Origin of the sequence: Clostridioides sp. ZZV14-6150, assembly GCF_020657875.1 — a bacterium.
Taxonomy (GTDB): Bacteria; Bacillota; Clostridia; order Peptostreptococcales; family Peptostreptococcaceae; genus Clostridioides.
The window spans coordinates 1-57,671 of sequence record NZ_JAGWDA010000018.1 but is presented as its reverse complement, the minus strand read 5'-3'; the positions used below and the strand labels follow the sequence as shown (position 1 = coordinate 57,671).

Here is a 57,671-nt window from a genome sequence, read left to right as displayed (position 1 = left end):
TTCTAAATGACCGTATCGAAAGTGTAGAAAACTACATTAAATATAGAACTAAATCAGAAATTGATTTATTGACAGGTATATATAATCGAGGTGCTGGTGTTGAAATGATTGAACAGCTTATGGACGAAAAAAAGTATGGAGCCTTTATTCTTATCGATATAGATGATTTTAAATATATCAATGATTCTTATGGTCATATTGTAGGTGACCGTTATTTACAAGCTGTAGCTGATAATATAAAGAATATTTTTTATGATAGTGTAGTTTTAAGATTAGGTGGTGATGAATTTGCCATCTACGCTAAGGATTTAAATAATGAGGAGAAGTGTAGAATGCACTTTGAGAAATTATTTGATGCGTTAAATAATATGGAAGATTTATCACAGAATAATTATGTATTTCATATTAGTTTAGGATGTTCAATCTGTGATAAAAATATTACTAATTTTGAAGATTTATATAGTAAGGCAGATGAAGCTCTTTATGTAGCAAAGGAAGCAGGAAAAGGGTGTTATCGAATAAACTGATTTAATATTTTATCAGGATTTCTATCTATATCGAGTAGAAGTGAAATTGAATCAGAGGTATGTCCTGGTGTATCTATGATTTTTCCACATAGCTCTGCTTCAATTTCTTTACGATTATCATCAGATATAAGAAAACATCTCTTTTCAAATTCCTGTTTTAGTGGGGGAAACAAGTTTCTATTTTATTAAAAAAACATACCACACTTACAATTATACTTCAACATAACTTTATAAATTTTGCAATTAGTACCTATTTGCAAAAAAACAAGACAATAATTATATGCTATAAAAAAATGAAATACAAGAAAAGATGGTAGAGCCTCTATGACATATACCACCTTTTATATTATATAAATCAATCTTTAACAGACCTATAAAGTTTTGTCGTGTTTTTCTAAGAATGTTAAGTATTCTTCTTTAGTCATAACTGGAGTAAAGGCATCCAGTATATCTTTAGTCTCCTTAGCATTATCAAAAAGAAGGTCTACAACTGTAAGTGCCATAGCCTTAGCAGGAACTATGTAAGCTAAGTCTTCATCAACTATTTCAAAATCTCTCGTATGAAGAGCACCTTTTACACCACCAATCATAGGGTGAAGGGTAGGCATTATATGAGATACATCTCCAAAATCAAATGAACCAGTGAAATCTCCACCATCGATAATCTTTCCTTTTAAACCTAAATCTTCAAGGTTATTTTTAAATAGGTTATCAAGGTTTTTGTATCTTAATATTGGTAGATACCCAGGAATTTCAGTTATCTCAACATCAGCTCCAACCGCCATTCCACCAGCCATTAATGCTTTATTTATTCTTTTATTAGCATCTATCATGCCATTTATAGTTCTGGCTCTTACATATGATTCCATATGAACATCAGCAGGAACAACATTTACTATATCTCCACCTTTTGTGATGATAGGATGAAATCTAACTCTTTCAGATTCTTTAAAAGTCTCTCTAAGTGCATTTACATTATTTATAGCAAGCATTGCTGCATTTAAAGCATTTATTCCATCATGTGGAGCAGAACCAGCATGAGATTCTTTTCCTATAAATTTAACCTTTTTGCCGACAAAGCCATTACTTTCAGGGCCAACTAAAGCCTTATCCTCTCCTAAATCTGAAGAGTGAAACATCATAGATATATCTATATCATCAAAATAACCTCTTTTTATTAGTTCTTGTTTTCCACCAAAGTAAGTTATTTTTCCTTCTTTTTTCAATTGTTCTCTGTATTCTAATTCAATAAATTCTTCAGCAGGAGTAGCCATAAAAGATATTTTACCATCTAAATGTTCTAAAACTCCACTTTTTACTAAACCAACAGCAGCACCTAACATTCCAGCTATTTGTATATTATGTCCACAAGTATGAGATGCACCTATTTCATTAGAATCTTTATGTTCTTTGCATGATATACCATCTAATTCTCCAAGTATAGATATATGAGGACCTTCTTTACCAGAATTTGTATCTGCCTTACATCCTGTAACAGCTATATTTTTTTCGACAGATAAGTTTAGTTCTTGTTCAAAAAAGTTTGAAACAGCTTCTGTAGTTTTATACTCTTTATATCCATATTCTGGATTCTTGTAGATTCCATGACCTATTTCTAATATCTTTTCTTTATTTTCATCTATAGTCTTTATTACTAGAGATTTTAATTGTTCTTTATTCATAATAAGTTCCTCCTATATTTTACCTTGAATACTTAAAACTATATGAGCTATACTTGCACATGCAAAGAATATAGTTGTAAAAACAACAAGTGATATTATAACTATTTTCCATGACATTTCCTTTAAAGCTTCTATTTTGTTTCCAACAGAAATTCCTGCAAAAGCTAGTAGAGGAGTAGTTATAGCCATAAAATTAATATTATTAGTGCTAGTTAAGAATACTTCAGATGTTGGACTATATGGCATACTAAGTAAAAGACCTATTATAGTTGCAAATCCAAAAGCAGGAAATATTGATTTAGGAAATAAATCCTTTATAATCATAGCAGCCATAGCAGCTAATATTAACATTACCATTCCAGGAAAAGCTGTTACTATAGATGTACCAACACTAATTCTTTGCCCTATAAGAATTATAACTCCAATAATAGACATAACCAATAATTGATATGAACTTTTCTTTAAATCTAAATTAGCAAACATTTATTAGCACTCTCCTTTTGTAGTTTTTGTTTCTTCAGCCTTTTTACTTCTTGAAAATTTAGGTTCTAAAATTTTGTACATAAAGTTAGTAAATGGTAAAGATACAAAGACCAAGAATATAATTCCTGTTATACTAGACATCATATTACTTGTTGCTGCATAGGCAAGTATTGTATCTGCCATTTCTGGAGGTACCATGGTAGAAAGTGAACCAGCAGCTGCGGTCATCATACTTCCACTACCAACACCACAAGCCATTCCTAAAGCATATGGATGAAGGCCACTATAAATTGACACTGAGCCTAACACACTAAAATATATAGTACCAAGAACTGTACCCATTAAATATGTACCAAGTACGCCACTACCTTCTGGAGAATTTATTCCATATTTTTCAGATATAACTCCTAAAGAAGGTTCACGGCTTATACTTGCAGTAGCTCCAATAGCTTCTCTTTTCATACCAAACATTAATGCAAGAGGTAATGCAACTATTGGTGCAAGTATGTGACCAAATTCTTGAGCAAGAAATGCAGGTCCAGCTTGAATTATCTTATCGATGTTTGGACCAACAGTAGTCCCATATTTTATACCAAGCATTACTAGTGCAATTCCAACAACTTCACCAGCAATATTGATTTCTTTTTCTCCAATAACTTTTTTAAGTGCTTTAATTTTTTTTCCCAATAAGTCAGGTGTTATTATAAGTCCGATTATAACTGCATAAAGCATTGGAAATAGTATTATAGAAGCTGAACCAATAGCTAAGGTTCTTTGTCCTATAAATTCACATATTACTACTAAGATTAAGCAAGTTAAAAAGACTTGAATAAAGTGTTTTTTATTAATTTCCATGATTGCCTCCCTAAAAAATAAATATTGTACTTATTTGAATTTGAAATAGAAAATACGCTTTCTTAAATATAATACGTTTTCCTAAGTTACATAGAATTATATAATAAAACTAAATTACATAGAATTATATAGTAAAATTGTTTTTCAAATAAGTTTCAGAAATGTCAATAACATGTCCTTAATTAAGGATAAATCAAAAATTTAACATTGTCAACGAAAAAATATCTAAAATATTACATAACTTCAAAATATTAGCATATAAATTTATTTATTAAAAATTTGCTTAAATATTGTAGGAATAAAATATAAAAAGCTTTAAAATATATAATATAATAGTAAAATTAATAACTTATAAAGTATACGAGAAAAAAGCAATTTAATATAATATATAATAATTTTAGTGGGTGATAATAGGTGAAAATAAATAGATTAACAGAAATAATAGTAATACTATTAAATAAAAAATTAGTTACTGCTAAAGCGTTGGCTGAGAGGTTTGAAGTTTCTACAAGAACTATATATAGAGATATAGAAACTCTGTCTATGTCAGGGGTACCAGTATATATGACTAAAGGCAAAGGAGGAGGAATATCTTTAATAGAAGAATATTCTATAGACAAAACTATATTGTCAAAGGAAGATAAGGAGAGTCTAATAATAGCACTTCAAACATTGCAAGCAACAAAGTATCCAGAAATAAATTCAGTAGTAGATAAAATTGGTTCAATATTTGGAGAAAGTAATTTTGCAAACTGGATTGAAATAGATTTTACTGAATGGGGAAGTAATTTTAATGAGGATGATAAATTTACAAAAATAAAAAATGCTATTTTAAGACGTAACACTATAAATTTTGATTATGTAAATAGTTTTTCAAGTCAGACAAATAGAACTGTTGAACCTATGAAGCTAATGTATAAAAGTAAGACTTGGTATTTGTATGGGTTTTGCAAATTAAAGGACGATTTTAGAATATTTAGAATCAGTAGAATGAAAAACTTAGTAGTAAAAGAAGACTTATTTTCAAGAAAGATGATTGAAGAGGCATGTTTAGATGACTCTAAAATAATTAAAGAACATATTGTAACTCTAAGGCTAAGATTTAAAGAAAAGATGCTCTATAGAGTTTTTGATGATTTTAACAATGATTTAATAACTAAAAATGAAGATAATACATATGATGTAATTGCAGAATTCCCAATTGGAGAGTGGATTTATGGATATATCTTATCTTTTGGAGATAGTGTTGAAGTACTTGAACCTAAATTCATTAGAGATAATGTAATAAATAGGTTGAGAGAGATGTTTAATATGTATTCCTTATAAGTTACTATTACTAAATTTAATTATATTAAAATATATGACATATAGATGTCGTATTTTATAAATTATAATTAAATCAAATAAACATATAATCAAAAGCAATCAATAAAGCTAAAGTGAGGTATAAAGTATGGATTATGAAATAGTACATATAAGTGAAAAAATAGTAGTAGGTGTATCAAAAGAAACTACAAATAACAATGGGCAAGCAGTAAAAGACATAGGTGAATTATGGAAAAACTTTATGGGGAAAGGTATCTATAATGCTATAAAAGGTAAAAAAAATGATAAAACAATAGGTTTATATACAGACTATCAAGGTGATTTTACAAATCCATATAACTTTGTAGCATGTTGTGAAGTAAATAGTGAAGATGGTAAGGATAACAATCTAAGTGAATTTAATGAAAAAGATATTTGTGGAGAGTTTGTTATAAGTAAAGTTATACCAGGTGGTAAATATGCAAAATTCACTATAACAGGAGATATACAAAAGTCAGTAGGAGAATTCTGGTTTGAGTTTTGGAAAATGGATTTTGATAGAACTTATATAAGTGATTTTGAAGAATATCAAAATAATACATATGATATGAATAAGCAAGAAGTTCATATTTACATTGGAATAAGATAAATTCATTGATAAATTTTAATAGATAAAACTTATTATAGGGATAAATAAGTTGATAATCATGAGGGAGTGTATTATACACTCCCAATTTTTATTTTATCTTTAAAAGTGATAATATTATATTTTCTTTAATTACATAATTTTTGAGTAGTTCACAAAGTTCTCTATCATCATCTCTAATCAATATTTTGTTCATAATTTAAATCTACCTTTAGCAATATGTAAGAATTTATTAATTATAATAGGCTATAAATTTAATTATAATTCAGCCGATAATACATGTATATTATACAAATATTTTCAATTTATTATATTTCTATATAATTGGTTTTTTGACAACTTTTTACGTTTTTATATGATTATGTTTTTAATAACTCGTCAAAATGCCAAACATATATTACAATAGAGATATAAGTTTTTTAATTGATAAACTGTATTAATAAAGTTGAATATAATATAGCATGAATATGTACTTTTATTTATAGATGAAATGTATTTATTATGTAGGGAAAGTAAGTCAGTAAGTATAGACAATGACTGAAAAATAATAGCATTTATTGTTACAAGTATGGAGGAGTTAGTTTTATGGAAAATAAAATTTTAATAGTAGATGATGCTATTTTTATGAGAATGATGATTAAAGAAGCTCTGAGTAAAAGTGGTTACGATAATTTAGTAGAAGCAAGTGATGGAGAAGAAGCTTATAATATGTTTAAAGATGAAATGCCTGATTTGACACTACTTGATATTACAATGCCTAAAAAAGATGGTCTAGAGGTATTAAAGGAAATAAAAATGTTGGATTCAAATGCTAAAGTGGTGATGTGTTCTGCAATAGGGCAAGAAAATATGATTGTGGAAGCTGTAAAGCTTGGAGCATTAGATTTTATAGTAAAGCCATTTAAAACAGAAACATTGATTAAAGTTGTAAATAATGCCTTAAAATAAAGGCTGTAAATACACCTTTATATAGTAAAAATACATAAATGTAACAATAGAGGGAGGGGTTTATATTATAAATTATTCACAACTTGATGATGTCCATATAGATGCTCTTAGAGAAATTGGTAATATAGGCTCTGGGAATGCAATTACTGCACTTGCATCCATGATAAATAGTAAGATAGAAGTATTAATACCTATGGTCAAGATACTTGAATATAGTGAAGCTACAAATTTACTTGGAGGTCCAGAAAACAAGGTTGTATGCATTTTACTTGATATGAAGGGCGATATTAATGGGATGTTTATGTTTTTGCTGGATGAATCAATCACTCAACTTATGCTTAACTCTCTTTTTAATAAAGATGAAGCTTTCTTAGACGAAATTACAGGTATTGAAATTTCTGCAATCAAAGAAATAGGAAATATTATGGCAAGTTCTTATGTAAATGCTATTGCATCTATGCTAAATATGAACATAAGTATTTCAGTTCCAGATATGTGTATTGATATGGTTGGAGCTGTGTTAAATGTACCTATGATAAGATTTTCTGATGTTGGGGACAAAATTTTATTTATAGAAAATAAATTTAAAAATAGCGATAATTATTTTATTAGCCACATATTGATGATTCCAGAAATGGACTCGCTTAAAGAAATATTAGTAAGATTGGGATTAGCAGTATGAGTAGAGAGATAATAGTAAATATTGCAGATATGAAAATAGTGTATAAACCAAATGTTTTGGTTACTTATGCACTTGGCTCTTGTGTAGGAGTATGCTTGATAGATAAAATAGCGGGAATTGGTGGAATGTTACATGTTATGTTGCCATATAGTAAAGATGCTATTCATATTGAAAATAAATGTAAATTTGCTGACACAGGAATAAATGAACTTATTAAGTCTATGGAGCATATAGGTGCAAATAGGACATATATAAAAGCAAAAATAGCTGGAGGAGCCCAGATGTTTTTAGGAAATAGTAATTCATCAATTGCAAGCATAGGCTATAGGAATGTTGAAGCAGTAAAAAAAACTCTTTTAAGCTTAAACATTCCTATAATAGCAGAAGATACAGGAATGAATTATGGAAGAACAATACGCTTTTATACTGAGACAGGGGATTTAATTGTAGACTCAATAAATAAAGGAAAAAAGAAAATATAGCTATATTTTTATGTAGAATATGTTTAAAGGGGAGGTATTAAATGAGATTTCCAGATGACCCATATTTAGGTTATGAGTTAGTCGATGAGGGGATTAAGTACCTAAAATTTAAAGTAGATGAACAGAACTTTGGGATTGAACTTGAAAAAGTCATAGAGATTGTTGGGAATCAGGAAATCATATTTATTCCAGAACTCCCAACCCATTCAAAAGGAATAATAAATTTAAGGGGAAAAATTATCCCAATAATAGATATGCATTTAAGACTGAGGAAAAATAATTTAAATACTACTGATTATGTATATATAGTAATAGTTGAGCTGGAAAGTTTAGTAGTTGGATTTGTAGTTGATAAAGTTGAGGAGATAATAGGTTTAGAAGAAAATCAAATATCACCTCCACCAAGGGTTACTCTTGAATATTCAGATTATTTTGTAAGCGGTATTGGAGAGATAGACAATCAAATAATTGCCTTGTTAGATTTGGAGAAGCTTTTGACAGATGAAGAAGAACTTTTAATAGATGAATTGCTTTGTAAATACAATTGCACTATCATGTAACACATATATATAATTATAGTGGCATTGTAATTATATTATAATGGGAACATTTGGAACTATAGTGGTATAATTATTAAGTATAAGAATTTTAAATTATAAGAATTTGAATATATTATGTTTAAGAGAGGTTTGGATATGGAAAATAAGCAACAAGGAACAATTTTAGTCGTTGATGATAGTGTTCTAATGTGCGATTTAATAGATAAAACACTTACAAAAGATAATTTTAAAGTCATAAAAGCCTTTAATGCAATAGAAGCAAAAGAGTGTATTAAAGAGTTTACACCAGATATTATTCTGCTTGATATAATTTTACCAGACAACTCTGGATTTGAATTATGTAGAGAAATGAAATCTAATATTCGTACAGAAGACATACCTATAGTTTTTATAACTTCAAAAAATACAGACACAGATATAGTAAAGGGTTTTGGAGTAGGAGCGATAGACTATATGGTAAAACCTTTTAGTATGACAGAACTAAAAGCTCGTGTTATGGCTCACATTGAAGTTAAAAAATCTAAAGATAAATTAAGAAAAATAAATGATGAGCTGGAATCTTCTCTTGAAAAATTAAATAGATTAGTTGTAAGAGATTATCTTACAGGTCTTTATAATAGACGTCATATAATTAATCAGCTTATGGAACAAAGAAAAATTAATAGATATAGTCATGAAACAGTGTCTCTTATTCTTGGAGATATTGACGATTTTAAAGTTATTAATGATACTTATGGTCATGAAGCAGGAGATTTTGTGCTAACAGTAATCTCAAGTATAATTAAAAAGAATTGTAGACAAATTGATACTGTATCAAGATGGGGTGGAGAAGAATTTTTGATAATGCTCACTAATACTTCAATAGAAGGAGCAAAAATGCTTTCAGAGAGAATTCGCAAAGAAATAAAGGAATTTGAATTTAACTATAAAGGAAATGAAATAAAATGTACTATTACATTAGGAGTAGTAGAGGTAAACTCAACTATATCATTAGAAGAAAATATATCCCTAGCAGATAAGGCAATGTATGAGGGTAAAAATCTAGGAAAAGATTGCAGTGTAGTAAGTACAATGAATGGACTACAGAAGATATAGATTGATATCTTGATAAACTTACTTTATAAAGGAGTATAGATATGAAAAGAGAAGTAAAGCTTTCCAAATTGGCAATAGTATTGCTAATTATTATAGTACTAGCCGTTATGGCAGGAATTTTTTCTTCAATTTCATCTTATAGAGCATTTGAGAAAGTGGAAAAAAGTATCAATGACATGAACAATTTGAGAAATCAAAGTCAGTATATAAAAGACACAACTGGAGAAGTTTGTGACATGTTAAGAAGATACGTTTTTACAGGTGAAAAAAAGAATAAGGATGTCTATGAAAAAGAGCTATATGGAAAAACAAGAGAATCCGCTTTAAATAAACTTGAAAAAATTGGTCTTACAAAGACTGAGTCAAATAAAATTTTGGAAGCTAAAGAGATATCTGATTCTTTGGTACCAAAAGAACAAAGTGCTATAAATGCAGTTGAAAGTAATGACAAGAGCTTAGCTCAAAGCATAATTTTTAGTAGGGAATATGTAGAATCTCAAGAAAAAATGGATTCTTTAATAGATGAATTTCAAGAGGATGTAGTTACTCGTTCAAATGCTGAAATTGTGGAAGTCAAAAAAGAATTACAAAGTTTGATACTAAGAACGATATTTATACTCTCACTATTAATCATATTAACAATGATAGAATATACAGTAATAAAACTAAAGATAGTAATTCCTATTAATAAAGTAGAAAAACACTTTTCAAGAATTGCATCTGGTGATTTAAGAACAAGCATAGATGTTGAAGAAAGTAAATCTGAAATAGGAATGTTAGTAAGTTCTGTTAAAAAGATGCAAGATATGTTGTTAAATTATATAGACCTTATAGATAGTACATTGACTAGTATCGCAAAAGGGGATTTAAGAATAGACATAGAACAAGAATTTATAGGAGATTTTAAATCAATCAAAATATCATTAGAAAGTATAATAAATTCTTTTAATGATGATTTCTATGAAATAAATCTATCAGCTGAGCAAGTTGCAAGTGCATCAGAACAAGTATCAGCAGGCGCACAAGCTCTTTCACAGGGTGCTACTGAACAAGCTAGTTCAGTAGAAGAATTAGCCTCTACAATTAATGAAATATCTGATGGAATTAAGCAATGTGCAGATAGTGCTAGTCTTGCATGTGAAGTATCTGACCAATCAGCACTACAAGTTGGTTTTGGAAGTAGATGTATGGATGATATGATGACATCAATGGGGGAAATAAGTGAAAAATCAAATGAAATATCAAAGATAATCAAAACTATAGATGAGATAGCTTTTCAAACTAATATTCTTGCATTAAACGCAGCTGTTGAAGCAGCAAGAGCAGGTCAATATGGTAGAGGATTTGCAGTTGTTGCAGATGAAGTTAGGTCTTTGGCTGGAAAAAGTGCTAAAGCAGCTCAAAACACAGCAATTCTTATAGAAGAAGCTATTAAAACAGTGGAAAATGGTGTCAAAATTGCAGAAGAAACTGCAAAAGCATTAGACTTAGTTGTAAATGATGTAGAAAAAACTACTAATTATATTAATGGAATTTCTTCATCTGTACATAGTCAAGAGATAGCAATTACACAGATTTTATCTGGAATAGAGCAAATTTCAATAGTAGTTCAAATGAACTCTGCAACAGCAGAGGAAAGTGCTGCAGCTTCAGAAGAAATGTCTGCTCAGGCGCAAATTTTAAAAGAATTAGTAGAAAAATTTCATCTAAAAGAAAGTGAGATAAGAAAATCATCGTGGATTTAGATTATAGAATATTATATATAATGAAAAATAGAAATTTATTTGTCGACTGTAGGTGATAAATATGAATTATATTGAACCAAGTATGAGACCAATGTTAGATATGTTTATCTTTGAGACAAGTCTATTACTCGAGCAATTAGATGAAATTATGATTCAGACAGAAAAAGAAAGAGTATTTAGCAACAGTAATATTAATGAAACTTTTAGAATTATGCATACAATAAAAGGCTCAGCTTCTATGATGGGTCTAGACAATATGTCTGCTTTAGCACACAGTGTAGAAGACCTATTTTATATTATACGTGAAAGAAAAATAGAGATTATAGATAATGATTTATTGTTTGATTTAGTTTTTCAAGCATTAGATTTTATAAAATCTGATGTTGGGAAACTACAATCAGGAGATTGTATAACTTCTGATTGCTCTAGCTTTATAAAAGATATTGAAGATTATGTAAGTACTCTAGAACTATCAAGTTCTACAAATTTACAAGATAAGTTGAACTTAGAAGACACATACGAAAAAGAAATAACTAATTTAAATTTTTCATATAAAGAAGGCTCAGACATAGTTAAAATAGTTTTTGAACAAGATTGTATGATGGAAAATGTAAGAGCCTTTATGCTTACATTTGAATTGCAAGATTACTGTGAATTTTTAGCATTTTATCCTGAGGATGTAGAAAAAAATACGGATACAGCAGAATATATTAAAAAATATGGATTTTATATACAATTTATCGATAAAGATGATAAGAACATAATTTATAAAACAATAAAAGATAATCTATATGTAAAAGAGTATTCAAATGTTGATAAAGATGATATATATACAAGTGAAAAACAGGATAATATGTTGGCGAAAAAGTTAAAAACTAATTTGGAGATAAATTCCAAAGATGAAAATAATTTTGTAAAAGAAAAAAGTGAATTACAAGAAAGTGTTTTAAATGAGGAAATTGATTTAGAGCAAGATGGTTTAATTGAAGAAAATGAGCATCTGCCAATAAGTAAACAAAATATTATGACTGTAAATTTAGAAAAACTAGATTTGCTTCAAAATATAGTTGGAGAAATTGTAATTATGGAATCAATGGTTGTAAATAGTGTAGATTCTAAAGGTGTTGATATAGATAATTTCAATAAAGCAACAAGACAATTACATAAGCTTACAGATGAATTGCAGGATATAGTAATGTCAATGCGTATGGTTAAAATTGCAGGCGTATTTCAAAAAATGCATAGAATTGTACGAGATATGAATAAAAAATTAGAAAAAAATGTTGAACTAATAACTATAGGAAATGAAACAGAAGTAGATAAAAATGTAATGGATAATTTAGCAGAACCATTTATGCATATTATAAGGAATGCTATGGACCATGCAATAGAGCCTGCTGCTGAACGTATATCTAAAGGTAAAAAAGAAATAGGAACTATAATTTTATCTGCTGAAAATTTAGGTGGAGAAGCTGTCATAAGTATTTCAGATGATGGGAGAGGCCTCATGAAAGATAAGATTTTGGAAAAAGCTAAAGAACAAGGTCTTCTTAAACATCAAATTAATGAATATACTGATGATGAAATTAATTCTTTAATTATGACTCCAGGATTTTCTACAAAGGAATCTATAACTGAATTTTCTGGTAGAGGAGTAGGGATGGATATTGTTCGTAAAAGTATTGAAAAAGTCGGCGGTTCAATTGGTGTAAAAAGTACAAAAGATGAAGGAACAACATTTACTATAAAAATACCACTGACACTTTCTATAGTAGAAGGTATGGAGTTCAAAGTTGGAAATTCGATGTTTACTTTGCCAATATCATCAATAAGAAGTACATTTAAACTTGCAGATTTAAGCCAAGTAATTAAAGATGGCAGTAAAACAGAATTAATTACAATATATGGAGCATGTATTCCTATTATAAGATTACATAAAATATATGATATTCATACAGATATAACTGAATTAGTAAATGGGAATATGATAATCATAGAAAATGAGCATAAAGCAGTATGTATTTTTGTGGATGAAATAATAGGAACTCAACAGGTTGTAGTAAAGCCATTTCCAGTTTATTTTAACAGGTTTAATATGAAAAACAATGGTTTTTCAGGATGCACAATACTTGGTGATGGAAGTATAAGTCTGATTATAGATGCAGATAACATTATGGAAATATATTAGGGGATTTAAAGTATGTCTACAGATGAGATTATAAAACAAGTATTAACATTTTATGTTAATGATGTTATTTATGGAATAGAATTAGAAAATGTAATTGAGACTATAAGGTTTCAACCAATAACATATGTACCACGTCTTCCAAATTATATAAATGGAGTTATTAATTTGAGAGGAAGAATTATACCAGTTATTGATATGCATATTAGATACAATCTTCCTGAAGTTGATTATAATGAGAGAACATGTATAATAATTATAAAAATTGATGAGTATCAAGTTGGAATTATTGTAGATAAAATTGTTGATGTTGTTCTTATAGATAACTTAAACTTACTAGAGACAACTATTTCTAACAACGTAAATATAAATAAAGTTATAAAAGAGATTGTAAAAGTTGGAGATAATTCTATACTAATTTTAGATATTCGAAAGTTTCTAATTGGCAGCATGTAATTAGATTTGACAAATTAGCAGGAGGAAGTTTTTGTATGATAAAACTTACTGATGAAGAATTTAAAATTCTTGTAAACTATATAAAAAAAGAGTATGGAATTGATTTAAGCAAAAAAAGGGTATTAATTGAAGGACGACTATATAATACAATGCGAGAGAGAAAGTTTAGTTCTTTTAGTCAATATATGAACCTATTATTTAAGGATAAGACAGGAAATGAAGCTATAAACTTAATAAATAGGTTGAGCACAAATCATACATTTTTTATGAGAGAACATCAGCATTTTGAGTATATGTATAATAATGTACTTCCTTTTTGGGAAGAAAATAATAAACTCAGAAACTTAAATATATGGAGTGCAGGTTGCTCCAGCGGAGAAGAAGCATATTCAATAGCTATGATTTTAGATGATTATTTTGGAAGTAAGAAAGATTTGTGGAATATTAAAATTATAGCCACAGATATTTCAATGAATTCACTTGAAAAAGCTAAAAGAGCTATATACACAGAAGCAAATGTTGATAATGTTCCAAAATTATGGAAGAAGAAATACTTCATAGATAATAAAGATGGTACATTTAAAGTTTGTGATAAGATTAGAAAAAGTGTATTTTTTAAAACATTCAATTTAATTGAAGATTTCTCACATCAATTTTTTGATTTGATTTTTTGTAGAAATGTTATGATTTATTTCGATTTAAAAACAAAAGAAGAGCTTATAAGTAAATTTTATGATGTAACTAAAAAAGATGGCTTTTTATTTGTAGGTCATGCAGAGATAGTAAATAGAAGAAATACAGAATACAACTATGTAAAACCTGCTGTTTATAAAAAATAGAAGAATATTTTGGGTATATGATTTTGTGGGGGCGGTAATGTGGAAAATATTAATAACATGGTCATTGCTATAGGCGCATCTATAGGTGGTACAGAAGCAATACTTGAGATTATAAAAGACTTACCAAAATCTACACCAGGGGTTGTTGTGGCTCAACATATGCCAGCTATATTTACTGAGATGTATGCACAACGACTTGATAAGCAGTGTATTATGAATGTAAGAGAAGCTAAAAATAATGATAGAGTAGAGCAAGGAAATGTACTTATTGCACCTGGTGGATATCAAATGAAATTACATTTAGATAAAGATGGGTATTATGTAACTTGTGAAGAAGGTAAAAGAATAAGTGGACATTGTCCATCTGTAGATGTTTTGTTTGACTCAGTAGCACAAGTAGCAGGTAAAAACTCAATAGGGATAATACTTACAGGAATGGGTTCAGATGGAGCAACTGGACTTTTGAAAATGAGAGAAAAAGGTTCATTTACAATTGGGCAAGATAAAAATTCTTGCATTGTATACGGAATGCCAATGATAGCGTTTGATAGAGGTTCTGTTGTAATCCAATTACCACTTGATAAAATTTCAAGTTGTCTGATAAGTCATCTTAATATTTGAAAAGCAAAAGATTAATTTTTATAAATAAAAATTAATCTTTTATTAAAATATATGGATAAAAAACCCTAGAAACTCCAAATATAATAAGAGAGATTTATATTTAGGAGGAAAATGATAAGATGAAATTTTTTAAAGTAAATACGAAAGCTAGAGTTTTAAGATATGTGTTTGTTTTATCCTTGACTATAATAGCTGTTTTAGTAATTAAACATGACTATAGATATAATAATTTAGGGAAAGATGCTTTACTTAATCTAAATAAAGATAAAGAAGCTGTAAGCGTTATGAGCAATCAATCATTGCCAAAAGATATTACAAATAGTAAACAAACTTTATCAGTAAGTACAATAGGAAGTAAAACAATAGTGAAAAATGATGAATATATAGAAAGCACTATAAATATGCCTATAATAACAAATTCAAATAAGATTGTTGAAAGGTCTACAAATGATAGAATAAAAAATGATATATTTGAATTTTATAACAAATCGTATAAAGAGGCAAAACAATACCTTAAAGATAATCCTGATGAAGAAAATAAATTTGTTGCAAATGTAGACTTTGAACTTAAAAAGAATACTGATTCTACTCTTAGTATAAAGGTAAGATATTATACTTATAGTGGTGGAGCACATGGATATTATCAAGATATAGCTTATAATGTAGATATGAGAACAGGTAAGTTTTTAGAATTAATGGACTTATTTAAAGATAATGCTAAATATAAAGAAGTTATAGATGAGGAAATTAAACAACAAATAACTGATTTGGAAAAGAAAGATAAAGAAAATGTAGGAATATATAATTTTAAGGGGATAAAAGAAAATCAAAATTTTTATTTGCAAGATGATAACTTAGTTATATATTTTGATTTATACGATATAACTCCATATGCAGCGGGAATACCAGAATTTTCAATAAATAAAAAACTAATAAGCTACATGTTAAAATCGGAGTATGTAGATTTGTTTAATATGAAATAGGATTGTTTAATATGAAATATATTTATTTAATATGAAATAGAATTTGTATTAAAATGTTATGTTATAATATCTAGCATAGAAACTTATTAAAATTGGGGGTATGTAAAATGCTACTTTTAAAAAAAGATGACATAAAAAAAGTATTTACTATGAGAGATGCAATTGAGGCTGATAAAGAAGCTTTTAAAATTTATTGCGAAGGGAAAAGTGTAACTCCTTTGAGAACTAATATACCAGTTCCAAGTCAGGATGCTAGTATGTTATTTATGCCAGGATATGTAGAGGACTTAGGGTGTGCAGGAATAAAAATTGTATCTGTATTCCCTAAAAATGCTCAAAAAGGCAAACCAGTAATTCCAGCAACAGTATTATTATTAGATGGCGAAACTGGAGAAGTATGTGCTGCTTTAGATGGTACTTATATAACTCAAGTTCGTACTGGTGCAGCATCTGGTGCAGCTATAGATGTTTTGGCTAAAAAAGATTCTAAGATAGGGGCTTTAATAGGCTTAGGAGGACAAGGTGAGTCACAACTTGAGGCTATGTTAGAAGCTAGAAATTTAGATGAAGTAAGAGTTTTCAGTAGAAATAAAGAAAGTAGAGAAAAATTTGCAAAAGAGATGAACTTAAAGCTAAGCAAATATAACACTAAAATAGTTGCAGTTGAGTCATCTGATGAAGCCATAGATAATGCTGATGTAATAGTTTTAGCAACTACATCAAAAAAACCAGTATTTGATGGAAATTTAGTGAAAAAGGGAGCATTAGTAAGTGCTGTAGGTTCATACTTACCAGATATGCAAGAGATGTGCCCAACTTGTTTAATTAGAGCATCTAAGATATTTTTTGAATCAACAGATGCAGTTTTATCAGAATCAGGAGATATATTAATTCCTTTAGAAGAAGGTAAAATAAGTAAAGCTGATTTTAGTGGTGATTTAGGAAATGTTATAAACGGAACTATTTCTGGAAGAGAAAATGATGATGAAATAATTGTGTTTAAAAGTGTCGGAATAGGTGTACAAGATGTCGTAACAGCAAAAAGAATATATGATAAAGCAAAAGATAGAGGGATTGGAACAGACTGGAAGTGGTAAAATTTTCAAAATAAAGTTATAATTAGACAAAATTATGCTATAATATCAATAAATAAATTTTTTTATTCAATTAACTGAGGGAGGATATTTGTATGAAAATGGTAAAAAAATTAATCTTATCTGCTATTATGGCTTTAGTTTTAGTTCTAACTATAGGCTGTTCTAATGCAGAAGAAAAAGTAAAATCGAATTTTGAAGCTAATTTAGCAGCACTAGAAATGTATAAATACGATGAAAAAGGTATTTCTGAAGCTTTGACAGAAGCTGAATATAAACGAATTCAAACTTATAACAACGTAGATAAAGTTTCAATGCTTAATCAATTAACACCTCTTTATGGAAAAGAGAATGCTGAAAAGATATACAGCACAATTGTTAAATTAATACAAGGTGTTGAAAAGACAGTAACAGTAGATTCTTCTAGTAAGGATAAGATAACTCTAAAAGTTGTAAGTAAAGCATTGGATACTAGTAAAGTAATGTCTGAGGCAAATGATTTAGTAAAATCATATGTAACTGATAAAAATAATTACAACAAAGCAGAAAAAGAAGTTCAAGACGATATGGCAAAAATGATTATCGACCTTTACAACAAAAAGCCAACTAAGGATGTTACAACTTCAATTACATATACTAAAAAAGATGGTAAATGGCAACCACCTAGCAATATACAAAAATTATGTGAAGGAATATATACAATTTAATTTATTTTAAAGACACTAAAACTATCTTTTAAACATATAATAAACTGTTTGGAAGATAGTTTATTTTATTATTTATTGAACACTACCTTTCAAATTTGTTTGATATACTTGGCAGTTTTGACTATATAAAACTTTCAATACAATTATGTTATATCTTGATAAAACATGGTGAACAATTGTATGTTATATAGTCGAAAATATGATATATTAATATTATATTATATGATAAAAGTTTATTTATATGCTTTTAGGGAGATTTTTTATATAAAATGAAAGGGGTGTTTTTATGTTATCAAGGAAAGAATTAAAAAGAGTATCAAAAGCTCAGTTATCTGGAAACTGGGGAATATGTGCAATTAATATGGCAATATATATTGCGTTGATATTAGTTATATCATTTATAGGATTACCTTTTGAGCCTTTAACTACTATCATAGTAGCTATAATAGGTTTTTTAGTTGCAGCAGGATTTACATGCATGTTTTTAAAGATTACTAAAGATAAAAAAGTCAAGATGGTAGATATCTTCGTAAATGGAAGAATTTATTTAAGAAGTTTTGGACTTTATATATTAGAATCAATTGCTGTTTATATTTATTCTTTTATAATTACAATTATAGGAGCATTTTTATCATTTGGAGTTTTACTTACTAGTGGAGCAATTGAATATCTATCAAGTAATAACGTTGGAGTAGGAACTGTAATTTCTACTGCTATAACTCTAGTTATTATAGTAATTGTGTTGATGTTGCCAGTTTATATATTGCTATTATACATTTCTCAAGCTGCTTTTTTAATATGTGAAGACAAAGATAATCTGGGTGTATTTAAAGCAATGGGTGCTAGTTTAGATATGATGAAGGGAAATGTACTTAAACTATTTATATTAAATCTTAGCTTTATAGGATGGTATATATTGACTATATTCACTTTAGGAATAGGTTTGTTATGGTTAATTCCATATATAGGAGTTACTAATTGTAATTTCTATAGAGAATTATTAAAAGATAATCCAGATGTAGAAGATATATTGCTAGATAAGGAAAAATCTTATTCTATGTATTAAGATAGTTTTATAGTTAAATAAAATAAAGCTTTATTTAGATATTAAAGTATAAGAATGACAAGACTGTCTTTTACAAGAACTATTTCTTTAAAGGACAGTTTTTGTTATTAAAAAAATAAATGGTTGACATCACATAGACTACTGTGATAGTTTTTAATTATAATATTGACTATTGTGATAACCATATTTGAGGAGCGATTTTATATGGAAATAAAATTATTTGATTCAGAACTTAAAGTGATGGAAGTTCTATGGGAGATAGGAGAAAGTAAGGCAGGGGAATTAGTAAAAATTTTAAAGGAAGAGACAGGATGGAATAGAAACACTACGTATACAGTTATAAAAAAATTAGTATCAAAAGGTGCAATAGAAAGAATTGAACCAAACTTTGTTTGTAAACCTTTAATAAGCAAAGAAGAAGTTCAAAAGCATGAAACAGAAAGCTTAATTAATAAAATGTTTGGAGGGTCTTCAGAAAAATTTCTTTCAGCTTTTATTAATAAAGAAAATCTCTCAAGTGATGAGATTACAAAACTTAAACAGATTGTTGAGAAATTAAAGTGAGGTAAGATTAATGTTCACTAAATTATTAGAAATGAGTGTTACTTCTGGAGTTTTAATTTTAATTGTTATTTTTATAAGAGCATGTTTGTTTAAAAAATTGCCTAAAAAGGTATTTGTATTATTATGGCTAGTTGTTCTGTTTAAACTTTTAGTACCAGTAAGTTTAAACTCTAGTTTTAGTATTTATAGCATTATTGAGTCAAATTTTGATGCCCAATTGGGAAATACATCAGCTGTAAATTATTCAATTAAGAAAAATAATAATTTTATAAGCAAGAATAATTTTGGAGAGTCTAAGGCTTTATTTAATCTTGAGAATTTTACAGCATTTGAAATCTCAAGTATTTTAACGTTTGGAATTTCTATTATTTTTATTATGTTTTTATGCTTTAAGTATATCAGGACGATTAATCTTTTTAAAACTTCGATACATATAAAAAATCATGAATTTATCAAAAAGTGGGCATATGATAATAGGCGTCTTAGAAAATTTTTTGTTTGTATATCTGAATTTACTAAAACACCACTTACGACTGGTATTTTAAAACCAAATATCATTTTGCCAAAACAAATGGACTATAGTAATGACCAAACTTTAAACTTTGTTTTAACTCATGAATTAGTTCATATTAATAGGTTTGACAATATGTTGAAGTTTTTTATGCTTGTAGCCCTTGCTATTCATTGGTTTAATCCTTTAGTTTGGGTAATGCTTTTTTTATTAAATAAAGATATAGAATTTAGTTGTGATGAAAAGGTAATGAGTATAGTTGGTGAAGAATATAGAGCTGATTATGCAACTGCACTTATAAGTTTGGCAGAGGAACATAATACATTTCCAATGACACTTTATAATGGATTTGGAAAGACAAAGATAGAAGAAAGAATAGTCAATGTTATGAAGTTTAAAAAATCAACCTATATTACTTTTTTGGTTTCAGCTGTGTTAATTTGTGGAACTAGTGTTGTTTTCGCAACTGGGAATAAAGAAATTGATGAAGTTGAATCTTTTAATCTAATGGAAAGTGAGCAAAGTAATGAAAATGACTTTTCAATAGGAGGTCAGCCATTAAAAATAGAATCTAAGATAAGTAGCACAAATACTTCTATAGGGTTATCAGATGAAAGTAATGGAAGTATTGACTTAAGTACATCAGAAACATATAAAAATCAGAAAATTAGTTCAAAGGTTGATGGCGAAGAAGTATATTCTGATGTGTTAAAGTATTCAGTTGTACCAGTTGATAATGTTTCTAAGAATATATCTGTAACAAAAAGTATGAAGACTTTAACAAATAATAAAGTGCAATATAAAGCTTCTGAAAGTAACTAGGTATATGACAAATAAAGATGGATTGAGAATTAGGGATACTATCTTAAAATAATTAAATTTATTTTGAGATAGTATTTTTTATTAAAAAATTTTATAGAAATACTTGACACAGTAATGACTATTGTGATAGTCTGAAAGTGTAGTTAATAACTATTGCAGTAGTCGCTATGAACTACACTACCCAAATAAATCTCTAAGAAAGGAAGATGAGTTATGAAAATAAAAAAATCCCTTATAAGTGCAATGATGGTATCTGCTATGGTACTAGGAGGAACAGGAGCAGTATTTGCAAGTGGAAATGACGATGTATCTAATATTGAGTTATCCAAGTTTAAATCTCTAGTAGAATCAGGGGTAACTGAGCCTGCTGACTTAGAAAAACATGGAGTTGAGTATTATACTTATGAAGAGTATGCTAAGCATATTGAAGAGTTAAAAGCATATGCTAAAGACCCTTCAGCAGTTAAAGATGTAAGTTCAAAAGACCTTGAAGATACAATTAAGACTATGGAAAAAGATTTAGAAAAGATAAAAACTGAAGGCTTAAAGATTATGAAACCTATCGTAATAGATAATGAAGATGGAACTCAATTGGCAGTTTCTTTATCTAGAGCTGATATAGCTGAATAATTAATATTAAGTTTTTTAGTGATAAGTATCAAAAGTAGTTAAAAAACTAAATAAGCGTAATTAAACATAGCAAACAAGAATAAAAAAAGCAATAAATAAACAATAACAAAAGACTTAAAGTCTACATGAAGATAGAGAAGTAAAAAATAAACAAATTAAATAATATAAAAGTAAATCTAGTCAAAGTAAAAGTATTAAACCCAATTTGTAATGTTAACATTTTTTATATGTATTAAGAAATGTTAACATTACTTTTTTTATTTAGAATAGGGATTTTTACTAAAAAACTTTATAGAAATACTTGATATAAAAGTGACTATTATGATAGTCTAAAGGTGTGGTTTATAACTATTGTAATAGTCATTAGAAACTACACTACCCAAATAAATCTCTAAGAAAGGAAGATGAGTTATGAAAATAAAAAAATCCCTTATAAGTACAATGATGGCATCTGCTATAGTATTAGGAGGAACAGGAGCAGTATTTGCTGATGAAAGTAGTGATGTATCTAATATTACATTAGAGAAGTTTGATTCTCTAATAAAATCAGGAATAACTGAGCCTGCTGACTTAGAAAAATATGGAGTTGAGTATTACACTTATGAAGAGTATGCTAAGCGTATTGAAGAGTTAAAAGCATATGCTAAAGACACCACACAAGTTAAAGATTTAAGTTCACAAGACCTTGAAAATACAATTAAGAGTATGGAAAAAGATTTAGAAAAGATAAAAAATGAAGGTTTAAAGATTATGAAACCTATGAGAATAGATAATGGAAATGGATTGATAGGTTTCTATGGTCGTTAAATAATTAAATGATACAAAAGTAAATTTAGTCAAAGTAAGAAGTATTAATTCAGCTTGTAATGTTAACTTTTTTTAATGTATGTTAAGAAATGTTAACATTACTTTTTTTTGTTTGAAATAATATTGAAAATATTATGAAAATTCTAAAGAAAGTTAAATGCTAGTTATTAGATTCATTAAAATTTAAAGAAAATATCCAAATGGGTATTTTAAAAGCTGGTTTTAAAAAACTGAGGTTATTGGCATGACAATTGCTTAGTAAATAAAATAAGAACAATATTATAAATTTATGGATTCATAGTATTATTTACTATCAATATTTAAACTTTATTGATAATAAATATATAGTTGATAGCTTCTAAAATGTATCACTAACAAATACACTAAGTTATCAAAAAGGTATTATTTCTAAGGAGGGGAAAGGCATGAAACAATTGCTTACAGGAAATGAGGCAGTAGCACGTGGTGCTTATGAAGCAGGTATATCTTATGCAGCTGCTTATCCAGGAACACCAAGTACTGAAATATTGGAAAATATAGCACTATATAAAGATGACATAATTGCAGAGTGGGCACCAAATGAGAAAGTAGCAGTAGAGTCAGCAATAGGAGCGTCTATTGCAGGAGGTAGGGCTATCGCAGCTATGAAGCATGTTGGAGTAAATGTTGCTGCAGACCCAATATTTACATATGCATATATGGGAGTAAATGGTGCGATGATTATTGTATCTGGAGATGACCCTGGAATGCACTCATCACAAAACGAACAAGATAATAGACATTATGCTAAATTTGCAAAGATAGCTATGATAGAACCAAGTAACAGCCAAGAATGCAAGGATATGATAAAGGCTGCTGTTGAGATAAGTGAAAAATATGATACAACAGTTTTATTTAGAATGGTGACGAGAATATGTCATAGTAAAGGACTTGTCGAGTTAGGAGAAAAAGAAGAAACAGTTGTAAAAAAATATGAAAGAAATCTTTCTAAGTTTGATGCTATTCCGGCAACTTCAAGAGCATTGAGAATTAAACTTGAAGATAGATTAAAAAAGCTTGAAGAGTTTTCTAATGAAACTGACTTAAACTTTATAGAATGGAATGATAAGAAAATAGGCGTGATAACTTCAGGAGCTTCTTATGAGTATGCTAAAGATGTGTTTGGAGATACTGTATCATATTTAAAATTAGGATTTACATATCCTCTTCCAACAAAGAAGATAAGAGATTTTGCAGAACAAGTAGAAACTGTTTATGTAATTGAAGAATTAGAACCTTATATAGAAGAACATCTTAAAGAAAATAACATACCATGTATTGGAAAAGAAAAGATACCTAATATAGGTGAGTTAAATCCAGATATTATAGCGCAATCAATTTTAGGAGAAAAAAGAAAACTAATAGAATATAGCCAAGAAAAAATAGTTGGTAGGCCTCCAACATTATGTGCAGGATGTCCACACAGAGGATTTTTCTATGAACTAGGAAAGGTTAAAAATGTACTTATAAGTGGAGATATAGGATGTTATGGTTTAGGAGGAGCAGAGCCTTTAAATGCTAAAGATACTTGTATATGTATGGGAGGAGGGCCAGGTGTAGCTCATGGAGCACAAAAGATATTTACTAAAAATAATATTAACATGAGAACTATATCTACAATAGGAGATTCAACATTCTTCCATACAGGAATAAATGGTCTAATAGATATAATCTACAACAAAAGTAATACTGTAACATGTATTCTTGATAATAGAATTACTGGAATGACTGGTCATCAAGAAAATCCTGGAACTGGATTTTCATTACAAGGTGATGTTACTGAAATGATGGACATTGAGACTATAGTAAAAGCTTTGGGTTGTAAAAACGTAAAAATAGTTAATCCTAACATGTTGAATGAAGTTAAAGAAGCGTTAAATTGGGCTTTGTCAATTGATGAACCTTCAGTAATAATCACTAGATGGCCATGTGCATTAAAAAAATTTACAGAAGATGATAAGAAAAGATTTGACCTTACACCATCAATTTGTAGCGTAGATGATGAGAAGTGTATTGGATGTAAGAAATGTCTTACAACGGGATGTCCTGCTTTGAGATTTGATAAATCTAAAAAGAAATCAAGTATAAATCAAGCTCAATGTGTAGGTTGTAAAGTATGTGCACAAGTATGTCCAGTAAATGCTATAAAAAAGGTTGGTGAAAAATAATGAAAAAGGTTAAAAATGTATTGTTATCAGGAGTAGGAGGTCAAGGTACTGTTTTAGCAAGTAAAATACTTTCTGCAGGGCTTATAGATGCTGGATATGATGTTAAGATGTCGGAAGTTCATGGTATGGCTCAAAGGGGTGGAAGCGTAACAACACAAGTTAGATATGGAGAAAAAGTACATTCTCCTATACTTGGAAAAGGAGATGTTGATGTATTAGTTTCATTTGAGACTATGGAGGCTTTAAGATATCTTGATTTCCTTAAACCTGATGGTAAATTAGTAGTAAATGATTATGAAATGCCTTCAGCACCAATTTTAACAGGAAGAGTGGATTATCCTGAAAATATAATAGACGATATTAAAGAAAAAGTGGATGTAACAGTGATAAAGGCAGTTGATATTGCCAGAGGTCTTGGAAATGAGAAGGTTATGAATGTAGTACTTTTAGGAGCATTGATTAAGGCTTTACAGCTAGAAAATGACATAGATTGGGAAAAGATAGTGTCACAACAGGTTAAGCCTAAATTTATAGAAATTAATATAAAAGCTTTAAGAGAAGGAATGAATGTTTAGAAAATAAAAATTACAGATAAAAAACTATATTATATAAAGAGTTAGAAAAAATAATTATATATAATATACAAAAGGTTAGGAAAGATTAATTATAGATATAATACACAAGGGATTAGGAAAGATTAATTAAAAATATAATATATAAAGGGTTAAAAAATAATTATAAAATAAAATTATATGTAATAGTTATTTAATGCAATAGCTATTTACTGAGATAGTTATTTAAAAACGAAATTTTATTAATTTAAATATGGAAAATGAATACCTAAATAAGCAATATTTAATAAATATATTTATATAGAGATAACAATAAAATAAATACTTGAAAGGAAGGAGAGCTATTTAGATTATTAAATAGTATTTATAATATGAAAAAAGGCGATTTTATATGGAGTGGAGTTCTTATTTGTCTTATTGCTATTTTAGTGATACCAAGTAGTAGAGTGGTATTTATGGAAGCAACAGGTGCACATCCATATATTGGAGGTTTTTTCAAGTTTGCTGTGTTAGCAACAATGGGAGACTTACTTGGTGCTAGAATTTTGCATAAAGACTGGAAAATACCAGTAGGAATTTTTTACAGGGCTGTAGTTTGGGGAATTATAGGTGTAGTTACAACATATGCTATGTCAATTTACTCAGCAGGTGTAGGGCAAGCACAAGTAGATGGTATGCTTCCATTTGAAGGAATAGCTTTTGCAAATGCTCTATTTAAAAGTGCAACTATGAATATATTAATGTCACCGACTATATTTTTATTCCATAAGGTTATGGATTGTCTTATAGATAAAAAATACGAAGTTGGAAAGGGCGTTAAGGTAGCTCTTAAAGATGTAGTAAATGTTGTAGACTGGAATGCCTATCTTGGTTTTAGTGTTTTGAAAACTATACCATTTTTCTGGATACCATGTCATACAATTGTATTCTTATTCCCTGCTGAATATAGAGTAATTGCTTCTGCTTTTGCATCTATAGCTCTAGGATTAATTTTAGCATTAGCCAATAAATCTAAAGCTACAAATTAAATTAATATTATTAATGAAGTTAGAGTTATTAAGTTAATATTATTAATAAAGTTAGAGTTGTTAAGTTAAAATTATTGATTGCTGTTTTTAAGAAGCTTAAAATCCCACATTTAATTATAAAGTAATAAGTTATAACTACAAAAAATGGCTGTTGGGACTATTATGATTATAGGTTAAAAAACTTATAACATGTATTAGTTTATAACAGCCATTTTTTATGTTAAGTTAGTAAGTTAAAATCTAAATTAGAGGATTTAAAGAAGCTATTCTAGTTGTAGCTACATAAAGCCTAGATATTTCATACCATGTTTTAAAATCTACTACTCCACTTTGAGGTAAACCAAAAATTCCTTGGAATATTTTAACGGCATTTTCTGTATCTGTTCCATATATACCATCTTCTCTAACCTTTGGAATAGCTGGATAAGAGTTAGATATAGCATTTAACTGATTTTGTATAGTTCTAACATATTGTCCAGAAGAACCAACTTGTAGCGTAGTTCCAGGAAATGATACTGGTACACCACTAACGATAGGAGCTTTTTCAAATACTATTTCATCTCCATAGAAATATCTTAGGATTGCCTCATAATCGTATCCTTGGTCACCTAGGTCTTTACTACCCCATTGAGTCATTTGATCAGGACATTGAGATTTTTGACCATCACAATATTGAGCTAATAATGGCTGTCTTGCGGTAGGAGGTCTTTTTATAAATGTATTAAATATAGCATCTACAGCCACATTAATTGGTTCAAATAGGTTTCTATTATTTATAAATTTATGATCATATGCTGTTGATGAGGTTATTGTAAAATTATATCCTTTGTTTCTATACCATTCAGTAAAGACTCTATTTAAAGTAAATGATATTATCGCTATTACATTTGCATAAATTGTCTGCTCAGGCCAAGTTGAATATATTTCAGATGAAGCTATGTTTTTAATGTACTCTTTAAATGGAATCCAATAATTTGCAGCTGATGTATTTTCTGGCAGACCATCATGAACTACTATAAATTCAGGTACTACAGGGTTATCTAATACAACGAAGCCAGTAGGTGGTGGCAATGGTTTTAAGTTACTTTCTGGAATTTTAGGAGGATAAGTACCATATAAAGTATGTTCTCCTATATCAAAAATCAACTCACTTTGTCTTGAGAAGGAACGCTTACTTCTTGTTCTAGGAAACATGGGAACTCCTTGTCTAGCTTCAATTGTAGCTAGTAATTGTGTCCCTTCTATGACAACTGTCTCATATCCATCTGCTATGGCTTCTACTATATACTGGCTATAAGGCCTAACATCAGATGGTTGTAGAGAGTAATCTACATCTGGTGCTGGTAATACTAATCCAGTCACTTGACCAGATTCATTGCTTATTAGGTTCTGGTATAAAGTTGATGAACTTTGGCTACCATTAGACATTGAATATATGTTTACTGTTGCATTTTGAATGGGTCTATTGTTAGTAGCATCAATTATACTTACTGTTAAGAAACCATCTTGCATCAAATCACCCTTTCTTTAAATGAATTTAGTTCCCTTATATTTCAAGATATGAATATAGCTTGAGATTTGTTAAATAATATAGATATAAATTTAAATTTTTTTGAGTGTTTTTAACTTATTTAATGGTAAAGAGTTTGATATATAAATTTGAATGTAGAAAAATTTAAAATAAAAGCTTAGAGAAAATAGAAATATAGAAAAAAATAAATTAAAAGTAAGTGTATATTTAAAACACAAATAAACTAAAAATAAGAAGTAATTATAAAACATAAATGAATTAAAAACTTTGAAAGGAAAATTACCTATGAAGCTGGATTTATTTTTATTGGCAGTAGTACCTATATTAATAGGTATGTTTTGGATAAGATCTAAAGATAAATATTGTAGAGAACCGTTAATCCATTTAATTAAATTTTTTATGATAGGTGCTTTTTTAAGTGTTATAATTATTCTTTTAGAAAATCTATTAATGAAATTTAATGTATTTGAAGGATATTCAGAATTATTATATGTATCATTTATAGTTGCAGGTCTTGTGGAAGAAGGTGTAAAAGCTTTAATACTAATCCCTTCATTGATTAAAGAAAAGCATTTTACTGAAAAACTAGATGGTATTATTTATTCTGTATTTTTATCTTTAGGATTTGCAACAATTGAAAATATAGTTTATATTTTCTCTGAAAGTAGAAATTTAGCACTACAGGTTGGTATTAATAGAGCAGTTATCTCCATTCCAGCACATGTAATGTTTGCTATTACTATGGGATATTATATTTCTAAGTATAAGTTTGAGGGGAATGAAAGTAAGAAACGTGAATACTTATTTATGGCTGTATTAATTCCGATTTTATTACATGGAGTTTTTGATTTTATATTGATGATAGAATATAGATGGGCTATTATATTATTTATAGTTTATGTAATAATTTTGTGGAAGATAAATCTCGATAAACTTGAAAAATATATGAATAACTCTAAAAAAGTGTTTTTTGGAAACTTAAAGAAAAAGAAAAGAAAATAAATGACGAACAAGCAAAGCAGATAAAAAGGGGGATTATAAATTTGGCAAATTTACCAAAAGAATTTTTAGAAGATATTAGAGAAATACTACAAGATGAATATGATGATTTTATAAAAAGTTATGATGAAGAAAAGACTACTGGTCTTAGAATAAATACATTAAAAATTGACAAAGAAAAATTATTGAATTTAGATTTATTTGATTTATATCAGATACCATGGGCAGATGAAGGTTTTTATTATGATGATAAAATTAATAGACCTGGTAGAAATCCATTACATGAGTCTGGAGCATATTATTTGCAAGAGCCTTCTGCAATGAGTGTAATACCAAAAGCAGATATTAAAGAAGGAGATAAGGTACTTGATATGTGTGCCGCACCTGGTGGCAAATCTACATATATATTATCTAAATTAAAAAACACAGGTTTATTGGTTTCTAATGAGATTAATGCGAGTAGAATTAAAGCTCTAGGAGAAAATTTAGAACGATTTGGGGCAAGAAATTGTATTATAACAAATACTGATTCTAATAGCTTAAGAAAGGCATTTAATGGGTATTTTGATAAGGTGATTATAGATGCACCTTGTTCTGGTCAAGGAATGTTTAGAAAAGATGAAGTGGCCATCTTAGATTGGAGTCATGCAAAAGTACTTGAATGCCAATCTATTCAAAAAGAGATTATAAGAGATGGATATAAAATGTTAAAGAAAGATGGTATTTTAATTTACTCAACATGTACTTTTTCAAAAGAGGAAAATGAACATGTTATAAATGAGTTTATCAGTGAACATCCACATGCAGAACTTGTTGAGATGGAAAGGCTATGGCCTCATAAAATAAAGGGAGAAGGTCATTTTGTAGCCAAGATAAAAAAATTAGAAGAAGAAGAAAGTAATGTAAAAGAATTAAAAATAAAAAATTTAGATAAAGAAATAAAGGATTATAGGGAGTTTGAAAAGAAATTTTTAAAGACTGATTTTTATAGCAATAAAAAAAATAAATTTTATTTAAGAGGGGAAAACTTGTACCTACTTCCTGAAATATATCCAGATACAAAAAAACTAAAAGTATTGAGATACGGTTTGCATTTAGGGGTTTTAAAGAAGAATAGATTTGAGCCTTCTCATGCATTATCTCATTACTTAAAAGTTGAAGATGTAAAAAACGTTGAAAACTTTAGTGTACAAAGCGAATCAATTCTTAAATATTTAAAAGGGGATGTTATAAATTCTAATGAAAGTAGAGGGTGGGTTTTGGTCTCGGTTGAAGATATACCTTTAGGTTGGGGAAAAGAATCTGCTGGAGTAATTAAGAATCATTACCCTAAAGGTCTTAGAAAAGTATTTTAAACTATTAGAAAAAAGAAGTATAATATTTATATTGTAAGTTTATGGTAGATTAGTTTTGCTGTAGATTGACTTAATATTGAACACAGAGGAGACGATTTTAGTGGGTGAAGCAGTTAAAAAAGAAGTTGTAGAGTGGATAAAAGTGATTGTCATAGCTCTTGTTTTGGCATTTGCAATAACGCGTTTTATAGTGCCAACAATAGTTAAAGGAGAATCAATGTATCCTACGCTTGTAGAACGCGATTATTTGATAGTCAATAGAATTGCGTACAAAGTAGGAGAGCCAAAATACAAAGATATAATAGTATTCAAAACCGACTTAACAGAAGAAAATGGAAAGAAAAAAGATTTAGTAAAAAGAGTTATCGGGGTTCCTGGTGACCATGTAAAGATAAAAGACTCCAAGGTATATGTAAATGATAAATTGTTAGATGAGGCTTCCTATATACATAATAATCGTACTGATGGAGATATTGATATTGTAGTTCCAGAAGGAAAATTATTTGCGATGGGAGACAATAGAGAAAGAAGTTTAGATAGTAGATACGATGAGGTTGGATTGGTCGACGAGCACACCGTTTTAGGAAAAGTTCTAGTCAGATTGTATCCATTTTCTAAGATAGGGACTATTGACTAAACATTATAAATATAAAATTTGGAGCAATCGCTGATTAACTGAAATCACCAGGCCATACACAATAGTTGTCTATATTATGATTTGTATAAAAGTATTTACTAAAAAATTTATATACAAATAGACAACACCTTATTTAGTAGACTTATCTAAAAGATAGTGTTTAAAAGTAGCATTATCAATAAAGATAATATAACTATAAAGGAGAATTTGTGAATGAATGAAACTATTAAAGAAGAGATTGTAGAGTGGATAAAAATAATTATTACTGCACTTTTTTTGGCATTTATTATAACTCGCTTTATAAAACCAACATTAGTAAATGGAGAATCAATGTACCCAACACTTAAACCACACGATTACTTAGTGGCAAATAGAATGACATATAAATTATCAGAACCAAAATGTGGAGATATAATGATATTTAAGACTGATTTGTTACAAGATAATGGAAGAAAAAAAGAGCTAGTAAAAAGGGTTATAGGTGTACCAGGTGACCATTTAAAAATTAAAGATTCTAAGGTTTATATAAATGGTAAGTTATTAAATGAAGTTTCATATATACATGATAATTATACTGAAGGCGATATTGATATGGTGATTCCTCAAGGTAAAGTATTTGCTATGGGAGATAATAGAGAAGTAAGTTTAGATAGTAGGTATAAAGAAGTGGGATTAGTGGATGAACAGAATATTAAAGGAAAAGTTATTGTAAGAGTGTTTCCTTTTACACAAATAGGTATTTTTGAGTAGGTGATTTGTATGGCAGTTGGTGTGGCATCTTTATTGTTTAATATTGAAGATGCTTTAAAGCTTTGTGAAAGTACAAAGGAAATAACTCATTTGGAAATTGGTATTGATAATATATCTGAATGTAGTGAGTTATGTAAATATAAGCAGAGAATTTCTAAACTAGGGTTGTCTATAGGAATACACTTACCTATGGAATTAAACACTTGTGAAAATATAGAATATATACGAGCTTCGTGGATAAGTTTTATTGAGAAGATAGAATTAGAGCTAAAAGGATTTGATATAAGGTACTTTAATCTTCATTTGGGTTATATTATGACAAATAGACTTAAAAAGAATAGGGACAAGTATTTAGATAATAGTGTGGATTTTTTAAATAAGATAAATACAGATTCATATATTTGTATAGAGAATACTTATTCAAAAGGTGGCGATTTTTCAAATATTGGAAATATATCCTATGATTTTGAATATATATTTAAGAGGATTAAAAATTCTAAGATTTGTTTTTGTTACGATACTGGACACTGTTTAATTGATGAGGATGATTATTTAAATAACTTGAAAGATAAGATAAAATTGATACACTTAAGTGATAATGATGGTATCAATGATATACATGTTGGTATAGGAAGAGGTATTTTATCTGAAGAGAGTGTTAAAGAGGTTTTAAAATTAGATGCAGAATATTTAGTATTAGAAATAAATTATGAAGACATTGAAGATACTATAAGTAAATTGAATCATATTGTAGGAGAGGGTTAAATACCTCTCTTTATCTTGTTGATATGCCTTGTTGATTAAAATGTATATTCATCAAAAGGAAGGAGATGTTGAAGTGAAGAAAATAAATTTAAAAATAGACGGAAGAAATAAGGAGTATTCATTAGACGAAAATTCTTTGGGAATTAGACTAGGAGATATAGCAAAAGAGTTTTGCGATGAACATAAAGGATATATAACACTTGCAGTTGTAGATAACAAATTGAAAGAGTTAAATTGTAGAGTGAAGAAGGATTGTGAGATAGAGTTTTTAGATACTACAAATGAAGATGGAGAAAGAGTTTACTTTAGAGTCATGTCATTTGTGTTTGTGATGGCTTGCAGAGAGATATTTTGGGACAGCAGAGTTACAATAGAACATTCACTATCTGGTGGACTATATTGTGAAGTTCATATAGAGAGAAAACTTAAAGAAGTTGATATTGAAAATATAAAAAATAAAATGCAAGAGATAATAAATAATGACTACATTATAGAAAAAATAGAAGTTACGAGGGATGAAGCTATTTCTATATTTGAAAATAATGAGATGTATGAAAAAGCAGAGCTTTTGAAATACAAGGAATATGATAGCGCTAAAGTATATAAATGTAGAAACTATATAGACCATTTTTATGGATATATGTTGCCATCAACTGGTTATATAAAATCGTTTGATATCATACTTTACAATGGAGGCATTATAATTTTAGGGCCTAGTGAAGAAGATAAGACTCTTCCTATGAAATTTATACCTCAACCTAAGCTATCAAATGTATATTATGAAGCAGAAGAATGGTCAAGACTCATGGGAATTGATAAGGTAGTATCACTTAACAGAATAATAGAAAATAATGAATATGGAGATATAATAAGAACATTTGAAGCATTACATGAAAAGAAACTATCTCAAATAGCAGATATGATAAAAGATAACAATAAGAGAGTAGTTTTAATAGCAGCTCCATCCTCATCTGGAAAAACAAGCTTTGCTCATAGACTATCAATACATCTTAGAGTAAATAACTTAAATCCGATTTCAATATCTTTAGATGATTATTTTATAGATAGAAAACATACTCCTTTAGATGAATATGGAAACTATGATTTTGAGTCAATTTATGCTATAGATTTAGAGAGATTCAACTTAGATTTAAATAAACTTTTAGCAGGTGAAGAAATTGAGGATATAAGGTTTAACTTTAAAGCTGGAGCAAGGGAGTATACTGGCAAAAAGATAAAGATAGACTCAAATCAACCAATTATATTAGAAGGTATACATGGGTTAAATCCTATTTTAACAGCATCTATACCAGATGAAGATAAATTTAAGATATACATAAGTGCCCTTACTCAAATAAATTTAGATGACCATAATAGAATTCCTACTGCTGATTTGAGAATGATAAGAAGAATTGTTAGAGATTATAATTTTAGAGGATATAGTGCTGATAATACTATTTTGCAATGGGCATCAGTTAGAAGAGGAGAAAAGAAAAACATATTCCCTTATCAAGATGAAGCAGATGCTATATTTAATTCCGCCTGTGTGTATGAATTAGCGGTTTTAAAGCGATTTGCTAAGCCTCTATTGGAAGAAATAGATGAAGATAATCCTGCTTATATTGAAGCGACTAGATTATTAAAGTTTTTACAGTACTTTGTTGAACTAGATGATATTTCTGATATACCAGGAACTTCAATCCTTAGGGAATTTATTGGAGGAAGTAAAATAGTTGATTAGCATGTATTATTGATTATTTTATTGTACTCATATTGAACTAAATATTTTCTTAGAGATACTGAATAATCTATGGTTTGTATTTTAAATAATATTGATGGAGTATTAAAGTGAAAATTCTATTTAGTTATCAAAAATTCTTTGTTTTGTGAGAATTAGTATAGATAATAAATACTGTTTAACTTTAATACTCCTTTTATAATATTATGATATTTTTTATAATATGCTTGAAAAATAAAGATAAGTTTGCAAAAAATAGTTTTAAAGTATAATTTTTTTTAACACTGTTTTATTATAGTATAAACTTGTGCTAAAATAGAGTATATAACATAAGATGATGAGGTGCATATGAATACGTTAGATGAGACATTATTAAAAGAAATTATAAGTTCTAATAAAAAATATACAAATTATGGACAAGTTGCTAGTTACATACCAGAATTAAAAAATGCTCGTAGAAATGATTTAGGAATTTGTATTATAGATAGTGAAAATAACCTTTATAGTGCTGGAAATTGTAGCACGAAATTTACTATACAAAGCATTTCAAAACCAATTGTGCTTGCAATGGCACTTATGGACAATGACTGGGAAGACGTTTTTTCAAATGTTGGAATGGAGCCAAGTGGAGACCCATTTAATTCTATAATGAAACTTGAGACTAATGATACTAAAAAGCCTTGTAACCCAATGATAAATGCAGGAGCAATAGTTACCACTTCTCTTATAAATGGGAGCTGTTTGGAAGAAAAAGAAGAAAGAATGCTTAGTTTTTTTAGAAAGTTGGCAAAAAATGATAATATAGGAATAAATTATGATGTCTATAAGTCTGAAAAAATGACTGGAGATAGAAATAGAGCTATGGCTTATCTGTTAAAAAGTGATGGATTTATCAGAGGTAATGTAGAAGATGTTTTAGACCTTTATTTTAAACAATGCTCAATTGAAGTGGATTCTATAGATTTAGCGAGAATTGGTATAAATCTTGCTAATTATGGAGTAGACATAGAAAATGGAGAGCATTTAATGAGTGAAATGGTATCTAGAATTGTCAAAACCTTTATGATGACTTGTGGAATGTATGATGCTTCTGGGGAATTTGCTATTAAAGTTGGAATTCCTGCAAAATCTGGAGTTGGGGGTGGTATAATGGCTTCTGTGCCAGGACGTATGGGTATTGGTGTTTATGGACCTGCACTTGACAAAAAAGGTAACAGCGTCGCAGGAGTTAAAGTTTTAGAGGAGTTGTCAAATAAACTCAGATTAAATATTTTTTAAAATTTTAAGAAAGGATTTTTTTGACAACAACATATAATTTAATATATAATTAAATTGTAAAGAAATATGAATTAAATAAATTTTTTAGGAGGGGTCAATGAAAGAGGTATTGGTATTACGAGATTTGGAGTGCATAAAGGCTATTGCACATCCACGTAGAATAGATATTCTAAAAGCATTTGACAAATCGCCATTGTCAGCAAAACAATTATCTCAATTATTGGAAGAACCTCATGCAAAAATAAACTACCACATAAAAATGTTATACAAAGTTGGTATTTTAGAATTAGTTGAGGAAAAAATAAAGTCGGGGATTGTGGAAAAATATTATTATCCAAGTGCAAAAAATGTGGTTATAGGGAACAGGATACTTAATTTTTCTTTAGACAATGGGGAAGAAAAAGAAGAATTGTACATATCAAGATTTGAAAATATGAGTGAAGTTTTTTATAAAGCAGCAGAGGAAGATGTTTTAGAAAATGAAAATATAGTTGATTATCATGATATTTCTCTTACTCATGATGAATTAGTTGAACTTAATGACACTATGAAATCAAAGATAGATGAAATTTTAAATAAAAGACAAGACAGCGTTGAAGGTTCTAAGTATGATATAGCTATGGTTGTAGTTCCTACAGTTGAAGAAGAATGTCCTAATTAGAATCATTAATTATGTATTAATTATAAAACATAAGATTAGAGATTGAACATCAGAATTTACTTAATAATCAAAAAATACTTTTGAGCATGAGTAAAATAATGATTTTTAGTCTCTATTTTTTTATGCTATTAGAGTGAATAAATATGCTCTTTGAAATTTATCAAAATGGGTATAATTAAACTATAAATATTAAAATTTATAATTAATCTATACGAAATTAATTATAGTTATACTAAAATCAATACTTACTTATTAAAAGTTTAAAAATTAAAATTATATATAAATAAAAGGAGATTAATATGATTAAATTAGGAACACATATTTCAATAGCAAAAGGATTTGCAAAGGCAGCTGAAACAGCTGTGTATATTGGTGCAAATACATTTCAATTTTTTAGTAGAAACCCAAGAGGAGGAAATGCTAAAGCATTTGATGAAAAAGATATAGCTAAATTTCAAGAGATTAGAAAAGCAAACAATTTTGCACCATTACTTGCACATGCTCCATATACTATGAATCTAGGTGGAGTGAAGGATGATGTTTATGAATTCGCAACACGAGTAATAGATGAAGACATAAGAAGAATGGACTCACTAGGTATAGAATACATGTGTTTTCACCCTGGAAGTCATGTAGGCGGTGGAGTAGACTTTGGTATAGATAGAATAGTAAAAGGGCTAAACAATGCTATTAAAGGAGATGAAAATATAACGATACTCCTTGAAACAATGTCAGGAAAGGGAACTGAAATAGGATTTAGTTTTGAGCAGTTAAAGAGCATAATAGATAATATCGAACATAAAGAAAGAATAGGTGTGTGTCTTGATACATGTCATATTTTTTCAGCTGGTTATGATATAGTTAATGATTTGGATGGAGTTTTAGAGGAATTCGACAAGGTTATAGGTATAGATAGATTAAAAACTATACATCTAAATGATAGTATGATGCCATTTGGAGATAAAAAAGATAGACATGCTGCAATAGGTGAAGGTAAGATAGGACTAAAAGCTTTAACTGATTTTATGGAACATCCAAGCATTAAAGATTTGCCATTTTTCTTAGAAACACCTTTTGATGATGAAGGTCATAAGATAGAGATTAAGATGATTAAAGAAATTTTATCTAGTAAATAATATTTTAATGTGATGTAGATAGTATTTTGATTTGATATAAATAATATTTTGATGCTATGTAGATTAAATTTAGATTAGAAGTTAGTGAAATATAGATTGGTATATTATGAAGCATATTAAATGAAATCTTGATTTAATATAAAAGAGTATATTATAAACTATATAAATGAACTTGATAATATGTGTATATATTGTGAATAGTATATAAATAGATTGCAAAAATTCTCATAATTTGTTGTATAATTAAAAGTAACATATTGATAATGTGTAAAATTAATTAAAAGTTAGGTGGGGAAGGTTATGAGAAATTTAGGCAAAACTAGTATGAAGATAAAAAGAGTCGGTTTTGGGGGAATTCCAATACAAAGAATTACACAAGAAGATACTAATTTAGTTATAAATGAGCTAGAAAAACAAGGCATAAACTTTATTGATAGCGCGAGGGGATATACAATAAGTGAAGAAGCGATTGGAATTGCTATAGAAGGAAAAAGAGATAAATTTTTTCTAGCTACTAAAAGTATGTCTAGAGATTATGATTCAATGAAGAGAGATGTGGAAATAAGTTTAAATAACTTTAAAACTGATTTTATAGATTTATATCAATTCCACAATGTTAAAGAAGAAGAGTATGACAATCTTTTTAAAGGTAAAACAGCTTATAATGCTCTTTTAGAAGCAAAAGAACAAGGTAAGATAAAACATATTGGTATAACTAGTCATAACTTAAATACTATAGAAAAAGCTTTAGAAAGTGGCAAATTTGATACTATACAATTTCCTTACAATATAGTTGAAGGACAAGCAGACGAGGTATTTAAAAAAGCTCATGAAAAAGGAATTGGTATAATAGTAATGAAACCTTTAGCTGGTGGAGCTTTAGATAATGCTACATTGGCTATTAAATATATATTGTCTAAGGACTATATAGATGTGGTTATACCAGGAATGGATAGTGTTGAGCAAGTTAGACAAAATGTCGCTGTGCTTGAAAATCTTGTATTAGATGAGAATGATGAGAAAGCAATTAAAGAAATAAGAAATTCTCTAGGTAAAAAATTCTGTAGAAGATGTGAATATTGTATGCCTTGTGCTGTTGGAATAAATATACCTTTAAGCTTCTTATGCGAAGGTTATTACACTAGATATGGATTAGAAGAGTGGGCTAAGGAAAAATACGAAGTTATGGATGTTAAACCTACTGAATGTATTGACTGTGGGCTTTGTGAGAGTCGATGTCCATATGAACTTCCAATAAGAGAAATGTTAAAGACTGTTGTTGAAAAGTTAGGGTAGATTTTACTTATTGAAATCGGTGTAATAAATTTACGCCGATTTCTTTTTTTATGTAAGTATAATTAATATGATAAGATTGTGTTTATGAAAGTATTAAGTGTTATGTCTATGTAAGTATTAATTATTATATAAATATTGTTTTTGCGTCAATATAGTTTTATATAGCATATACAGATTTTTATTTTTCAAAAATATTATAAGATATATCATATTTAGATATTGGATAAAGTTCAATTTCAACTCTAGGGTTATCCTTATCTATAAAATCAAATAAAAGTACTGGCTTAAGCTGCTTATCATTTTTTATTATTCCACTTTTTTCAATACCATCACAAATGCTCTTTGGATAGTTATGTAAATCGCCCATTCTCTTATTAGGGAAGAATAATTTTAACACTGTTATTAAATTTTCTTCAACAGTTTCTCCTTGATACTGTTGATTTATAAAACCTGCAATCATGTTCTCATATGCTAAATACTTAGAATATTTTCCCTTTGAAGGCATCCATGCTTGACCATTTATATTATGAAGTTTAAAATTAGATTTACTAATGGGTCTACCTGGTATTGTTATTTTAATCAATTTATTCACCATCCTTATACAGTATTTATTATAATCTGTGGATGGTTTAAAAGCAAATTCTTATTTGTTGTGCTTTTATGAATAACAAAATATAGATAGTGAAAAATAAGTAGTGTTATAAGAGCAAAATAGCTGAAAATTTAAAATAGATAAATATTAAATTATACTAAGACAACAGTACATAAAAGTCAAATTATATAGAAAATAAATTATATAAATATGTAAATTTAAAAAATTAGACTATTTAGACTATATATTTTTAGACTATACAAATGTTGTTATGTCTAAACAAAGAAACAGAAGTAGCATAATTGTAATTTTAGAATTTAAGTTGAGAAGGAATAATTTTATGGATAATAACAGAGTAAAAGAATTTTGTAATCTTATAGGATTAAAGTGTGTAGGAATAGCTGGAGTAGATAAGTATGAAAATCTAAGAGATATACTTGAAGATAGACAGAAAAAAGACTATTTAACAGGTATGGAAGAACCTATAATTGAAAATAGAATTAATCCTAGAAATATAATGGAAGATGCTAACTCCATAATAGTGTGCGCTTTTCCATACCATATAAATAGACAAGAAAAGAATAAAAATTCAAATTTATCAAAATATTGTCATGGAAAAGACTATCATATTGTAGTAAAAGATTTTTTACAACAAATTTGTGATTATATTTCCAAAAATGTAGAAGGTTTTAAATATAAGGTATTTGCTGATAATGGACCATTAGTTGACAGATATTTAGCTTATTTATCGGGTATTGGATATTTTGGAATAAATAATAATATTATAACTGATGAATATGGTTCTTATATATTTATTGGATATATAGTAAATAATTATAAGTTTGAAGAAGATAAACCACTAGAAAAAAGCTGTTTTAAATGTGGAAAATGTGTAAAATATTGTCCGGGAAATGCTATATTGGGAAATTATGATATGAATCCTAAAAAATGTTTATCATATATAACTCAAAAAAAGGGAGATTTGACAGAGGAAGAAAAGTATGTTTTAAAGAAAAGTAAAAAGATATTTGGATGCGATATTTGTCAGGAAGTATGTCCGCATAATATTGAAATACCAACAACTCACATCTTGGAATTTAAGGAAGATATAATAGATTATTTGGATTATGATGAGATACAAAATATATCAAATAAAGAATTTAAGAGGAGATACGGAGATAGAGCTTTTAGCTGGAGGGGTAAAAATATAATAAAGAGAAATATGGAAATAATTTTAGATAAGTATGATGACTAATAATAAGAGTCTATTTCATATACTTTAATGTGTATTTACTTTAACACTTATGGTGTAAAAGTCATATTATATCATTAAAGTTAAATATGGGGAGGTGGGGGAGTATTGAAATATAATAATACATCTGAAATAAGTCCACTAGATAGTATATTGGGTCAAGAAAGAGCAGTAGAAGCTATGGAGTTAGGTTTAAAGATAAATAATCCAGCCTATAACATATACCTAGCTGGGGAATCTGGAACAGGTAAAAGTACTTATGCCTTAAAGGTTTTAAATGAATATGCATCTAAAAAAAGTACACATAAAGATTGGTGCTATATATATAATTTTGAAAACCCTAGAGAGCCTATGATAGTTGAATTAGAAAAAGGGTTTGGAAGAGAACTTAAGAAAGACATGGAAAAGTTAGTTGAAAGTCTTTTAGAAGATTTTAAAAATGCATTTGAAAGTGAAGATTTTGAAATAGAGAAAAATAAACTTTTGGATGAATATGAAATAGAAAAAGATATGTTACTAAAGCAGATTAAAAAATATGGAGAAGAAAAAGGATTTAAACTAAAACAAAGTAAAATGGGAATAGTTTTCATACCTTTGAAGGAAGATGAAGAAGAAAGTGATATATCAGATGAAGAGTTTTATAAGGCTAAAAGAGAACTCGAAAACATGGCAATACAAGTTGTGTATAAAATTAGAAACTTGGAAGAAAAAGCTGAAAAGGCTGTATTAGAGCTTGAAGAAGAGATAGCTAAGCTTGTAGTAGAACCTCATATTAAATCGTTATGTGAAAAATATGAATGTTATGAAAAAATTCAACTTTATCTGGAAAATATAAAAAAAGATATCATAGAATACATGTATTTATTTTATTTAGATGAAGAAGAATTGAAAGATAAGTATGATAAAGAACACTTTATAAAATATAAAATTAATTTATTTGTAGATAATGGAGGTTCAAAAAATAAGGAATCAGCACCTGTCATAGTGGAGATAAATCCAAGCCCATCAAACCTATTTGGAAAAGCAGAATATGATTATGCAAATGGAAATATAAAGACTGATTTTACAAAACTATTATCAGGAGCATTTCATAGAGCTAATGGCGGATATTTGGTGCTTTATGCAGACCAGTTATTAAAATATACTATGTCTTGGGAAATTCTTAAAAAGACATTGCAAACAAAAAAAGTAATTTTAGAAACACAGACAGCAATTAAACCAGAAAATATGCCATTAGATGTCAAAGTGATACTGATTGGAAGTCATTATATATATGATATTTTATATAGATATGAAGAAGATTTTGGAAAATATTTTAAAATATTTGTAGATTTTGATAGCGAAATGGATAAGAATGAAAATAATGAAGATGGAATAGCTAGATTTATAGCATATCAATGTAATAAAAATGGCTTAAAACATTTTACGAAAGATGCAGTTGACGAAGTTGTTAAGTTTAGTACTAAATTGTCTGGTGATTTAGAGAAGCTATCAACTAAGTTTAATAAAATAATGGAAGTTGTAATAGAAGGAAGTGCATATGCAGAATTTAGAAGTTCCAATTATACAGAGCGAGATGATATTAAAAAAGCAATAAGTGAAAAGAAAAAGCGTATTAATAGAGTAGAAACACACATGGATGAATCAATTGAAAATGGTTTTACTCTAATAGAAACAGAAGGAAAAAAAGTTGGAGTAATAAATGGGCTATCAGTTTTAAGTACAGGAGAATATTCTTTTGGTAGGGCTTCAAGAATTACAGCCACTACTAGTCCAGGAAGTAATGGTATAGTAAATATAGAAAGAGAAGTAAATATGAGTGGCTCAATACATAATAAAGGAGTGCTTATATTAGGGGGCTATCTTTCTGAAAACTTTGCACAGAATTTATTGATGTCATTAAATGCGTATATTTGTTTTGAGCAAAATTATGGAGGTATAGATGGAGATAGTGCATCTTCTGCGGAGTTATATGTATTGTTATCATCTCTTAGTGGTGTACCAATTAAGCAAAATATTGCGGTTACAGGTTCTATAAATCAAAAGGGAGATATACAAGTAGTTGGTGGAATAAGTGAAAAAGTAGAAGGATTTTATTCTATATGTAAAACTAAAGGCTTAAACAATGAACAGGGTGTAATAATTCCTAAGAAAAATCAGAGAAATCTTGTTTTATCAGATGAAGTTAATGACGCTATAAAAGATGGAAAATTTAAAATATATACAGTTGAAAGAGTGGAAGAAGCTATAGAGATATTGACAGATGTTAAATTTGAAGAAATAAAAAAATTGGTCAAAGAAAAACTACTATCTTTTAGTAAGATACAAATTGAGTCAAAAGAATAAGTTTATAATAGAATTTAATGGGTATTTATATGTATAATAAAAAGCAGGAACTTTAATAAGTTTTTGCTTTTTTTGTGAAATATCTGTAGAGTAAGTTTTGTTTTGTATGTTGATGTTTATTTTTTGTTGATATGATTAAACTATATATAAATAGTGTTTTATAAATTGGTATTTTAAGGGGGATAATTATGAAAAATGTAAATAAGAAAGATATAAATAAGAAAGATGTAACTAAGAATGATGTAAATAAAATTGAAACTCAAAAAGAAGTAGATGGAATAATTGATGAAAAAGATATAGAAAATTTTGTAGATATTAAGGATAATAAAAAAAGTGTTAAAGTTAGCAAAAAAGATGCTCAAAAAAGTGAAAAAGATAGAAAATTAAAAGATAATAAGTCTAGTAAAAATACACAAAAAGTGAGTAATAAGAAAGCTAAGAGTAAATCTGTAGATAAGAAAGAATCGATAAATGAAAAAGATGTAAATAAAATTTTAGATGAATTAGAAAAATTGTATCCAGATGCTACATGTGAACTAAATTATGGGACAGCCTTTGAACTTTTAATAGCAACTATATTATCAGCTCAATGTACTGATGTAAGAGTAAATAAAGTTACATCAGAGTTATTTAAGAAGTACAATACAGCAAGAGATTTTGCAGATTTAAGTATTGAAGAAATTAGTAAAGAGATAAAAAGTTGTGGTCTTTATAAAAGTAAGGCTCAAAAAATAAAAGATACATCTGAACAGTTGTGTGAATTATATAATGGTGAGGTACCAGATACTTTAGAAAAGCTTGTAAAACTTCCTGGCGTTGGAAGAAAGACAGCAGGCGTTGTTCTTAGTAATGCTTTTAATCATCCAGCAATAGCAGTAGATACTCATGTATTTAGAGTTAGCAATAGAATTGGAATAGTGGACGAGCCAAACCCTGAAAAGACAGAATTTGCACTTATGGAAGCTATACCAAAAGAAAGATGGTCACACTCACATCATGTATTGATTTTTCATGGAAGAAGAATGTGTAAAGCTAGAAATCCAGAGTGTGAAAACTGTCCAATAAAAGATAATTGTAATTATTATCAAGAACTTAAAGAAATGAAATAACTTTTCCAAAGTAAGTTGTACAAGAGTGATTTTCTGATATAATAATACTTATGAAAATGTTAGATAGAAAACTATTATGTATAATAAAATAAAAATTATTATTAAAATTATTATATATAATAGTATAATATTATTGTTATTCTATTTATAAAATAAAGTTTAGTAAACAAGAACGATATTTAGGAGGATAAAAATGTCATTAAATATAGTATTAGTAGAACCAGAAATACCTCAAAATACAGGAAATATAATAAGAACTTGTGCGGCAACAGGTTCAACTTTGCACTTAGTAAAACCATTAGGTTTTTCATTGGATGATAAGCACTTGAAAAGATGTGGTCTTGACTATTGGGATATAGCTGATATACAATATTACGATAGCTTTGAAGAATTACAAGAAAAATATCCAAACAGTAAATACTTTTTTTCTACAACAAAGGCTAAACAATCACATTCAGATGTAAAATATGAAGAAAATTGTTTTATAGTATTTGGTAAAGAAACAAAGGGATTACCAGAGCCTTTGTTGAAAGCAAATATGGATACTTGTATTAGAGTACCTATGTTAGATGTTGAAAAAGCTAGGTCGTTAAATTTATCAAATTCAGTCGCTATAGTAGTATATGAGGCTTTAAGACAAATAGGATACCCTAATATGAGGTAGTTTAAATAATCCTAAATTAGAAAGGAGCATACTTAATGAAAAATCTAAAGATAATCTGTGACAGTTTATCGGACGTGCCAAAAGATTTGTTAGATAAATATGATATAGATATTGTTTCATTAACAGTTATATTAGAAGAAAAAGAATACAAGGATAGGATTGATATATCTGGAGATGAATTTTATAAAAAGCTTAGAGAAGAAAATGCATATCCAAAAACTTCTCAAGCTACTTATGCCCAATTTAAGAAAGTTTTTGAGAAATACACGAGTGAAGGTAGAGCAATACTTTATATAGCTGGTTCGGCTACAGCTACAGGAACATATCAAAGTGCTGTAATGGCGAAGAATGATGTAGAAGGTGAAATATATACATATGATTCTAACTTACTTTGTATGGGAACTGGTCTGCTTGTAATAAAAGCAGGAGAGCTTGCAAGTGAAGGAAAATCTATTAATGAAATATTACCTGTTTTAGATGAATTAAAAGAAAAAGCTTTTGTCATATTTTCCGTGGATACATTGGAGTATTTACAAAAGGGAGGAAGAATATCATCTACTAAGGCGGCAATAGGAAGTATATTAAATATAAAACCTATTCTTGAAATAAAAGGTGGGATAGTCTCACAATTATCTCAAGTAAGAGGTAAGAAGAATGTAATTTCTAAGATGATAGACTTGATAAAATCGAATTGTGGGGATGATTTATCAGACCAAGTTGTATATATAGGATATAGCGATGACATTAAGGAAAAAGAACAATTATCTAGAGTTATGGAGGATGAACTGAGACCTAAGGAAATTAAATTTTTCCAAATTGGTGTGTGTATAGGTGCACATGCTGGTCCTGGTGTAACTGGAATTATATGTATAAAAAATAAATAACAATTTTTTATATTGGGATTATTTATTTTTTTATTAAATTATGATAAGATATGTTAAACATTGATACACTAGATATGATTTGTTTTAGATATAATTAAGTGTTGATATATTAAGTTGAGCTTTTAGGGAAGTGTGTAAATAGATAAAAATCTATTACACACTTTTTTATGGTAAGTTTATTGAAAAAATTAAAGAAATACTTGCAAATGAGGTATAGCAAATTAGTAAATAGGATGTAAAAATATCACAAAAATATAAGGAGTGAATTTTGATGCGTTTAAAAAAATTGTTGGTATTAATGTTAACTGTGGCAATGAGTACTGGAATATTAGTTGGATGTAGCAGTAATTCAAGTAATAGTTCTGGTTCTAATCAAGATAATAAAAATAAGCTAAATGATAAAGAAAATTCAAAAAAATCTGTATCTATGATATTAGATATTGAAGGGTCAAACAATGAAGTTATGAATAATTCAGCTTTGTTAGCTTTAAATACTGCACAAAAAAATCTTAACATAGATACAAATAAAGTGGAATCAGATGATTCATCAACTTTTTCTAATAGCATAGATATTTTATGTAATGATAATACTGACTTGATTATAGCTGTTGGTTCTAGATTTGCAAAGCCTCTAGAAAAGATAGCCAAGAAATACCCAAAGCAACAGTTTGCCATTGTAGATTATGAGTATGACAAACAACCATCTAATATAACTTCAATTTCTTTTGAGGATAATAAGACTGGATATTTGGCTGGATTAGTTGCTGGAAAGATGACAGAAACTGATAAGGTTGGTTTTATAGGTGGTGTAGAGGGGTCCAGTAGAAACAAATTTGAATCTGGATTTAAAGAAGGTGTTAAATTTTCTAATAGCAATATAAAAGATGTTTCAGTTGAGTATGTAGATATTTTTAAGGATAGTAAATCTGCTGAATCTGTCGCTAAAAAAATGATGGATAGCGGAGTAGATATTATTTTTTCTAATACTGAGGATGATTCAAAGAGTGTAATAAATGCAGTTAGAGCAAAGAATAAAAAAGTGATAGCAATTAATAAAGATCAGCATGAGTTAGCCCCAGAAAATGTTATAAGTTCTATTGTAAAAGACTTTGAAAAACCTACTTATGACTTAATACAAAGCTTTGTAAAAGGAGAATATAAGGGTGGTAAAGTTATAGAAAATACAATGAAGTCTGGAAGTACTGGACTTGCTCAAAATAGTTCTCAAAATATTCCTCCTGATGTGTTAGAATATGTAAATAAGAACAATAAATAATCTATAGAGACTTCATGTTCTATATCAGGGAGTGAGTTTTGTGAAAATAAAAAGGATATTGATGTTTTGTTTTGTCGTGGTCTTTACAGTTTTTATACTAGTTATCTGTAATTTTGATTTTGGATTTAATAGAGTAAATAATAATTCTAATATAAATAATAATAAGTCTAAACAAAGTGAATCTAAAAATGTGTCAACTTCGTCCGATAAAGATAAGTCAAATAGTACAAGTAGCAATAATGAAGATGAATTGGAAGATGATTCTTATGTACGAAAAACTGTTGGAGTATTGTTAGATACTCAAAGCTTAGGGAATGAATCGTATAATAATCATGTACTGTCAGCTTTAAAAACAGCTGATGAGGATTTTGATATTAGAGAGAAGATTGAAAGACCAAAGACTTCTAATGACTTTGCAAATAGCATAGAAAAATTATATAAATATGAACCAGACTTGATAATAGCAGTTGGAGCTAGATTTGCAGAACCAATTAAACAAGCTGCTACAAAATATCCAAAACAGCAATTTGCGATAGTTGATTATAATTATAAGGTTCAACCAGCTAATGTAATTTCTGTATCATTTCAAGATAATTCTACTGGATATCTGGCAGGTCTTATTGCAGGAAAAATGACTGACACTGGTAAAGTAGGATTTATAGGAGGAGTTGAAGGCTCTAGTAGAGATAAATATGAATCTGGATTTAGAAAAGGGCTTAAAACTTCAAATAAAAATGCTGATTTATTGGTAAAGTATGCAAATGTATTTGAAAATCCTGAGTCAGCTAGAACTATTGCAAAAGAAATGAGAGATTCTGATAGAGATGTTGTATTTTCAGCCACAGAAGATGATGGGAAAAGAGCTATTCAGGTAGCTAGAGAAAATGGTGGTAAAGTTATAGCTATTAATAAAGACCAATATGAGATGGCTCCAGATAATGTAATAAGTTCAATTGTAAAGGATATAGAACAGCCTGTTTATGAATTGATACAGAATGTTGTAAAAGATGGTTTTAAGGGAAGTAAAGTCATGGAGTTTAAGATAAAAGATGGAGAAATTGGACTTACTCCAAATAGCAGTAGAAACATACCACCAGATGTTTTGGAATATGTAAAAAAAGAGTACAATAAGGTGAAAGATACATACTAATTATTGCTGAAGATATGTATAATATTTATGTGAAATGTTATAATTATCTGTAGAGGAGTTGATACATATGGAAGGTAAAATTTTGCAATTTCTGGATAAAATGCAAAACAGTATTAACGACAGATTAGATAAGATGGATGCTAGATTTGACGAAGTGGGCATAAGACTGGATAAAATGGATGCTAGATTTGACGAAGTGGGCATAAGACTGGATAAAATGGATGCTAGATTTGATGAAGTGGACATAAGACTAGATAAAATGGATGCTAGATTTGATGAAGTGGACATAAGATTAGATAAAGTAGATGCTAGATTTGATGAAGTGGACATAAGACTGGATAAAATGGATGCCAGATTTGATGAAGTGGACATAAGACTGGATAAAATGGATGCTAGATTTGACGAAGTGGACATAAGATTAGATAAAGTAGATGCTAGATTTGATGAAGTGGACATAAGACTAGATAAAATGGATGCTAGATTTAATGGAATAGACTCTAGATTATATAAGATAGAAAATAATCTAGTAGAAATTAAAAAAGATTTAAAAGACACAAAGATAGAATTAGAATATACAGAAAAACATGTTGTATCTGTTAAGGGAGACACACAAGAGATAAAAAGAGACTTAAATAAAATTGAAATAGTAACAGCAAGCAATTGGAATGATATAGCTAAATTAAAATCAATTAGATGATAAAGTAGAGTTTTTATAAGAATTTATAAAAAAATAAATAAATTAATTTAGATTAATTACATAAAAGTCCAATAATAAGTGTGTAAGTAGAAAAAATCTACTGCACACTTTATTTATATTCAAATAAGAAATTTATCAAAAAAAATAAAAAGGAGTAAAAAATGGAATTTACAAGAGAGCCATTTATACTAGATGACGATTTATGTCTAGCTTTGGTGGACAAAAGAATTAGTTATCTAATGGAAAATGAATTAAAATTAAGAAATATAGAGATAATAAAAACAATAGAATGTAAAGAATTATATGAAAGTATAAAATATCACCCAGATATATGTATTTGTAATTTAGGAAAAGGAGATATAATTGTTGCGCCGAATGTATATAATCAATACAAAGAGTTATTAAGTAAACATAAATTTAATATAATTAAGGGAGAAGCTAATTTATCAAATAAATATCCTTATGATATACCTTACAATATTGCTATAGTTGGTGATTATGCCATACACAATTTTAAGTACACTGATAGAGTAATATTAGATTATATTGAAAATAATAAACTTAAAAAGATAAATATAGAGCAGGGCTATTCTAAATGCTCAATCTGTATAGTAGATAGAACATCTATAATAACATCAGATAAAGGTATTTGGAAAAGCATGAAGAATACAGAAATAGAGTGTTTATTAATAGAAAAAGGTCATATAAATTTATTTGAGATGAATTATGGATTTATAGGTGGATGTACAGGGTTAATTTCTAAGGATAAGCTAGCTTTTTGTGGAGATGTTAAAAAACATCCTGACTATGAACGTATAAAAAGTTTTATAGAAAGTAAAAACAAGGAGATAGTTACACTTAGTAGTGAAAATTTACTCGATATAGGTTCTATAGTTCCTCTCATGACAAGAAAGGAGCGATAACTTTGGTTGAGAAGGATAATATTTCTTCTATGAAATTTTTGAGGAATAATAACGTAAACGATAGATTAATATATACAAATGACATTGTAGAAGTCGTAATTGATTCTGCAAAGCAAGAAGTGTTAAATAAGAAAATACTTAATGGTACTAAAACTGAACAAAGAGCTCTAAATATTGATGAAATATCTACAGAAATAACTAGTATGATAATAAGTATAATGAAAGAGAAACTTTTAAAAGAATACATTCTAAAATACTATGGGCGTACATATCCTGAAGATAAAAATAATATATACATATATTCACTGAACATATTTGCTAAAAAAGAGATTTTTATGAGAGAAACAGTATTTACAAGGGTTAGGAACTATATAGAGGAAAATGATTTTATAAATGTGGAAGGTTTTATTCGATTTAGAATGAGAGAATTTATGAAATATATTTCTGCTATAGGTGATATTGCAGTTGAAGAGTATTTAATAAAAAGAGACCAAGATGAGTTTATAAGAGTTTTAAAATATTTTATAGATACTCAAGAAGAAAAGATAGATTTGCTTAAAGTTCATATAATGGAAGATAATACATTTATTTTATACGATAAAAATGGAAATAAAATAGATAGTATAGATGATGAAGAAATTATAAATATGGTCATAAGAGAAAATTTAAATTATGAGGACTTTTTAATAAGTACCTTATTGACTCTATGTCCTAAGAAGATAGAAATATTAGATTTATTAAATAACAATTGCTCAAAGGAAATCATAGATACAGTAGAAGCAATTTTTGAAAATAAAGTTAGTATAATTATGGAAAATTAGAATTGAAAGATATAATTTAAGAGTTGAAAAGAAAGCTAAAAATAAAAATATATTCAAATTAAAGGTGAATCGAAGTTAAAAGAGAGTAAAATATAACTAAAATAGTAAAAATAAAAATTAGAAATCAAAAAAATTCTTTTGAAATCGACACGAAAGACTTATAATTGTATATAAAGCTATGATATAACTAGAGTTATTAAAGATAAAATATAGCTAACAAATATACAATTGATAAGGAGAAGTTTTATAATGGATAATTTAATTAGGATACTAATATTAGCTGTTATTGGTGGATTTATAGGTTATGTCACAAATGTAGTTGCTATAAGACTGATATTTAGACCAATAGTACCTATTAAGATACCTGTTTTAAATATAGAGATAGTAGGTCTTATACCAAAGAGAAGAGCAGAAATAGCAGCAAATGTAGGTGAAATAATTCAAAACGAATTTCTTTCAATGGACGAAATACTTGCAAATATCATTACTGACGAAGATAAGGAAGAAGTTGTAAGATACATAAAAGCAAGGGTAAAAATTATCATACATGAGAAAGTTTCATTTATACCAAGCAGTATAAAGAACATGATTCAGGACTATTTAGGAGATATAATTGAATCTGAAGTGAAACAAAGTATAGATGAATTAAGCAAAAATATAATAAATAAAGCAAATGAGCGTATAGATATACAAAAAATGGTCGAAGATAAGATTAATGAACTAGATTTATATGAACTAGAAGAAATAATTATAAGAATAGCTAAAAATGAATTAAAACACATAGAAATCTTAGGCCTTGTATTAGGTTTCTTAATAGGTATAGTTCAAGGATTAGTGACTATATTTATCTAGTTATATCTATCATGCATGTAGATACGTTTTAAAAATTTAAAATTAGTGAAAATATTATAATGTCACTATAAATCAAAAGATTAAACTAATACAAAATATAAGAATATTAGTTTACAATTGATTGAAATGAAAAATAATGGGTAATTAATATATTACATTAATGTTGATTGATGTATGACTATCTGTTATAATGAAAATATATCAAAAATTATAGTGTTGAAGAGGAAGAGTAAAGTGGAAACCATTCACAGAGAGTCTGGGTCTATGGCTGAAAACCCATGTAATAGGTCTATTTGAAAACTACCTTGGAGCTGAGCTTATTAGCAGTGTTTGTTTTATACAATTTGTGAAAGTGCTCGGGTGACGACCTTATAGTCATCAAGAGGGTTGTATATATTTGTATACGCCAACTTGGGTGGAACCGCGAATTAATATCGTCCCAAATATTTTTGGGGCGATTTTTTATTACAAAAAATTTAAAAATTATCTCAATAAGGAGGAAAAAACAATGATTAAAGTTGCTTTAAAAGATGGTTCAATAAAAGAATTTGAAAATGCTCTTTCTGTTATGGATGTGGCTAAATCCATTAGTGAAGGATTAGCTAGAAATGTGGTAGCAGCGTCTGTGAACGGAGAGGTTGTAGGTCTGGACCACATGATAGATAGTGATTGTGATTTAAACTTATTTAAATTTGAGGATAAAGAAGGAAAAGACGTTTTTAGACATACATCAGCACATATGTTAGCTCAAGCTATAAAGAGACTTTACCCAGAAGCAAAACTTGCTATAGGGCCAAGTATAGAGAATGGATTCTACTATGATATAGATTTAGAACATAGATTAGTTCCAGAAGACTTGGAAAAAATAGAAGCTGAAATGAAAAAAATAGCTAAAGAAGATTTAAAGATAGAAAGATTTGAACTTCCTAGAAATGAAGCTTTAGAGCTTATGAAAGAACAAGGAGAAGATTACAAGGTAGAACTTATATCTGATTTACCTGAAAGTGAAATAATATCTTTCTACAAACAAGGTGATTTTACTGATTTATGTAGAGGACCACATTTACCATCTACTAAAAAGGTTAAAGCTGTTAAATTACAAAGTGTAGCAGGTGCATACTGGCGTGGTGACGAAAAAAATAAAATGCTTCAAAGAATTTATGGAACTTCTTTTGAAAAAAATAAAGATTTAGAAGAGTACCTACATTTATTAGAAGAAGCTAAAAAGAGAGACCATAGAAAATTAGGTAAAGAATTAGGTTTATTTATGATACCTGATGAAGGTCCTGGATTCCCTATGTTCTTACCAAAAGGAATGGAACTTAAAAATGAATTATTAAAATTCTGGAGAGAAATACACAGAAAAGCTGGATATATTGAAATAGAATCTCCAATTATATTAAACAGAAAATTATGGGAGACTTCAGGTCACTGGTATCATTACAAAGAGAATATGTATACAGTTAAAATAGATGATGAGGATTATGCTATAAAACCTATGAACTGTCCTGGTGGATTAATTTACTACAATTCTCAATTACACTCATATAGAGATTTCCCAATGAGAGTTGCAGAGCTTGGTAGAGTTCATAGACATGAGTTATCTGGGGCATTACAAGGGTTAATGAGAGTTAGAGCATTTACTCAAGATGATTCACATATATTCATGTTACCAGAACAAATTAAAGATGAGATAAAAGGTGTAGCTAATCTAATAGATGGTATTTACAAGACTTTTGGATTTGAATACAATCTAGAATTATCTACAAGACCAGAAAATTCTATGGGAAGCGAAGAAGAGTGGGAAGCAGCTGAAAATGGATTAAGAGAAGCTTTAGAAGAGTTAGGTCTACCATATACTATAAATGAAGGTGATGGAGCATTCTATGGCCCTAAGATAGACTTCCATTTAAGAGACTGTTTAGGAAGAACTTGGCAATGTGGTACTATCCAATTAGATATGCAACTTCCAAGACAATTTGATAATACTTACATTGGACAAGATGGTGAAAAACATAGACCAGTTATGATTCATAGAGTTGCTTTTGGTAGTATAGAGAGATTCATAGGTATATTAATTGAGCATTATGCTGGTAAATTCCCAGTTTGGTTATCTCCAACTCAAGTTAAGATACTTCCTATATCTGATAAGTTTATGGATTATGCTAATGAAGTTAAAAAAGTATTATTTGATAAAGGCATAAGAGTTGAATTAGATGATAGAGCTGAAAAAATTGGATTTAAAATAAGAGAAGCTCAACTTGAAAAAGTTCCTTATATGTTGGTAGTAGGTGAAAAAGAAGTAGCTGAAAATAATGTTTCTGTAAGATCAAGAGATAAAGGTGAAATAGGTAGCATTAAATTAGATGAGTTTATAGCTAGTATCTCAAAAGAAATTGAATCAAGAGAAAGTATTATCCAAAACTAATATATAAAATAAAGTTAATTGATATATAAAATATTAACTTGTGTATAGCTAAGTATTTTTTGGATAGATAAGTATCTTATGAATAAATAAGTATAATTAGAGGCACATTTAGTCATATTTTTTATGATAATGTGCCTCTAATTTTTGTTTGTAAGATATAAAGATTTATCTTCATGTGATTTATATAACTTTTTAATATATATTTATCTTTATGTAATTTATATAACGCTTTAATATAGCTATTTTTTGTTAGTTGTTTTTTCTAATATTTAAATTGGCACCTGTAGTATCTACATACATCTTTGCAGTCCCATTTTTATAAATATATGAATCGCCATCCTGAAGTAATTTAAAGCTACTATTTAAATTACCAGAGACCTTACTAAAATCTAAAGTAAATCCTGAATTTTCAGGAATATACAAATCAATATCACCAGAAATAGTATCACATTTGAAAGAAGATAACATTTCACTTGAATTAATTTTTATATCTCCACTAGTTGCCTCAGATTTAATATTAGAAAATCTACCTTCTATATTAACTTTACCAGAAGTTGATTCGCATATAAGATTCTTGTTGTCCATATTTTTTAAATCTATATCTCCGCTTGTTGTATTTATCTTCAAATCGTCAGTTTTACCAGAAAGCTGAATTTTACCAGAGACTGAATTACAAATAACACTTTTACTATCAAGTTTTTTTATGTTGATATTGCTACTAGTTGTCTCCAAAGTAATTTTGTCAATCTTACCAGACATTTCTATATTACCTGAAACTGATTCAATATCCGTCATGTTACTTTTAAGATAAGTACTATATATATCTGCTGAAGTAGTAGATACATTTATATTGTTATATAATTTTCCAGGTAAATATAGTTCAAGTACTGTTGATTTTGGAAGTCCAATTCCAATGAAGAATTTTTTTGCAGAATTATCAATGATAGAAAGAGTATTGCCATCAACCTTTATTTTTGCAATCTTTTTCTTTGAAAAATTAGAAGGAGCTTTTTGAATTAATTTAATTTTATTAGAATCACTCTTTAAAACTCTAACTTCACCTGAAGTCCAGTCAACATTAATATTATTTATTTTGTTTGAAAAACTCTCGCTTTTAACGGTTAGATACTTATCATAATTTTTATTAGAGGATAAAAAACTTTCATTTTTAACTGAATCTTTAATCAAATCTTTGACATCATATTCAGACGAAATTATAGTATTTGTAAGGAAAACAATAAATATTATAGAAAATACTATAGCTACAATACTCCAAACAATAATTTTTATTTTTAAAAATTTTTTATTCATATTTATCATCATCCTCCGCGTCTTTTAATTGTAGTACCCCTTCGGCTATATGAATTCCAGCAGCACCTATTATGAATATTATCCATGAAAAGCTCCAAGCATCAAAACATATGTTAACAATTAAAAAGATGCCAACTATTATCATCCAATATGCACTCATAAATGATTTATAAGCAAGATTTGTACTTTTAGTTTTTACTCTCCATTCTTTGAATTCTTCTACCATAGTATCATCAGATGGACTATAGTTTTGTTTTGTCATTCCATTGTAGACTAGTAGACCTGTTCCAACTGCTATTAATATAAACATTGGAAGACTAGCCAGAGTTGGTTGGATACCAATGTTTACAATTAAAACTGCAGTTAAAAATGGACTTATTATAAAAAGAGCAATTGCTATTGATACTCTCAAAGCTCTTTTCTTTCTTTCTTCAATTAATTCAGAAGGCATAAAATATGGCTCTTTAACACTTTCAATTAATTCAGATAAATCTCCAATCCCAGATATTACTGAATTATATGCTTCTTGCTTTGATTTACCATTTTGTATTTGGTCGTTGTATTTTTCTTTTAGATTTTCGAATAGTTCATCTTTAAGTTCTTTGACCTTTCTTGTTTCTTTAACTTCTGTAAAGCTTTGTTCAATATAATCATGTATTTTATCTAACATATTTTCACCTCCTAAATTAATGTGTCTATTAACAATTTTGTATTATCCCATTCTTCACGGCTTTTTTTATATTTTTCTCTACCTTCGCTTGTTATAGAATAATATTTTCTTCTAGCACCAGTAGCTTCATCTCCCCAATAAGATGTTATTGCACCAGATTGTTCAAGTCTACGAAAGGCTGTGTATAAAGTTGCTTCTTTTAACTCGTACAAGCCTTGTGTTTTTTCTAATATAGATTTATTAATCTCATAACCATAGCTATCTTTTTCAAGTAAATGCTTTAAGATAATTGTTTCTGTATGACCTCTTATCATATCAGATGCGATTGTCATAAACATCACCTCCGTTTAAGTATATAATACTTTTATATACCTCGCCTGTCAATGTATTTCGTGTGATAAAATTTATTTTATTATAATTCTTACGGCTTTATGCCGTTTTAGGGAAGAATTACATACTAAATTATATAAAAAACGTACTTTTATAGTTATTTATAGAGAAATGATGTTGTTATTAAATTGGAAGAAGGAATAATGCTTAAATACATTAGCATATGTAATGATATGATTAAAAAATAAAATAAAATTTAATTTATTTAGGATAATTCTATCAAGGTATTTACTACAGGTGTAGAGTCGTATATAATTAAGTTATATGGAAAATTTTAAAAATTAAATTATTAATACACTAGGAGAAAATATTATGATAAAGTCAAATTTGTTTTGGAATATTTTCATTGCTATGTCTTTTATCATAGAATGGTTTGTTTGTAAAAAAATACTAGATTACACAAGTATACAAAAAATTTCTAATGAAAGAATAAATATTTACATGATAGGTATTATTATTTTTGCTAATCTATTTTATTTCTTTGATGTACTTCCAAATATAAGAGTAATTATATCTATGATGATTATGGTTGTATTTTACAAAATTTCATATAGAGTAAGGCTTATAAAAGCCATACTAATATCTTTAATGTATTGGATGTTGTTAATGGGTATAGATGCTTTGAGTATGTCTTTAACAATTTGGATTAATTCTATAGATGATATGAGCAAAATGTTAACAGAAAACATATACAGAATTGAGTCAATTGTATCTGGAAAGACAATTTTGCTTTTAACTTTATTTTTATATAAGACATTAAAAACAAAATTGAATATAGAAATAAATAAAAAGACATTAACATATGTAATTATACCTATAATTGCCAATATAGCATCTTTTTTTACTATTTTTAAATACATATTTAATCCTAAAACTAGTGGTGGTTTAATACATAATTATCAATTACTTATTATCTCTATCATGTTACTTCTATCAAGTATTATCTTGATTTTAATTGCTAAAAAACTACAACAGTATAATGCATTGATAGCAGAAAATAATATGATTAAAAACGTTTTACACACTAAAAATGAATATTATGAGGATATAGAAAAGAAACATTTAAAAACTAGATTATTAAGTCATGATATGAAAAATCATATCTTATGCATAAAAACTATGGTTAAAAAAGGTATTGATGTTACTTCATATTTAGATGACTTACAGATGGAGATTCAAAGTAATGACATTTCATTTAATACTGGTAATTTTATCTTGGATGCTATATTGAGTGAGAAGAAAGAAGTTTGTGATAAAAATAATATAGAACTTAAAATAGGAATAAATTTTGGTCACTGTGAAGCTATTGAATTAATAGATGTATGCCATATATTTTCAAATGTCTTAGATAATGCAATTGAAGCATGCAAAAAAATTGATGAGGGAAGTAAAGTAATTTGTGTTAAAGGTGATGTTTTACAAAATTTTTATCTTATAAGAGTAGAAAACACTAAAGTAAATGAAATTATCACAAAGAATGGGAAAATTGTAACAGATAAAAAAGGTACACTTCATGGATTAGGAATAAAAAGTATAAAAAACGCTGTAAATAAATATGGTGGCAATGTTGTGATTGAGTATGATGATAAAAAATTTGTAGTTAAGATTGCTATACCACTTAGAAATGTAAAAAAAGCAATTAATATATAATTTGATTTGTCATGAGTAAATAATATAATTTTATAAATATAATGGACTTAATTATTACAATAAAATTGCCGAAAAGCACCCCTTCTTTAGATGTGGGGATGAAAGGCAAGGTATTAATATAAATAAAAATCAGAATAATACTTGCAACCTAACACTACGAATGATAGATTATGTGTAGGAGGTGTTAGTTTTTATGTATAAATCTAACGGAAATATAACATATGATTGTAAATATCATATAATATTTTGTCCTAAGTATCGTAAACCTGTTTTAGTTGGCGAAGTAGAAAAACTGTTGGCTCTGTAAGTTTAGAAGTAGTTAAACAATACATAGAGAATCAACAAGTTAGGAGTAAGAAAAAATGATAAAAACTCATAGAGTAAAATTAAACCTAACTAGAACACAAT

At 28.1% G+C, this 57,671-nt stretch carries 56 protein-coding genes, 1 pseudogene and 1 other annotated feature (1 of these 58 running past the window's edge); of the genes and pseudogenes, 48 read left to right on the top strand and 9 right to left on the bottom strand.

Features of this window, described 5'->3' with window-relative positions:
* Positions 1 to 527 carry the 3' portion of a GGDEF domain-containing protein gene (locus KGF41_RS17640; RefSeq protein ID WP_227842764.1) on the top strand. It extends 535 nt beyond the left edge of the window, so 527 of the gene's 1,062 nt are visible here — the last part of the coding sequence; its start codon lies beyond the left edge, outside the window; the stop codon is at positions 525 to 527.
* Here the strand turns inward: KGF41_RS17640 and KGF41_RS17635 are convergent.
* The 4 genes from KGF41_RS17635 to KGF41_RS17620 all read right to left on the bottom strand — a co-directional run bounded on the left by KGF41_RS17635 (position 512) and on the right by KGF41_RS17620 (position 3,547).
* Positions 512 to 700, bottom strand: a complete 189-nt coding sequence (locus KGF41_RS17635; protein WP_227830003.1) for a hypothetical protein — start codon at positions 698 to 700, stop codon at positions 512 to 514. The two genes, KGF41_RS17640 and KGF41_RS17635, sit on opposite strands and share 16 nt — an antisense overlap.
* 198 nt (positions 701 to 898) lie before the next feature.
* Positions 899 to 2,209 carry a M20 family metallopeptidase gene (locus KGF41_RS17630; protein WP_227830002.1) on the bottom strand — a complete coding sequence of 437 codons (1,311 nt, stop codon included), beginning with the start codon at positions 2,207 to 2,209 and terminating at the stop codon, positions 899 to 901.
* Positions 2,210 to 2,221: 12 nt separating this feature from the next.
* Positions 2,222 to 2,692, bottom strand: a complete 471-nt coding sequence (locus KGF41_RS17625; RefSeq protein ID WP_227830001.1) for a hypothetical protein — start codon at positions 2,690 to 2,692, stop codon at positions 2,222 to 2,224.
* Positions 2,693 to 2,695: 3 nt separating this feature from the next.
* Positions 2,696 to 3,547, bottom strand: coding sequence for a DUF3100 domain-containing protein (locus tag KGF41_RS17620; protein WP_227830000.1), 852 nt, complete (start codon positions 3,545 to 3,547; stop codon positions 2,696 to 2,698).
* A gap of 414 nt (positions 3,548 to 3,961) precedes the next feature.
* Between KGF41_RS17620 and KGF41_RS17615 the strand changes: the two genes are divergently transcribed.
* The 23 genes from KGF41_RS17615 to KGF41_RS17505 all read left to right on the top strand — a co-directional run bounded on the left by KGF41_RS17615 (position 3,962) and on the right by KGF41_RS17505 (position 26,102).
* Complete coding sequence (locus tag KGF41_RS17615) at positions 3,962 to 4,873, top strand: helix-turn-helix transcriptional regulator (RefSeq protein ID WP_227839688.1); 912 nt, start codon at positions 3,962 to 3,964, stop codon at positions 4,871 to 4,873.
* 127 nt (positions 4,874 to 5,000) lie between these two features.
* A complete protein-coding gene (locus tag KGF41_RS17610) occupies positions 5,001 to 5,501 on the top strand; it encodes a GyrI-like domain-containing protein (RefSeq protein ID WP_227842762.1) in 501 nt (166 codons plus the stop codon).
* 582 nt (positions 5,502 to 6,083) lie between these two features.
* The gene (locus KGF41_RS17605) at positions 6,084 to 6,446 is read left to right on the top strand and encodes a response regulator (protein WP_227829997.1); all 363 of its coding nucleotides are present in this window, start codon (positions 6,084 to 6,086) and stop codon (positions 6,444 to 6,446) included.
* Positions 6,447 to 6,570: 124 nt separating this feature from the next.
* Positions 6,571 to 7,128, top strand: a complete 558-nt coding sequence (locus tag KGF41_RS21195; protein ID WP_227830010.1) for a chemotaxis protein CheC — start codon at positions 6,571 to 6,573, stop codon at positions 7,126 to 7,128.
* Positions 7,125 to 7,610, top strand: a complete 486-nt coding sequence (locus KGF41_RS17595) for a chemotaxis protein CheD (RefSeq protein ID WP_227842761.1) — start codon at positions 7,125 to 7,127, stop codon at positions 7,608 to 7,610. Before KGF41_RS21195 ends, KGF41_RS17595 begins: the two co-directional genes overlap by 4 nt.
* A gap of 41 nt (positions 7,611 to 7,651) precedes the next feature.
* Positions 7,652 to 8,170: a chemotaxis protein CheW gene (locus tag KGF41_RS17590; protein ID WP_227829995.1), complete on the top strand. Its 519-nt coding sequence runs from the start codon at positions 7,652 to 7,654 to the stop codon at positions 8,168 to 8,170.
* Between the two features lie 135 nt (positions 8,171 to 8,305).
* Positions 8,306 to 9,265: a diguanylate cyclase gene (locus tag KGF41_RS17585; RefSeq protein ID WP_227829994.1), complete on the top strand. Its 960-nt coding sequence runs from the start codon at positions 8,306 to 8,308 to the stop codon at positions 9,263 to 9,265.
* A gap of 41 nt (positions 9,266 to 9,306) precedes the next feature.
* Positions 9,307 to 11,010 carry a methyl-accepting chemotaxis protein gene (locus KGF41_RS17580; RefSeq protein WP_227857020.1) on the top strand — a complete coding sequence of 568 codons (1,704 nt, stop codon included), beginning with the start codon at positions 9,307 to 9,309 and terminating at the stop codon, positions 11,008 to 11,010.
* 61 nt (positions 11,011 to 11,071) lie between these two features.
* Positions 11,072 to 13,198, top strand: coding sequence for a chemotaxis protein CheA (locus tag KGF41_RS17575; RefSeq protein WP_227829992.1), 2,127 nt, complete (start codon positions 11,072 to 11,074; stop codon positions 13,196 to 13,198).
* A 12-nt stretch (positions 13,199 to 13,210) separates the two neighbouring features.
* Positions 13,211 to 13,651 (top strand): chemotaxis protein CheW, encoded by a 441-nt coding sequence (locus KGF41_RS17570; RefSeq protein ID WP_227829991.1) that lies wholly within the window; start codon positions 13,211 to 13,213, stop codon positions 13,649 to 13,651.
* Positions 13,652 to 13,686: 35 nt separating this feature from the next.
* Entirely contained in the window at positions 13,687 to 14,490 is an 804-nt protein-coding gene (locus tag KGF41_RS17565; RefSeq protein ID WP_227829990.1) for a CheR family methyltransferase, read from the top strand.
* Positions 14,491 to 14,529: 39 nt separating this feature from the next.
* Entirely contained in the window at positions 14,530 to 15,111 is a 582-nt protein-coding gene (locus tag KGF41_RS17560) for a CheB methylesterase domain-containing protein (protein ID WP_227829989.1), read from the top strand.
* A gap of 119 nt (positions 15,112 to 15,230) precedes the next feature.
* Positions 15,231 to 16,094 (top strand): DUF3298 and DUF4163 domain-containing protein, encoded by an 864-nt coding sequence (locus tag KGF41_RS17555; protein WP_227829988.1) that lies wholly within the window; start codon positions 15,231 to 15,233, stop codon positions 16,092 to 16,094.
* 107 nt (positions 16,095 to 16,201) lie between these two features.
* Positions 16,202 to 17,191, top strand: a complete 990-nt coding sequence (locus tag KGF41_RS17550; protein ID WP_227842758.1) for an ornithine cyclodeaminase family protein — start codon at positions 16,202 to 16,204, stop codon at positions 17,189 to 17,191.
* Between the two features lie 92 nt (positions 17,192 to 17,283).
* A complete protein-coding gene (locus tag KGF41_RS17545) occupies positions 17,284 to 17,895 on the top strand; it encodes a hypothetical protein (protein WP_227829986.1) in 612 nt (203 codons plus the stop codon).
* A 286-nt stretch (positions 17,896 to 18,181) separates the two neighbouring features.
* Complete coding sequence (locus KGF41_RS17540; RefSeq protein WP_227857019.1) at positions 18,182 to 18,961, top strand: DUF975 family protein; 780 nt, start codon at positions 18,182 to 18,184, stop codon at positions 18,959 to 18,961.
* Between the two features lie 204 nt (positions 18,962 to 19,165).
* Complete coding sequence (locus tag KGF41_RS17535; protein ID WP_227829984.1) at positions 19,166 to 19,525, top strand: BlaI/MecI/CopY family transcriptional regulator; 360 nt, start codon at positions 19,166 to 19,168, stop codon at positions 19,523 to 19,525.
* 10 nt (positions 19,526 to 19,535) lie between these two features.
* The gene (locus tag KGF41_RS17530; protein ID WP_227829983.1) at positions 19,536 to 20,858 is read left to right on the top strand and encodes a M56 family metallopeptidase; all 1,323 of its coding nucleotides are present in this window, start codon (positions 19,536 to 19,538) and stop codon (positions 20,856 to 20,858) included.
* Between the two features lie 213 nt (positions 20,859 to 21,071).
* Positions 21,072 to 21,488, top strand: coding sequence for a hypothetical protein (locus KGF41_RS17525; protein WP_227829982.1), 417 nt, complete (start codon positions 21,072 to 21,074; stop codon positions 21,486 to 21,488).
* A gap of 411 nt (positions 21,489 to 21,899) precedes the next feature.
* Positions 21,900 to 22,295, top strand: coding sequence for a hypothetical protein (locus tag KGF41_RS17520; protein ID WP_227829981.1), 396 nt, complete (start codon positions 21,900 to 21,902; stop codon positions 22,293 to 22,295).
* A 425-nt stretch (positions 22,296 to 22,720) separates the two neighbouring features.
* Positions 22,721 to 24,502, top strand: coding sequence for an indolepyruvate ferredoxin oxidoreductase subunit alpha (gene iorA / locus KGF41_RS17515; protein ID WP_227842756.1), 1,782 nt, complete (start codon positions 22,721 to 22,723; stop codon positions 24,500 to 24,502).
* Positions 24,502 to 25,077: an indolepyruvate oxidoreductase subunit beta gene (locus KGF41_RS17510; protein ID WP_227829979.1), complete on the top strand. Its 576-nt coding sequence runs from the start codon at positions 24,502 to 24,504 to the stop codon at positions 25,075 to 25,077. The genes iorA and KGF41_RS17510 overlap by 1 nt, the downstream gene beginning before the upstream one ends.
* A 368-nt stretch (positions 25,078 to 25,445) precedes the next feature.
* Positions 25,446 to 26,102, top strand: a complete 657-nt coding sequence (locus tag KGF41_RS17505) for a hypothetical protein (RefSeq protein ID WP_227857018.1) — start codon at positions 25,446 to 25,448, stop codon at positions 26,100 to 26,102.
* 240 nt (positions 26,103 to 26,342) lie between these two features.
* Here the strand turns inward: KGF41_RS17505 and sleC are convergent, their stop codons facing one another.
* Positions 26,343 to 27,614, bottom strand: coding sequence for a spore cortex-lytic germination protein SleC (gene sleC, locus KGF41_RS17500; RefSeq protein WP_227829977.1), 1,272 nt, complete (start codon positions 27,612 to 27,614; stop codon positions 26,343 to 26,345).
* 304 nt (positions 27,615 to 27,918) lie between these two features.
* Between sleC and KGF41_RS17495 the strand changes: the two genes are divergently transcribed.
* The 10 genes from KGF41_RS17495 (at position 27,919) to KGF41_RS17450 (ending at position 38,248) form a co-directional block, all read left to right on the top strand.
* Positions 27,919 to 28,635, top strand: coding sequence for a PrsW family intramembrane metalloprotease (locus KGF41_RS17495; protein ID WP_227829976.1), 717 nt, complete (start codon positions 27,919 to 27,921; stop codon positions 28,633 to 28,635).
* A gap of 41 nt (positions 28,636 to 28,676) precedes the next feature.
* Complete coding sequence (locus KGF41_RS17490; RefSeq protein WP_227829975.1) at positions 28,677 to 29,987, top strand: RsmF rRNA methyltransferase first C-terminal domain-containing protein; 1,311 nt, start codon at positions 28,677 to 28,679, stop codon at positions 29,985 to 29,987.
* 100 nt (positions 29,988 to 30,087) lie between these two features.
* A complete protein-coding gene (gene lepB / locus KGF41_RS17485; RefSeq protein ID WP_227829974.1) occupies positions 30,088 to 30,624 on the top strand; it encodes a signal peptidase I in 537 nt (178 codons plus the stop codon).
* Between the two features lie 213 nt (positions 30,625 to 30,837).
* Positions 30,838 to 31,374 carry a signal peptidase I gene (gene lepB / locus KGF41_RS17480; protein ID WP_227829973.1) on the top strand — a complete coding sequence of 179 codons (537 nt, stop codon included), beginning with the start codon at positions 30,838 to 30,840 and terminating at the stop codon, positions 31,372 to 31,374.
* 9 nt (positions 31,375 to 31,383) lie between these two features.
* Positions 31,384 to 32,139 carry a sugar phosphate isomerase/epimerase family protein gene (locus KGF41_RS17475; protein WP_227829972.1) on the top strand — a complete coding sequence of 252 codons (756 nt, stop codon included), beginning with the start codon at positions 31,384 to 31,386 and terminating at the stop codon, positions 32,137 to 32,139.
* A gap of 73 nt (positions 32,140 to 32,212) precedes the next feature.
* Positions 32,213 to 33,880, top strand: coding sequence for a nucleoside kinase (locus tag KGF41_RS17470; RefSeq protein ID WP_227857017.1), 1,668 nt, complete (start codon positions 32,213 to 32,215; stop codon positions 33,878 to 33,880).
* Between the two features lie 345 nt (positions 33,881 to 34,225).
* Positions 34,226 to 35,155 (top strand): glutaminase A, encoded by a 930-nt coding sequence (glsA, locus tag KGF41_RS17465; protein ID WP_227850757.1) that lies wholly within the window; start codon positions 34,226 to 34,228, stop codon positions 35,153 to 35,155.
* Positions 35,156 to 35,252: 97 nt separating this feature from the next.
* Entirely contained in the window at positions 35,253 to 35,816 is a 564-nt protein-coding gene (locus KGF41_RS17460; protein ID WP_227433610.1) for an ArsR/SmtB family transcription factor, read from the top strand.
* Positions 35,817 to 36,115: 299 nt separating this feature from the next.
* Positions 36,116 to 36,952 (top strand): deoxyribonuclease IV, encoded by an 837-nt coding sequence (locus tag KGF41_RS17455; RefSeq protein WP_227842753.1) that lies wholly within the window; start codon positions 36,116 to 36,118, stop codon positions 36,950 to 36,952.
* A gap of 300 nt (positions 36,953 to 37,252) precedes the next feature.
* On the top strand, positions 37,253 to 38,248 hold the full coding sequence (locus KGF41_RS17450; RefSeq protein ID WP_227850758.1) for an aldo/keto reductase: 996 nt from the start codon (positions 37,253 to 37,255) through the stop codon (positions 38,246 to 38,248).
* A gap of 178 nt (positions 38,249 to 38,426) precedes the next feature.
* Here the strand turns inward: KGF41_RS17450 and KGF41_RS17445 are convergent, their stop codons facing one another.
* Complete coding sequence (locus KGF41_RS17445; RefSeq protein WP_227433607.1) at positions 38,427 to 38,831, bottom strand: RusA family crossover junction endodeoxyribonuclease; 405 nt, start codon at positions 38,829 to 38,831, stop codon at positions 38,427 to 38,429.
* A gap of 349 nt (positions 38,832 to 39,180) precedes the next feature.
* Here KGF41_RS17445 and queG point away from each other — a divergent pair, with 349 nt between their 5' ends.
* The 12 genes from queG (at position 39,181) to thrS (ending at position 53,242) form a co-directional block, all read left to right on the top strand.
* Positions 39,181 to 40,095, top strand: coding sequence for a tRNA epoxyqueuosine(34) reductase QueG (queG, locus tag KGF41_RS17440; RefSeq protein WP_227842748.1), 915 nt, complete (start codon positions 39,181 to 39,183; stop codon positions 40,093 to 40,095).
* 105 nt (positions 40,096 to 40,200) lie between these two features.
* Positions 40,201 to 42,438 carry a Lon protease family protein gene (locus KGF41_RS17435; RefSeq protein WP_227830315.1) on the top strand — a complete coding sequence of 746 codons (2,238 nt, stop codon included), beginning with the start codon at positions 40,201 to 40,203 and terminating at the stop codon, positions 42,436 to 42,438.
* Positions 42,439 to 42,626: 188 nt separating this feature from the next.
* The gene (nth, locus tag KGF41_RS17430) at positions 42,627 to 43,547 is read left to right on the top strand and encodes an endonuclease III (protein ID WP_227842747.1); all 921 of its coding nucleotides are present in this window, start codon (positions 42,627 to 42,629) and stop codon (positions 43,545 to 43,547) included.
* Positions 43,548 to 43,740: 193 nt separating this feature from the next.
* Positions 43,741 to 44,211, top strand: a complete 471-nt coding sequence (gene trmL, locus KGF41_RS17425) for a tRNA (uridine(34)/cytosine(34)/5-carboxymethylaminomethyluridine(34)-2'-O)-methyltransferase TrmL (protein WP_003429657.1) — start codon at positions 43,741 to 43,743, stop codon at positions 44,209 to 44,211.
* A gap of 35 nt (positions 44,212 to 44,246) precedes the next feature.
* Positions 44,247 to 45,095: a DegV family protein gene (locus tag KGF41_RS17420; protein ID WP_227857016.1), complete on the top strand. Its 849-nt coding sequence runs from the start codon at positions 44,247 to 44,249 to the stop codon at positions 45,093 to 45,095.
* Between the two features lie 271 nt (positions 45,096 to 45,366).
* On the top strand, positions 45,367 to 46,371 hold the full coding sequence (locus KGF41_RS17415; RefSeq protein WP_227830312.1) for a BMP family ABC transporter substrate-binding protein: 1,005 nt from the start codon (positions 45,367 to 45,369) through the stop codon (positions 46,369 to 46,371).
* A gap of 40 nt (positions 46,372 to 46,411) precedes the next feature.
* Positions 46,412 to 47,521 carry a BMP family ABC transporter substrate-binding protein gene (locus KGF41_RS17410; RefSeq protein WP_227830311.1) on the top strand — a complete coding sequence of 370 codons (1,110 nt, stop codon included), beginning with the start codon at positions 46,412 to 46,414 and terminating at the stop codon, positions 47,519 to 47,521.
* Positions 47,522 to 47,588: 67 nt separating this feature from the next.
* Positions 47,589 to 48,218, top strand: coding sequence for a hypothetical protein (locus KGF41_RS17405; protein WP_227830310.1), 630 nt, complete (start codon positions 47,589 to 47,591; stop codon positions 48,216 to 48,218).
* Between the two features lie 161 nt (positions 48,219 to 48,379).
* Complete coding sequence (locus KGF41_RS17400; protein ID WP_227830309.1) at positions 48,380 to 49,141, top strand: DUF6873 family GME fold protein; 762 nt, start codon at positions 48,380 to 48,382, stop codon at positions 49,139 to 49,141.
* Between the two features lie 29 nt (positions 49,142 to 49,170).
* A complete protein-coding gene (locus tag KGF41_RS17395; protein ID WP_227830308.1) occupies positions 49,171 to 49,962 on the top strand; it encodes a putative sporulation protein YtxC in 792 nt (263 codons plus the stop codon).
* A 249-nt stretch (positions 49,963 to 50,211) separates the two neighbouring features.
* Positions 50,212 to 50,814: a DUF445 domain-containing protein gene (locus KGF41_RS17390; RefSeq protein ID WP_227830307.1), complete on the top strand. Its 603-nt coding sequence runs from the start codon at positions 50,212 to 50,214 to the stop codon at positions 50,812 to 50,814.
* Between the two features lie 207 nt (positions 50,815 to 51,021).
* Positions 51,022 to 51,259: a binding site (T-box leader), on the top strand.
* Positions 51,260 to 51,322: 63 nt separating this feature from the next.
* Positions 51,323 to 53,242: a threonine--tRNA ligase gene (gene thrS, locus KGF41_RS17385; protein WP_227830306.1), complete on the top strand. Its 1,920-nt coding sequence runs from the start codon at positions 51,323 to 51,325 to the stop codon at positions 53,240 to 53,242.
* A gap of 249 nt (positions 53,243 to 53,491) precedes the next feature.
* On the opposite strand, the gene KGF41_RS17380 is transcribed toward thrS, so the two are convergent.
* From KGF41_RS17380 to KGF41_RS17370, 3 genes are read right to left on the bottom strand one after another with little or no spacing between them, the layout of a single operon-like run.
* Complete coding sequence (locus tag KGF41_RS17380; RefSeq protein WP_227830305.1) at positions 53,492 to 54,553, bottom strand: DUF4097 family beta strand repeat-containing protein; 1,062 nt, start codon at positions 54,551 to 54,553, stop codon at positions 53,492 to 53,494.
* Positions 54,546 to 55,223: a TMEM198/TM7SF3 family protein gene (locus tag KGF41_RS17375; RefSeq protein ID WP_227850928.1), complete on the bottom strand. Its 678-nt coding sequence runs from the start codon at positions 55,221 to 55,223 to the stop codon at positions 54,546 to 54,548. The genes KGF41_RS17380 and KGF41_RS17375 overlap by 8 nt, the downstream gene beginning before the upstream one ends.
* A gap of 11 nt (positions 55,224 to 55,234) precedes the next feature.
* Positions 55,235 to 55,555: a PadR family transcriptional regulator gene (locus KGF41_RS17370; protein ID WP_227830303.1), complete on the bottom strand. Its 321-nt coding sequence runs from the start codon at positions 55,553 to 55,555 to the stop codon at positions 55,235 to 55,237.
* Positions 55,556 to 55,925: 370 nt separating this feature from the next.
* Here KGF41_RS17370 and KGF41_RS17365 point away from each other — a divergent pair, with 370 nt between their 5' ends.
* Both KGF41_RS17365 and KGF41_RS17360 read left to right on the top strand, forming a co-directional pair.
* Positions 55,926 to 57,263 (top strand): ATP-binding protein, encoded by a 1,338-nt coding sequence (locus tag KGF41_RS17365; RefSeq protein ID WP_227857015.1) that lies wholly within the window; start codon positions 55,926 to 55,928, stop codon positions 57,261 to 57,263.
* A gap of 193 nt (positions 57,264 to 57,456) precedes the next feature.
* Positions 57,457 to 57,561 (top strand): annotated as a pseudogene (locus tag KGF41_RS17360) (transposase); the annotation flags it as partial.
* Positions 57,562 to 57,671 lie beyond the last annotated feature (110 nt).

Excerpts from the sequence above, each read along its gene's own strand:
- KGF41_RS17585 (WP_227829994.1), top strand. The coding sequence starts at position 8,306 with ATGGAAAATAAGCAACAAGGAACAATTTTAGTCGTTGATGATAGTGTT.
- KGF41_RS17525 (WP_227829982.1), top strand. The coding sequence starts at position 21,072 with ATGAAAATAAAAAAATCCCTTATAAGTGCAATGATGGTATCTGCTATG.
- KGF41_RS17460 (WP_227433610.1), top strand. The coding sequence starts at position 35,253 with ATGAAAGAGGTATTGGTATTACGAGATTTGGAGTGCATAAAGGCTATT.
- iorA (WP_227842756.1), top strand. The coding sequence starts at position 22,721 with ATGAAACAATTGCTTACAGGAAATGAGGCAGTAGCACGTGGTGCTTAT.
- KGF41_RS17450 (WP_227850758.1), top strand. The coding sequence starts at position 37,253 with ATGAGAAATTTAGGCAAAACTAGTATGAAGATAAAAAGAGTCGGTTTT.
- KGF41_RS17550 (WP_227842758.1), top strand. The coding sequence starts at position 16,202 with ATGCTACTTTTAAAAAAAGATGACATAAAAAAAGTATTTACTATGAGA.
- queG (WP_227842748.1), top strand. The coding sequence starts at position 39,181 with ATGGATAATAACAGAGTAAAAGAATTTTGTAATCTTATAGGATTAAAG.
- KGF41_RS17400 (WP_227830309.1), top strand. The coding sequence starts at position 48,380 with ATGGAATTTACAAGAGAGCCATTTATACTAGATGACGATTTATGTCTA.
- KGF41_RS17555 (WP_227829988.1), top strand. The coding sequence starts at position 15,231 with ATGAAATTTTTTAAAGTAAATACGAAAGCTAGAGTTTTAAGATATGTG.
- sleC (WP_227829977.1), bottom strand. The coding sequence starts at position 27,614 with ATGCAAGATGGTTTCTTAACAGTAAGTATAATTGATGCTACTAACAAT.
- KGF41_RS17380 (WP_227830305.1), bottom strand. The coding sequence starts at position 54,553 with ATGAATAAAAAATTTTTAAAAATAAAAATTATTGTTTGGAGTATTGTA.
- KGF41_RS17530 (WP_227829983.1), top strand. The coding sequence starts at position 19,536 with ATGTTCACTAAATTATTAGAAATGAGTGTTACTTCTGGAGTTTTAATT.
- KGF41_RS17505 (WP_227857018.1), top strand. The coding sequence starts at position 25,446 with ATGAAAAAAGGCGATTTTATATGGAGTGGAGTTCTTATTTGTCTTATT.
- KGF41_RS17545 (WP_227829986.1), top strand. The coding sequence starts at position 17,284 with ATGAAAATGGTAAAAAAATTAATCTTATCTGCTATTATGGCTTTAGTT.
- KGF41_RS17565 (WP_227829990.1), top strand. The coding sequence starts at position 13,687 with ATGATAAAACTTACTGATGAAGAATTTAAAATTCTTGTAAACTATATA.
- KGF41_RS17405 (WP_227830310.1), top strand. The coding sequence starts at position 47,589 with ATGGAAGGTAAAATTTTGCAATTTCTGGATAAAATGCAAAACAGTATT.
- KGF41_RS17540 (WP_227857019.1), top strand. The coding sequence starts at position 18,182 with ATGTTATCAAGGAAAGAATTAAAAAGAGTATCAAAAGCTCAGTTATCT.
- KGF41_RS17510 (WP_227829979.1), top strand. The coding sequence starts at position 24,502 with ATGAAAAAGGTTAAAAATGTATTGTTATCAGGAGTAGGAGGTCAAGGT.
- KGF41_RS17590 (WP_227829995.1), top strand. The coding sequence starts at position 7,652 with ATGAGATTTCCAGATGACCCATATTTAGGTTATGAGTTAGTCGATGAG.
- KGF41_RS17370 (WP_227830303.1), bottom strand. The coding sequence starts at position 55,555 with ATGACAATCGCATCTGATATGATAAGAGGTCATACAGAAACAATTATC.
- KGF41_RS17605 (WP_227829997.1), top strand. The coding sequence starts at position 6,084 with ATGGAAAATAAAATTTTAATAGTAGATGATGCTATTTTTATGAGAATG.
- KGF41_RS17365 (WP_227857015.1), top strand. The coding sequence starts at position 55,926 with ATGATAAAGTCAAATTTGTTTTGGAATATTTTCATTGCTATGTCTTTT.
- KGF41_RS17420 (WP_227857016.1), top strand. The coding sequence starts at position 44,247 with ATGAAAAATCTAAAGATAATCTGTGACAGTTTATCGGACGTGCCAAAA.
- glsA (WP_227850757.1), top strand. The coding sequence starts at position 34,226 with ATGAATACGTTAGATGAGACATTATTAAAAGAAATTATAAGTTCTAAT.
- KGF41_RS17475 (WP_227829972.1), top strand. The coding sequence starts at position 31,384 with ATGGCAGTTGGTGTGGCATCTTTATTGTTTAATATTGAAGATGCTTTA.
- KGF41_RS17625 (WP_227830001.1), bottom strand. The coding sequence starts at position 2,692 with ATGTTTGCTAATTTAGATTTAAAGAAAAGTTCATATCAATTATTGGTT.
- KGF41_RS17610 (WP_227842762.1), top strand. The coding sequence starts at position 5,001 with ATGGATTATGAAATAGTACATATAAGTGAAAAAATAGTAGTAGGTGTA.
- KGF41_RS17495 (WP_227829976.1), top strand. The coding sequence starts at position 27,919 with ATGAAGCTGGATTTATTTTTATTGGCAGTAGTACCTATATTAATAGGT.
- KGF41_RS17580 (WP_227857020.1), top strand. The coding sequence starts at position 9,307 with ATGAAAAGAGAAGTAAAGCTTTCCAAATTGGCAATAGTATTGCTAATT.
- KGF41_RS17415 (WP_227830312.1), top strand. The coding sequence starts at position 45,367 with ATGCGTTTAAAAAAATTGTTGGTATTAATGTTAACTGTGGCAATGAGT.
- KGF41_RS17630 (WP_227830002.1), bottom strand. The coding sequence starts at position 2,209 with ATGAATAAAGAACAATTAAAATCTCTAGTAATAAAGACTATAGATGAA.
- KGF41_RS17575 (WP_227829992.1), top strand. The coding sequence starts at position 11,072 with ATGAATTATATTGAACCAAGTATGAGACCAATGTTAGATATGTTTATC.
- lepB (WP_227829973.1), top strand. The coding sequence starts at position 30,838 with ATGAATGAAACTATTAAAGAAGAGATTGTAGAGTGGATAAAAATAATT.
- KGF41_RS17595 (WP_227842761.1), top strand. The coding sequence starts at position 7,125 with ATGAGTAGAGAGATAATAGTAAATATTGCAGATATGAAAATAGTGTAT.
- thrS (WP_227830306.1), top strand. The coding sequence starts at position 51,323 with ATGATTAAAGTTGCTTTAAAAGATGGTTCAATAAAAGAATTTGAAAAT.
- KGF41_RS17535 (WP_227829984.1), top strand. The coding sequence starts at position 19,166 with ATGGAAATAAAATTATTTGATTCAGAACTTAAAGTGATGGAAGTTCTA.
- nth (WP_227842747.1), top strand. The coding sequence starts at position 42,627 with ATGAAAAATGTAAATAAGAAAGATATAAATAAGAAAGATGTAACTAAG.
- KGF41_RS17375 (WP_227850928.1), bottom strand. The coding sequence starts at position 55,223 with ATGTTAGATAAAATACATGATTATATTGAACAAAGCTTTACAGAAGTT.
- KGF41_RS17455 (WP_227842753.1), top strand. The coding sequence starts at position 36,116 with ATGATTAAATTAGGAACACATATTTCAATAGCAAAAGGATTTGCAAAG.
- KGF41_RS17620 (WP_227830000.1), bottom strand. The coding sequence starts at position 3,547 with ATGGAAATTAATAAAAAACACTTTATTCAAGTCTTTTTAACTTGCTTA.
- KGF41_RS17570 (WP_227829991.1), top strand. The coding sequence starts at position 13,211 with ATGTCTACAGATGAGATTATAAAACAAGTATTAACATTTTATGTTAAT.
- KGF41_RS17520 (WP_227829981.1), top strand. The coding sequence starts at position 21,900 with ATGAAAATAAAAAAATCCCTTATAAGTACAATGATGGCATCTGCTATA.
- KGF41_RS17395 (WP_227830308.1), top strand. The coding sequence starts at position 49,171 with ATGAAATTTTTGAGGAATAATAACGTAAACGATAGATTAATATATACA.
- trmL (WP_003429657.1), top strand. The coding sequence starts at position 43,741 with ATGTCATTAAATATAGTATTAGTAGAACCAGAAATACCTCAAAATACA.
- KGF41_RS17390 (WP_227830307.1), top strand. The coding sequence starts at position 50,212 with ATGGATAATTTAATTAGGATACTAATATTAGCTGTTATTGGTGGATTT.